This is a genomic window from Streptomyces resistomycificus (assembly GCF_001514265.1).
Taxonomy (GTDB): domain Bacteria; phylum Actinomycetota; class Actinomycetes; order Streptomycetales; family Streptomycetaceae; genus Streptomyces; species Streptomyces resistomycificus.
Window position 1 is genome coordinate 1 of record NZ_KQ948990.1, and the last position, 56,830, is coordinate 56,830.

The 56,830-nt window shown below is 72.0% G+C and carries 50 protein-coding genes (1 of these 50 cut by a window edge); 30 read left to right on the top strand and 20 right to left on the bottom strand.

Annotated elements, in window-relative coordinates:
* Positions 1-95: 95 nt before the first annotated feature.
* Complete coding sequence (gene ctaC / locus AQJ84_RS09965) at positions 96-1,055, bottom strand: aa3-type cytochrome oxidase subunit II (protein ID WP_030039306.1); 960 nt, start codon at positions 1,053-1,055, stop codon at positions 96-98.
* 258 nt (positions 1,056-1,313) lie between these two features.
* Here ctaC and AQJ84_RS09970 point away from each other — a divergent pair, with 258 nt between their 5' ends.
* On the top strand, positions 1,314-2,690 hold the full coding sequence (locus AQJ84_RS09970; RefSeq protein ID WP_030039305.1) for a cysteine desulfurase/sulfurtransferase TusA family protein: 1,377 nt from the start codon (positions 1,314-1,316) through the stop codon (positions 2,688-2,690).
* 1 nt (position 2,691) lies between these two features.
* On the opposite strand, the gene AQJ84_RS09975 is transcribed toward AQJ84_RS09970, so the two are convergent.
* Positions 2,692-3,666 carry a carbohydrate kinase family protein gene (locus AQJ84_RS09975; protein WP_030039304.1) on the bottom strand — a complete coding sequence of 325 codons (975 nt, stop codon included), beginning with the start codon at positions 3,664-3,666 and terminating at the stop codon, positions 2,692-2,694.
* 130 nt (positions 3,667-3,796) lie between these two features.
* Here AQJ84_RS09975 and AQJ84_RS09980 point away from each other — a divergent pair, with 130 nt between their 5' ends.
* Both AQJ84_RS09980 and AQJ84_RS09985 read left to right on the top strand, forming a co-directional pair.
* On the top strand, positions 3,797-4,006 hold the full coding sequence (locus AQJ84_RS09980) for a hypothetical protein (RefSeq protein WP_030039303.1): 210 nt from the start codon (positions 3,797-3,799) through the stop codon (positions 4,004-4,006).
* Between the two features lie 150 nt (positions 4,007-4,156).
* The gene (locus AQJ84_RS09985) at positions 4,157-6,070 is read left to right on the top strand and encodes a hypothetical protein (RefSeq protein WP_030039302.1); all 1,914 of its coding nucleotides are present in this window, start codon (positions 4,157-4,159) and stop codon (positions 6,068-6,070) included.
* Positions 6,071-6,150: 80 nt separating this feature from the next.
* Here AQJ84_RS09985 and erpA read toward each other — a convergent pair whose 3' ends face one another.
* Positions 6,151-6,507: an iron-sulfur cluster insertion protein ErpA gene (gene erpA, locus AQJ84_RS09990; protein ID WP_030039301.1), complete on the bottom strand. Its 357-nt coding sequence runs from the start codon at positions 6,505-6,507 to the stop codon at positions 6,151-6,153.
* A 254-nt stretch (positions 6,508-6,761) separates the two neighbouring features.
* Between erpA and nadA the strand changes: the two genes are divergently transcribed.
* On the top strand, positions 6,762-7,946 hold the full coding sequence (gene nadA / locus AQJ84_RS09995) for a quinolinate synthase NadA (RefSeq protein WP_053190749.1): 1,185 nt from the start codon (positions 6,762-6,764) through the stop codon (positions 7,944-7,946).
* A gap of 21 nt (positions 7,947-7,967) precedes the next feature.
* On the opposite strand, the gene AQJ84_RS10000 is transcribed toward nadA, so the two are convergent.
* The 6 genes from AQJ84_RS10000 to AQJ84_RS10025 all read right to left on the bottom strand — a co-directional run bounded on the left by AQJ84_RS10000 (position 7,968) and on the right by AQJ84_RS10025 (position 16,737).
* Positions 7,968-10,226 carry a serine/threonine-protein kinase gene (locus AQJ84_RS10000; protein WP_030039298.1) on the bottom strand — a complete coding sequence of 753 codons (2,259 nt, stop codon included), beginning with the start codon at positions 10,224-10,226 and terminating at the stop codon, positions 7,968-7,970.
* A 120-nt stretch (positions 10,227-10,346) separates the two neighbouring features.
* Positions 10,347-13,481, bottom strand: a complete 3,135-nt coding sequence (locus AQJ84_RS10005) for an efflux RND transporter permease subunit (protein WP_030039297.1) — start codon at positions 13,479-13,481, stop codon at positions 10,347-10,349.
* Positions 13,482-13,641: 160 nt separating this feature from the next.
* A complete protein-coding gene (locus tag AQJ84_RS10010) occupies positions 13,642-14,325 on the bottom strand; it encodes a response regulator (RefSeq protein ID WP_030039296.1) in 684 nt (227 codons plus the stop codon).
* Complete coding sequence (locus tag AQJ84_RS10015) at positions 14,322-15,542, bottom strand: sensor histidine kinase (RefSeq protein WP_030039295.1); 1,221 nt, start codon at positions 15,540-15,542, stop codon at positions 14,322-14,324. The genes AQJ84_RS10010 and AQJ84_RS10015 overlap by 4 nt, the downstream gene beginning before the upstream one ends.
* Positions 15,543-15,641: 99 nt before the next feature.
* Positions 15,642-15,920: a PspA-associated protein PspAA gene (gene pspAA / locus AQJ84_RS10020; protein WP_030039294.1), complete on the bottom strand. Its 279-nt coding sequence runs from the start codon at positions 15,918-15,920 to the stop codon at positions 15,642-15,644.
* A gap of 46 nt (positions 15,921-15,966) precedes the next feature.
* Positions 15,967-16,737, bottom strand: a complete 771-nt coding sequence (locus AQJ84_RS10025) for a PspA/IM30 family protein (protein WP_030039293.1) — start codon at positions 16,735-16,737, stop codon at positions 15,967-15,969.
* 227 nt (positions 16,738-16,964) lie between these two features.
* Between AQJ84_RS10025 and AQJ84_RS10030 the strand changes: the two genes are divergently transcribed.
* Positions 16,965-17,603 (top strand): DUF3043 domain-containing protein, encoded by a 639-nt coding sequence (locus AQJ84_RS10030; protein ID WP_078631730.1) that lies wholly within the window; start codon positions 16,965-16,967, stop codon positions 17,601-17,603.
* Between the two features lie 83 nt (positions 17,604-17,686).
* Positions 17,687-18,388 carry a class I SAM-dependent methyltransferase gene (locus AQJ84_RS10035; RefSeq protein WP_030039291.1) on the top strand — a complete coding sequence of 234 codons (702 nt, stop codon included), beginning with the start codon at positions 17,687-17,689 and terminating at the stop codon, positions 18,386-18,388.
* 75 nt (positions 18,389-18,463) lie between these two features.
* On the opposite strand, the gene AQJ84_RS10040 is transcribed toward AQJ84_RS10035, so the two are convergent.
* Positions 18,464-18,676: a hypothetical protein gene (locus tag AQJ84_RS10040; protein WP_030039290.1), complete on the bottom strand. Its 213-nt coding sequence runs from the start codon at positions 18,674-18,676 to the stop codon at positions 18,464-18,466.
* 200 nt (positions 18,677-18,876) lie between these two features.
* Here AQJ84_RS10040 and AQJ84_RS10045 point away from each other — a divergent pair, with 200 nt between their 5' ends.
* Positions 18,877-20,079, top strand: coding sequence for a bifunctional adenosylcobinamide kinase/adenosylcobinamide-phosphate guanylyltransferase (locus AQJ84_RS10045; protein WP_030039289.1), 1,203 nt, complete (start codon positions 18,877-18,879; stop codon positions 20,077-20,079).
* Here the strand turns inward: AQJ84_RS10045 and AQJ84_RS10050 are convergent.
* Positions 20,068-20,874 (bottom strand): class I SAM-dependent methyltransferase, encoded by an 807-nt coding sequence (locus AQJ84_RS10050; protein WP_059198813.1) that lies wholly within the window; start codon positions 20,872-20,874, stop codon positions 20,068-20,070. The two genes, AQJ84_RS10045 and AQJ84_RS10050, sit on opposite strands and share 12 nt — an antisense overlap.
* Positions 20,875-21,011: 137 nt before the next feature.
* Here AQJ84_RS10050 and cobT point away from each other — a divergent pair, with 137 nt between their 5' ends.
* Together cobT and AQJ84_RS43715 are read left to right on the top strand one after the other, a co-directional pair.
* Positions 21,012-22,280 (top strand): nicotinate-nucleotide--dimethylbenzimidazole phosphoribosyltransferase, encoded by a 1,269-nt coding sequence (gene cobT / locus AQJ84_RS10055; RefSeq protein ID WP_225889087.1) that lies wholly within the window; start codon positions 21,012-21,014, stop codon positions 22,278-22,280.
* A gap of 273 nt (positions 22,281-22,553) precedes the next feature.
* Entirely contained in the window at positions 22,554-23,252 is a 699-nt protein-coding gene (locus tag AQJ84_RS43715) for a hypothetical protein (RefSeq protein WP_030039285.1), read from the top strand.
* On the opposite strand, the gene AQJ84_RS10065 is transcribed toward AQJ84_RS43715, so the two are convergent.
* Positions 23,192-23,956: a hypothetical protein gene (locus AQJ84_RS10065; RefSeq protein WP_053190700.1), complete on the bottom strand. Its 765-nt coding sequence runs from the start codon at positions 23,954-23,956 to the stop codon at positions 23,192-23,194. The two genes, AQJ84_RS43715 and AQJ84_RS10065, sit on opposite strands and share 61 nt — an antisense overlap.
* Positions 23,957-24,040: 84 nt before the next feature.
* On the opposite strand from AQJ84_RS10065, the gene AQJ84_RS10070 reads away from it, so the two are divergent.
* Positions 24,041-24,838, top strand: a complete 798-nt coding sequence (locus AQJ84_RS10070; RefSeq protein WP_053190703.1) for an adenosylcobinamide-GDP ribazoletransferase — start codon at positions 24,041-24,043, stop codon at positions 24,836-24,838.
* Positions 24,839-24,863: 25 nt separating this feature from the next.
* Here AQJ84_RS10070 and AQJ84_RS10075 read toward each other — a convergent pair whose 3' ends face one another.
* On the bottom strand, positions 24,864-25,643 hold the full coding sequence (locus tag AQJ84_RS10075; protein ID WP_030039280.1) for an endo alpha-1,4 polygalactosaminidase: 780 nt from the start codon (positions 25,641-25,643) through the stop codon (positions 24,864-24,866).
* 357 nt (positions 25,644-26,000) lie between these two features.
* Between AQJ84_RS10075 and AQJ84_RS10080 the strand changes: the two genes are divergently transcribed.
* The 7 genes from AQJ84_RS10080 (at position 26,001) to AQJ84_RS10110 (ending at position 36,689) form a co-directional block, all read left to right on the top strand.
* Positions 26,001-27,539, top strand: coding sequence for a leucyl aminopeptidase (locus AQJ84_RS10080; RefSeq protein ID WP_030039279.1), 1,539 nt, complete (start codon positions 26,001-26,003; stop codon positions 27,537-27,539).
* Positions 27,540-27,797: 258 nt separating this feature from the next.
* On the top strand, positions 27,798-29,186 hold the full coding sequence (lpdA, locus tag AQJ84_RS10085; RefSeq protein ID WP_030039278.1) for a dihydrolipoyl dehydrogenase: 1,389 nt from the start codon (positions 27,798-27,800) through the stop codon (positions 29,184-29,186).
* Between the two features lie 60 nt (positions 29,187-29,246).
* Positions 29,247-31,031 (top strand): 2-oxoglutarate dehydrogenase, E2 component, dihydrolipoamide succinyltransferase, encoded by a 1,785-nt coding sequence (gene sucB, locus AQJ84_RS10090; protein WP_053190705.1) that lies wholly within the window; start codon positions 29,247-29,249, stop codon positions 31,029-31,031.
* Between the two features lie 380 nt (positions 31,032-31,411).
* A complete protein-coding gene (locus AQJ84_RS10095; protein WP_030039276.1) occupies positions 31,412-32,035 on the top strand; it encodes a GntR family transcriptional regulator in 624 nt (207 codons plus the stop codon).
* 293 nt (positions 32,036-32,328) lie between these two features.
* Positions 32,329-35,034, top strand: coding sequence for a pyruvate dehydrogenase (acetyl-transferring), homodimeric type (gene aceE / locus AQJ84_RS10100; protein WP_030039275.1), 2,706 nt, complete (start codon positions 32,329-32,331; stop codon positions 35,032-35,034).
* Between the two features lie 75 nt (positions 35,035-35,109).
* Complete coding sequence (locus tag AQJ84_RS10105) at positions 35,110-36,114, top strand: helix-turn-helix transcriptional regulator (protein ID WP_030039274.1); 1,005 nt, start codon at positions 35,110-35,112, stop codon at positions 36,112-36,114.
* A 56-nt stretch (positions 36,115-36,170) separates the two neighbouring features.
* A complete protein-coding gene (locus AQJ84_RS10110; RefSeq protein WP_030039273.1) occupies positions 36,171-36,689 on the top strand; it encodes a DUF4240 domain-containing protein in 519 nt (172 codons plus the stop codon).
* A gap of 146 nt (positions 36,690-36,835) precedes the next feature.
* On the opposite strand, the gene AQJ84_RS10115 is transcribed toward AQJ84_RS10110, so the two are convergent.
* Together AQJ84_RS10115 and AQJ84_RS10120 are read right to left on the bottom strand one after the other, a co-directional pair.
* Entirely contained in the window at positions 36,836-37,069 is a 234-nt protein-coding gene (locus AQJ84_RS10115; protein WP_030039272.1) for a hypothetical protein, read from the bottom strand.
* A gap of 104 nt (positions 37,070-37,173) precedes the next feature.
* Positions 37,174-37,905 (bottom strand): peptidoglycan recognition protein family protein, encoded by a 732-nt coding sequence (locus AQJ84_RS10120; RefSeq protein ID WP_030039271.1) that lies wholly within the window; start codon positions 37,903-37,905, stop codon positions 37,174-37,176.
* Positions 37,906-38,158: 253 nt separating this feature from the next.
* On the opposite strand from AQJ84_RS10120, the gene AQJ84_RS10125 reads away from it, so the two are divergent.
* The gene (locus AQJ84_RS10125) at positions 38,159-39,343 is read left to right on the top strand and encodes a MarP family serine protease (RefSeq protein WP_030039270.1); all 1,185 of its coding nucleotides are present in this window, start codon (positions 38,159-38,161) and stop codon (positions 39,341-39,343) included.
* A 285-nt stretch (positions 39,344-39,628) separates the two neighbouring features.
* Here the strand turns inward: AQJ84_RS10125 and AQJ84_RS10130 are convergent, their stop codons facing one another.
* Positions 39,629-40,117: a GNAT family N-acetyltransferase gene (locus AQJ84_RS10130; RefSeq protein WP_030039269.1), complete on the bottom strand. Its 489-nt coding sequence runs from the start codon at positions 40,115-40,117 to the stop codon at positions 39,629-39,631.
* 71 nt (positions 40,118-40,188) lie between these two features.
* On the opposite strand from AQJ84_RS10130, the gene AQJ84_RS10135 reads away from it, so the two are divergent.
* Complete coding sequence (locus AQJ84_RS10135; protein WP_030039268.1) at positions 40,189-41,085, top strand: TIGR01777 family oxidoreductase; 897 nt, start codon at positions 40,189-40,191, stop codon at positions 41,083-41,085.
* 158 nt (positions 41,086-41,243) lie between these two features.
* The gene (locus AQJ84_RS10140) at positions 41,244-42,755 is read left to right on the top strand and encodes an NAD(P)/FAD-dependent oxidoreductase (protein ID WP_053190707.1); all 1,512 of its coding nucleotides are present in this window, start codon (positions 41,244-41,246) and stop codon (positions 42,753-42,755) included.
* Between the two features lie 30 nt (positions 42,756-42,785).
* On the opposite strand, the gene AQJ84_RS10145 is transcribed toward AQJ84_RS10140, so the two are convergent.
* The gene (locus AQJ84_RS10145) at positions 42,786-44,222 is read right to left on the bottom strand and encodes a hypothetical protein (protein ID WP_030039265.1); all 1,437 of its coding nucleotides are present in this window, start codon (positions 44,220-44,222) and stop codon (positions 42,786-42,788) included.
* 263 nt (positions 44,223-44,485) lie between these two features.
* Between AQJ84_RS10145 and lipB the strand changes: the two genes are divergently transcribed.
* The 4 genes from lipB (at position 44,486) to AQJ84_RS10165 (ending at position 47,690) form a co-directional block, all read left to right on the top strand.
* The gene (gene lipB / locus AQJ84_RS10150) at positions 44,486-45,304 is read left to right on the top strand and encodes a lipoyl(octanoyl) transferase LipB (RefSeq protein ID WP_030039264.1); all 819 of its coding nucleotides are present in this window, start codon (positions 44,486-44,488) and stop codon (positions 45,302-45,304) included.
* Between the two features lie 133 nt (positions 45,305-45,437).
* Positions 45,438-46,427: a lipoyl synthase gene (gene lipA / locus AQJ84_RS10155; protein WP_030039263.1), complete on the top strand. Its 990-nt coding sequence runs from the start codon at positions 45,438-45,440 to the stop codon at positions 46,425-46,427.
* A gap of 292 nt (positions 46,428-46,719) precedes the next feature.
* On the top strand, positions 46,720-46,920 hold the full coding sequence (locus tag AQJ84_RS10160) for an SCO2195 family GlnR-regulated protein (RefSeq protein WP_030039262.1): 201 nt from the start codon (positions 46,720-46,722) through the stop codon (positions 46,918-46,920).
* Between the two features lie 68 nt (positions 46,921-46,988).
* The gene (locus AQJ84_RS10165) at positions 46,989-47,690 is read left to right on the top strand and encodes a DUF4191 domain-containing protein (protein ID WP_030039261.1); all 702 of its coding nucleotides are present in this window, start codon (positions 46,989-46,991) and stop codon (positions 47,688-47,690) included.
* A gap of 78 nt (positions 47,691-47,768) precedes the next feature.
* Here AQJ84_RS10165 and AQJ84_RS10170 read toward each other — a convergent pair whose 3' ends face one another.
* Positions 47,769-48,236: an RDD family protein gene (locus AQJ84_RS10170; RefSeq protein ID WP_030039260.1), complete on the bottom strand. Its 468-nt coding sequence runs from the start codon at positions 48,234-48,236 to the stop codon at positions 47,769-47,771.
* Between the two features lie 199 nt (positions 48,237-48,435).
* Here AQJ84_RS10170 and glnA point away from each other — a divergent pair, with 199 nt between their 5' ends.
* From glnA to pspAB, 4 genes are all read left to right on the top strand, one after another.
* The gene (gene glnA / locus AQJ84_RS10175; protein WP_030039259.1) at positions 48,436-49,845 is read left to right on the top strand and encodes a type I glutamate--ammonia ligase; all 1,410 of its coding nucleotides are present in this window, start codon (positions 48,436-48,438) and stop codon (positions 49,843-49,845) included.
* 122 nt (positions 49,846-49,967) lie between these two features.
* Positions 49,968-50,222, top strand: a complete 255-nt coding sequence (locus AQJ84_RS10180; RefSeq protein ID WP_030039258.1) for an SCO2583/SCO2584 N-terminal domain-containing protein — start codon at positions 49,968-49,970, stop codon at positions 50,220-50,222.
* 137 nt (positions 50,223-50,359) lie between these two features.
* Entirely contained in the window at positions 50,360-51,280 is a 921-nt protein-coding gene (gene htpX / locus AQJ84_RS10185; RefSeq protein WP_030039257.1) for a zinc metalloprotease HtpX, read from the top strand.
* 2 nt (positions 51,281-51,282) lie between these two features.
* Positions 51,283-51,867 (top strand): PspA-associated protein PspAB, encoded by a 585-nt coding sequence (gene pspAB, locus AQJ84_RS10190; protein ID WP_030039256.1) that lies wholly within the window; start codon positions 51,283-51,285, stop codon positions 51,865-51,867.
* A gap of 40 nt (positions 51,868-51,907) precedes the next feature.
* Here pspAB and AQJ84_RS10195 read toward each other — a convergent pair whose 3' ends face one another.
* Positions 51,908-52,192 (bottom strand): hypothetical protein, encoded by a 285-nt coding sequence (locus AQJ84_RS10195; protein ID WP_030039255.1) that lies wholly within the window; start codon positions 52,190-52,192, stop codon positions 51,908-51,910.
* A 231-nt stretch (positions 52,193-52,423) separates the two neighbouring features.
* Here AQJ84_RS10195 and AQJ84_RS10200 point away from each other — a divergent pair, with 231 nt between their 5' ends.
* Positions 52,424-54,058 carry an alpha/beta fold hydrolase gene (locus AQJ84_RS10200; protein ID WP_030039254.1) on the top strand — a complete coding sequence of 545 codons (1,635 nt, stop codon included), beginning with the start codon at positions 52,424-52,426 and terminating at the stop codon, positions 54,056-54,058.
* Positions 54,059-54,087: 29 nt separating this feature from the next.
* Here the strand turns inward: AQJ84_RS10200 and AQJ84_RS10205 are convergent, their stop codons facing one another.
* Complete coding sequence (locus tag AQJ84_RS10205) at positions 54,088-55,455, bottom strand: DUF2252 domain-containing protein (RefSeq protein ID WP_030039253.1); 1,368 nt, start codon at positions 55,453-55,455, stop codon at positions 54,088-54,090.
* 290 nt (positions 55,456-55,745) lie between these two features.
* On the opposite strand from AQJ84_RS10205, the gene AQJ84_RS10210 reads away from it, so the two are divergent.
* Positions 55,746-56,830, top strand: partial view of a winged helix DNA-binding domain-containing protein gene (locus tag AQJ84_RS10210; RefSeq protein ID WP_053190709.1) — the 5' portion only. It continues 100 nt past the right edge of the window; the window shows 1,085 of its 1,185 coding nt (coding positions 1-1,085); it begins with the start codon at positions 55,746-55,748; its stop codon lies off the right edge, out of view.

The window sequence follows — 56,830 nt, forward strand, 5'->3', positions numbered from 1 at the left end:
GACCACGACGCTGCCGCGGTTCTGGCGCCGGAGCGGCAGCTCGTCCTCATAGTGGGACCCTGCCGCCTCGGCACCCTGGGGTTCGTTGAGGATGCTCACAGGATGTTCGACTCCCGGTTCTTCTCGTGACCCGCCTGCTCGATGCCGGCGGGAACGTAACCGGTCTGCCCCTTCTTCACGAGGTCCTTGAGGTGCTGCTCGTAGCGCTCAGGGGAGACGACCTTCACGTTGAACAGCATCCGGGAGTGGTCGACGCCGCACAGCTCGGCGCACTTGCCCATGAAGGTGCCCTCCCGGTTGGGAGTCACCTCGAAGGCGTTGGTGTGGCCCGGGATGACGTCCTGCTTCATCAGGAACGGCACCACCCAGAAGGAGTGGATGACGTCACGCGAGGTGAGGACGAAGCGGACCGTCTTGCCCTTGGGGAGCCAGAGGGTCGGGCCGGGGTTTCCGGTCTGCGGGTTCCTGGTGCCGGGCGTGCCGACGTCGTAGACGCCGCCGGCGTTCGCCGGGAAGTCCTCCTTGAACCGGTCCGGGATCGCGGCCAGGTTCTTGTCGGTCGTCGCGTCACCGGTGGAACCGGCCACGGGCTCGATGTAGTTGAAGCCCCAGCTCCACTGGAAGCCGACGACGTTGATGGTGACGTCCGGCTTGTCCTTGAGGGTGAGGAGCTTCGACTCGTCACGGGCCGTGAAGTAGAAGAGCACCGAGACGATGATGAGCGGGACCACCGTGTACAGCGCCTCGATGGGCATGTTGTACCGGGTCTGCGGAGGGACCTCGACCTTGGTACGGGTTCGCCGGTGGAATATGGCACTCCACAGGATCAGGCCCCACACCAGCACGCCAACGGCGAGCGCGGCAGCCCAGGAACCCTGCCACAGGGAGAGGATCCGCGGAGCCTCTTCCGTGGTCGGGGTGGGCATACCAAGGCGGGGGAAGTCCTTGTATGTGCAACCGGTGGCGGTCGCCAGGACCAGGCCCGCGGTCATTGCCTGCAGCAGCTTCCGCCGCATCGGGCGCCGCGGCGAGCGGTCGGAGCCGTTGGGACTCACGTAGCGCCTTCCCGAGAGTCTCGCCCGCGCGATTGAGCTGCGGCCTTCTCGCTGGTCGGTCGCCGCCCTGCGTCGGGCAGGGGTTTGGATGTTTATGCGGACCAAACCCTAGCCGACGCTCTCGGAGCGTTCGCGGGGAGGGGGGCTTACTGGGTCGGGTGGTTCGCTGGATTGGCGGCTGCGGGTTGTTTGTGGCCGATCGCGCAGTTCCTCGCGCCCCTCGGGCGGGCCGCCCGCACGTGGGTTTAGCGTTGCTGCGTGTCCTACTTCGACGCCGCCTCCGCGGCTCCGCTCCATCCCGTCGCCCGTCAGGCGCTCTTGGCGGCCCTGGACGAGGGGTGGGCCGATCCCGCACGGCTGTATCGCGAGGGGCGGCGGGCCCGGCTGCTGCTCGACGCGGCGCGGGAGGCGGCCGCGGAGGCGGTGGGGTGCCGGGCGGACGAGTTGGTGTTCACCTCGTCCGGAACTCGTGCCGTGCACAGTGGAATCGCCGGGGTGCTGGCGGGCCGGCGTCGGGTCGGACGCCACCTGATCGTGTCAGCTGTCGAACACTCCTCTGTGCTGCATGCCGCCGACGTGCACCAGGCGGACGGGGGGACGCTCACCCAGGTGGCCGTCGACCGGACGGGAGCGGTGGACCCGTCGGCCTACGCGGCTGAGCTCCGCCAGGACACGGCGCTCGCCTGTCTTCAGTCGGCCAACCACGAGGTGGGGACCGAGCAGCCGGTGGCGGACGTGGCGGACGCGTGCCGGGAGGCCGGGGTGCCGTTGCTGGTGGACGCGGCGCAGTCGATCGGGTGGGGGCCCATCGGGGGTGGCTGGTCGGTGCTGACCGCCAGTGCGCACAAGTGGGGCGGGCCGCCGGGGGTCGGGCTGCTCGTGGTCCGCAAGGGCGTCCGGTTCGCCGCCCAGGGGCCCGCGGACGAGCGGGAGTCGGGGCGGGCGCCGGGGTTCGAGAACCTGCCCGCCATCGTCGCGGCGGCGGCTTCGCTGCGGGCCGTGCGGGCCGAGGCGGCGCAAGAGGCCGTACGACTGCGGGAGCTGACGGAGCGGATCCGGACGAGGGTGCCGCGGCTGGTGCCGGACGTGGAAGTGGTCGGGGACCCGGAGCGGCGGCTGCCCGGCGTGGTCACCTTCTCCTGTCTCTATGTCGACGGGGAGACACTGCTGCACGAGCTGGACCGGGCCGGTTTCTCCGTCTCGTCCGGGTCGTCCTGCACGAGCAGCACGCTGACGCCCAGCCATGTGCTGAGGGCGATGGGGGTGCTCAGTGAGGGAAACGTGCGGGTTTCGTTGCCGTTCGGCGCCGCGGCCGAGGACGTCGAGCGGTTCCTGGAGGTGCTGCCCGGCGCGGTGGCGGGGGTGCGGGAGAAGCTGGGGGCGCCGGCCGCCGAGACGGTCGTACGCGACGACGTCCTGGTCGTGGACTCCCTCGGCAGGCGCTGCCCGATCCCCGTCATCGAGCTGGCGAAGGTCATCGGGGACGTGCCGGTGGGCGGGACGGTCCGGGTGCTCTCGGACGACGAGGCGGCGCGGCTGGACATCCCGGCCTGGTGCGAGATGCGGGGCCAGGAGTACGTGGGTGAGGAGCCGGCGGACCGGGGCTCGGCCTATGTGGTCCGCCGGCTGTCCTGACTCAGCCCAGGTGCTTGCGGACCTCGGTGGCGGCCTCATGGCCGTACGCCTTGGTGAAGCGCTCCATGAAGTGGCCGCGGCGCAGCTGGTACTCCTGGGTGCCGACCGTCTCGATGACGAGCGTGGCGAGCATGCAGCCGACCTGGGCGGCCCGCTCCAGGGAGACGCCCCAGGCGAGGCCCGAGAGGAAACCGGCCCTGAACGCGTCGCCGACGCCGGTGGGGTCGGCCTTGCGCTCCTCCTCCGCGCAGCCGACGACGATCGGCTCCTCGCCGGCCCGCTCGACGCGGACGCCCTGGGCGCCGAGGGTGGTGACGCGGTGACCGACCCTGGACAGGATCTCCTCGTCGCTCCAGCCCGTCTTGGACTCGATGAGACCCTTCTCGTACTCGTTGGAGAAGAGGTACGTCGCCCCGTCCAGCAGTATCCGGATCTCGTCGCCCGCCATGCGGGCGATCTGCTGCGAGAAGTCCGCCGCGAAGGGGATGGACCGGGAGCGGCACTCCTCGGTGTGGCGGAGCATGGCCTCCGGGTCGTCGGCGCCGATCAGGACCAGGTCGAGGCCGTCGACGCGGTCGGCGACGGTCTTGAGCTCGATCTGCCGGGCCTCGCTCATCGCACCGGTGTAGAAGGAGCCGATCTGGTTGTGGTCGGCGTCCGTGGTGCACACGAACCGGGCGGTGTGCAGCGTCTCGGAGATGCGCACCGAGGCGGTGTCGACGCCGTGCCGGTCCAGCCAGGCGCGGTACTCGTCGAAGTCGAAGCCGGCGGCGCCGACCAGGATCGGTTCGGTGCCCAGCTGGCCCATGCCGAAGGCGATGTTCGCGCCGACACCGCCCCTGCGGACGTCGAGGTTGTCCACCAGGAAGGACAGCGAGACCGTGTGCAGTTGGTCCGCGACGAGCTGGTCGGCGAAGCGGCCGGGGAAGGTCATGAGATGGTCGGTGGCGATGGAGCCGGTGACTGCGATGCGCACGGCGTTGACTCTCCTGTGGGGAGACGGATTGACGGTTAACGCTACCGGGTCGCGGAGGGGCTCTGAAGCCGCCGAAACTACCCGATAGTAGATCTTTCTTCGCAGGCTCGAGCGTGCCTACGGTGCCGTTATGACGAACCTCGAGCTTCACGCTCCCGCTCCGGCCGACCTCGAAGGCGACCTGGCGTCGCTGCGCGGCGACTGCGCCCGGATGGCTCCGCACTGGGCGGCTCCCGACCGGATCACTGCCCTTCCGATCTCCCCCTCACTCATCCACGGCGTGACCGTACCGCCCGCCTCGGCACGGCTGCTCGACGCGATGTCGGAGTACGGCGACTGAGACGGCGCTTTCCAGGGAACCGCGCGCTCCCCCGCTGCGTCCCATCGGCGTCCCCCGTATAGGGGATGCGGGATACGACCCGTGGGCCGACCTTTTTGACAGGGTCGGGTCAGGGTCATGGGACGGATGCACAGCCGAAGGAGCGATGCGGTGAACAGCGAGCGACCCGACCACGACGACGCCGGCCCGGAGGACGTCGCCGCCGAGAACGCCGGCACGACGCGGGACGCCGACACCGGTACGACGCCGGATGCCGACGCGGGTGCGTCGCGGGACGCCGACGGGGGCTCCGCCCCGGATGCCGACGGGGCTCCCGGCCTGGAGGCCGACGGGGGTTCCACCCCGGACGCCGATGACGCCACTGGGCCCGTCGCGGACGAACCCGCCGACAAGAGGGAGGCAGCCGAGAACTCCCCCGAGGCCGCCGGACCGGCCCCGGAGCGGGAGCAGGCCCCGGCGGGGGGCGACCCCGGCGCCGAGGTGACCCCCGCTCCGGGCATCGACGCGTCCGGCACCGAGGAGTCCCGCGCCGAAGAGTCCGGCACGGACCAGTCCCGCGCCCACGCGTCCCCGACCGACGGCCTCGGCCCCTCCGACGGCGACGTTCGCCCCCTGCGGCGCCCCTCCCTCGTCGCCGCCTCCGTCGCCGCGGCCGTGCTGCTCGTCGGGGGCGGTGGGGCGTATCTCGCCGCCACCGCGTCCGGGAGTTCCGACGGCCGTACGACGACCGGCGCGGACGGTGACGACACGCCCCCGCCGCTCGTCCTCGACGGTTACTCGGGAGGCGACGGCCGGAACGGGATCGCGCCCGGCGAGCCCAACCCCTACGGCGTCACCTACCGCGCCGACGGCCCGCTCCCGGCCGGCCCCGGCTCGGCGCCCGTGTACCGGACGGGCGGATCGGTCACCGAGGACCAGGTCACCGAGCTCGCGAAGGCGCTCGGCGTCGAGGGGAAGCCGGTGCTGCGGGGACAGTCCTGGACGGTCGGGACGAAGGACGGTTCGGGACCCGAGCTGCAGGTGACCAGGCAGGCACCGGGCACCTGGTCGTTCCACCGGTACGCGCAGGGCACCGACGCCTGCCGGAGCGAGACGGTGTGTGCGAGCGACCCCGTCGCCCCGTCCGTCGACCCGGTGAGCGAGACGGTCGCGAAGAAGGCCGCCGCGCCCGTGCTGAAGGCGGTGGGTCAGGACGACGCCAAACTGGACGCGAAGCAGCTGATGGGCGCCCAGCGGATCGTGAACGCCGATCCCGTGGTCGGCTCACTGCCCACCCACGGCTGGACGACCGGCGTCACCGTCAGCGCGCAGGGCGAGGTCGTGGGCGGCAGCGGCCGGCTGCGGGCGCCGGTGAAGGGGGACACGTACCCCGTCCTGAGCGCGGAGAAGACGCTGGGCCTGATGAACGCCGCTCCCGGCAGCGACCACCGCATGGGCATCGGCGGCTGCGCCACCCCCGTACCGCTGAAGGACCGGCAGGAGGCCCCGTGCGGGGAGTCCACCGCCTCCCCGCAGGTCCAGAAGAACACGATCGTGGTCGAGAAGGCCGTGTTCGGGCTGGCGTCGCACCTCGTGGACGGGCGGCAGGCACTGGTGCCGTCCTGGCTGTTCGAGGTGCGGGAGTCGGGCGGGCAGAGCACGTTCGAGGTGACGCATCCCGCGGTCGACCCGCAGTACCTGGCCTCGTCCACGCCCTCCGCGCAACCGACCGCGCCCTCGGCGCCGCCGAGCGCGCCGGGTGACGAGCCGACGTCCGCGCCGGCCACCCGGGACGTCCAGGTCGAGGGGTACACGGCCGAGGGGACGGAGCTGACCGTGAGCTTCACGGGCGGGGTGTGCGCCGACTACGAGGTGACGGCGAGCGAGAGCGCGGGCAAGGTGACGGTCACGGTGACCGAGACGCCCTGGCCGGACAAGGTCTGCATCATGATCGCCAAGGTGTACCACCGGACCGTGCCACTGGACGAGCCCCTCGGTGGCCGCGAGGTCGTGGGGACGGACGGCAAGGGGGTCCCGCTGGAGAAGGCGGGGGCGCGGCTCCCGGAGACCTCCGGAGCGCGGTAGCGCGGCCCGGACACGCGCGAAGGCGGCGGCCCCGTCGGAGGGGGCCGCCGCCTTCTGGTCGCTCGGGTGTGCCGGGCGGCTCAGCTGAAGGAGTCGCCGCAGGCGCAGGAGCCCGTCGCGTTCGGGTTGTCGATGGTGAAGCCCTGCTTCTCGATGGTGTCGACGAAGTCGATGGAGGCACCACCCAGGTACGGGGCGCTCATGCGGTCGGTGACGACCTTGACGCCGTCGAAGTCCTTGACCACGTCGCCGTCGAGGGAACGCTCGTCGAAGAAGAGCTGGTAGCGCAGGCCGGAGCAGCCGCCGGGCTGGACGGCGACGCGCAGGGCCAGGTCCTCACGGCCTTCCTGGTCGAGCAGGGCCTTGACCTTCGCCGCGGCGGCGTCGGACAGGATGATGCCGTCGGTGACGGTGCTGGTCTCGTCCGATACGGACATCTACATCTCTCCCGGGTTGTACGGAGACTGCTTGCCGACGGTTGTAACCGTCGGGGCCGCGGATTCATTCCGGGCCGGGCACTTGTCTTCTCGCCTGTTCTTCATGCTCGCACACCCGCGCCGCAGCGGACAGCGACCGCCGGTGCCCTTCCAGGGATTCATGTCACATCGACGCAATGACCATCGTCAAAGTGACGTGAAGCGGGTTATCATAGATAACGTCAGTTCGACGAAAAGTAGAAAGGGTGCGGGTCGTGACCACCGCCCAGACCACGGAGCTCGACGTACAGCCGACTCCGCTCGCCCTGTTGCTGCTCGGCCGTGAGGCCGACCCGAAGAGCGAGCGGGGCGTCGACTGTCCCGGCGACCTGCCCTCGCCCTCCGACCCGGACCTGGTCGAGCGCGCCCGCGCGGCCAAGGAGAAGCTCGGCGACAAGGTGTTCGTCCTCGGCCACCACTACCAGCGCGACGAGGTCATCCAGTTCGCCGACGTCACGGGCGACTCCTTCAAGCTGGCCCGGGACGCGGCCGCTCGCCCGGAGGCCGAGTACATCGTGTTCTGCGGTGTGCACTTCATGGCGGAGTCCGCGGACATCCTGACCTCGGACGACCAGAAGGTCGTCCTCCCCGACCTCGCCGCCGGCTGCTCGATGGCCGACATGGCGACGGCCGAGCAGGTCGCCGAGTGCTGGGACGTGCTGACCGAGGCCGGCGTCGCCGAGCAGGTCGTGCCCGTCTCGTACATGAACTCCTCCGCGGACATCAAGGCGTTCACGGGCAAGCACGGCGGCACCATCTGCACCTCGTCGAACGCCCAGCGGGCCCTGGAGTGGGCCTTCGAACAGGGCGAGAAGGTGCTGTTCCTGCCCGACCAGCACCTCGGCCGCAACACCGCCGTGCGGGACATGGGGATGACGCTGGAGGACTGCGTCCTCTACAACCCGCACAAGCCGAACGGCGGGCTCACCACCGAGCAGCTGCGCGACGCGAAGATGATCCTGTGGCGGGGCCACTGCTCGGTGCACGGCCGTTTCAGCCTGGAGTCGGTGGAGGACGTCCGCGCCCGGATACCCGGGGTGAACGTGCTCGTGCACCCCGAGTGCCGGCACGAGGTCGTGGCCGCGGCGGACTACGTCGGCTCGACCGAGTACATCATCAAGGCGCTGGAGGCGGCCCCGGCCGGTTCCAAGTGGGCCATCGGGACCGAGCTGAACCTGGTCCGCCGGCTGGCGAACCGTTTCGCACCCGAGGGCAAGGAGATCGTCTTCCTCGACAAGACGGTCTGCTTCTGCTCGACGATGAACCGCATCGACCTCCCCCACCTGGTGTGGACCCTGGAGTCCCTCGCCGAGGGCAGCCTCGTCAACCGCATCGAGGTCGACAAGGAGACCGAGGCGTTCGCGAAGCTGGCGCTGGAGCGGATGCTGGCGCTGCCGTAGCCGCGCTCCCGCCGCCCCCGTTCACCCCGAGACGGGTTTCCGCTCGGGGTGGGCGGGGTCGAGGGTGAAGACCGTGCCGTCGGGGGTGGCGACGACCAGAGCGCCTCCGTAGAGCCGCACCTTGATGACGTTCCAGCCCGAGTCGACCCGTTGCGCCCTGGGCAGCGTCTCCCACAGCACCGTGCCCCTGCGCGCGTCGAGAGCGCCCACCCGGCCGCTGGCGCTGGCGAGGTACACCGCGCGCGTCCGCGGGTCGTAGGTCGCCCTGCCGGGTTGTTCCAGGCTGGTCGGTGTCTGCCACAGCTGCTTGCCCGTCCGGGCCGACACCGCCGTCACCTGACCGCTGGAGGTGGCGAACCACAGCGTGTCGTTCGCCAGCGTCACCTCTCCCGAGTACCGCCGGGCCAGCTTCGTCGTGCTGTCGGCACCGGTGGCGGGGTCCAGCAGCCGGATCCGGTCGTACGGCGCGTCCTCGCCGAGCTGCATCTCCCCGTCCTCGTCGCGGGACATCTCCAGGAAGAGCAGCCGGCCGTCTAGGACCCCGAGAAGGTGGCCCTCGCCCGGCACCGTCGTCCGGCGCATCGAACCGTCGGCCGGGTCCACCTCCTGGACCACGACGTCCTGGGTCTCCACCGTGTCCGCGGAACACAGCAGGTACAGGCCCCCGCCGGCCTCGGTGAAACCGCAGTAGTGGTTCGAGGGCAGCTGCGCCGTCCAGCGTTCGGCGCCGGTGCGCGGCGAACGGGCGGTCACCGAGCGGCCGTCGGTGCCCGGGATCACGACGAGGTCGTCGAAGGCGATCGCGTCGGACCAGTCGTCGTTCACCGTGCGGTGCCAGAGCCGCTCACCGGTCTCGGTGTCGAGGGCGAAGACCGTGGTCACCTCGTCGTCGCTGTTCTCGGGAAAGAGCAGTTGCTGGACGAGCACCGCACCGTCCCGGATACCGAGGAGCGTGAAGTCGTAGGACCCTTTGCCGGTCGGTACCCGCTCGGCGCGCCAGGTGGTCTCGCCGGTCAGACCGTCCAGGCGTACGGGCAGGATCCCCTGGCCCGTGCAGTAGGCGGCGTCCTCGTACACCTGGCAGTCCGGCCCGCCCTGCATGCCGCCGCCGCCCGGGTCCGGGGCCTTCTTCACGCCGCGCGCGGCGCTCTCGTACACCGTCGTCCGCCACGGCTTCCAGCCGCTGGGAACCGCCGACCATCTGGAGGCGGTCGCGGTCGCCCCGGGGGTCGCCGGGGTCGCCCCGCCGCCGCTGTCCGCCCCGCCCGGGCCGAGCAGCAGATAGGTCGTGAGACCGAGAGCGACGGCGCCGACCGTGCCGGCCGCTGCCAGCAGGGGGCGGATACGGCGGGTCCGGCGGCCGGGGTCGGTCGTGGCCCCCGGGTCGGCGAGGATGCCGACGCGGGTGCGGTCCGTGGCCGACAACTCGTCCAGGCGCAGTGACACGGTCTCCAGGTCACCCGCCGCCGGTTCGGGCAGGGCGGCGGCGAACTCCCGGGCCAGCTCGTCGAGTCCGGGTCGGTCCGCCGCCTCCTTGGCGAGGCAGCGTTCCAGGAGTCCGCGCAGCGGCTGGCCTATCCCCTCCAGCACGGGCTCGTCGTGCACCACCCGGTAGGCGGTCAGGTAGGGGCTGTCGGCGTCGAAGGGGCCTCGCCCGGTCGTGGCGTACACCAGCAGCGCGCCGAGCGAGAAAACGTCGGAGGCCGGGCCGACCGTGCGGGCGTCGGTGAGCTGCTCCGGTGACATGAACGGCGGGGTGCCGATCATCTGGCCGGTCTCCGTCAGGGTGTTGTGGTTCTCGGCGGCCCGGGAGATGCCGAAGTCGATGACCCGGGGGCCGTCCTCGGCCATCAGGACGTTCGCGGGCTTCAGGTCCCGGTGCACCACGCCGGCCCGGTGGATGTCCCGCAGGGCGTCCACCAACCCCAGGGCCAGTTGCCGCAGTTCACCGCCGCGCAGCGCGCCGCGGTCGCGGATCCGCTGGGCCAGGGAGCGGCCGGGCACGTACTGGGTCGCCATCCAGGGCCGGGCCGCCTCCGGATCGGCGTCCACGACCGGAGCGGTGAAGGCGCCGCTCACCCGGCGGACGGACTCGATCTCCTGCCGGAACCGGGCGCGGAAGACGGCGTCCTCGGCGTACTGGGCGTGCACGACCTTGACGGCGAGATCACGGCCCGACCGGGACCTGGCCTGGTAGACGACCCCCATGCCGCCGGCCCCCAGCCGGTCGAGCAGCTTGTACCCGCCGACCGACCTCGGGTCGTCCTTGTGCAGTGGCACCGCCGGAATTCCCTTCCCCCGTAAAGCCGTTCGAGCCACAGGATACGTAACGGCAAAACGACGGGGGCCGGGCAGCGAACCATGGGCGGTTCGCTGCCCGGCCCCCGAGGGGCGCGACGGTCACACGGACGCGGGCTCCGGCTCGTCCGAGGACGAGGCGGGCGTCTGCCGGGACGGCACGCCGGCCTTCTTCGCCCGCTTCGCCTCCCGCTTCTTCGCCCGGCGCTCCTTGCGGAGTTCCAGCATCGCGTACAGCGTCGGGACGAGGAGCAGGGTGAGCAGGGTCGAGGTGACCAGGCCGCCGATCACGACCACCGCGAGCGGCTGGGCGATGAAGCCGCCCTCGCCGGTGACGCCGAGGGCCATCGGCAGCAGGGCGAAGATGGTCGCCAGCGCGGTCATCAGGATCGGGCGCAGCCGGTGCCGGCCGCCCTCGACGACCGCCTCGACGACGCCGTGACCCTGCTTGCGGTACTGGTTGATGAGGTCGATCAGCACGATCGCGTTGGTCACCACGATGCCGATGAGCATCAGCATGCCGATCATCGCGGGGACGCCCATCGGGGTGTCCGTGACCACCAGCAGGCCGATCGCGCCGGTCGCCGCGAACGGCACCGAGACGAGCAGGATCAGCGGCTGGGCGAGCGAGCGGAAGGTCGCCACCAGCAGCATGAAGACGATCGCGATCGCCGCGAGCATCGCCAGGCCCAGGTTCTTGAACGCGTCGTCCTGGTCCTGGGAGACCCCGCCGATCTGGGCCGTGGCGCCCGCCGGGAGCTTCAGGGAGTTCAGCTTCGACGTCAGGTCGGCGCTCACCGCGCCCGTGTTGTCGCCGGTCGGCTTCGCCGTGATGGTGGCCGCGCGCTGCCCGTCGATACGGGTCATGGAGACCGGGCCGTCCACCAGGCGCACGGTGGCGATGTCGCCGAGCCTCACCGGGCCCAGCCGAAGGCTCTTCAGCTCCGCCAGCGTCTTCGCGGGCTTCGCCGACTTGATGACGACGTCCCGCTCGGTGTCGTCCAGGATCGCCTTGGCGGCGGTGGTGCCGCGGACCGCCTGGGCGACGGCCGCGCCGAGGGTCTGGTCGTCGAAGCCCGCGGCGGCGGCCTTGTCGTTCGCCTTCACGGAGATGCGCGGCACGCTCTGCGCCAGGTCGCTGGTGACGTCCGTGACGTCGTCGAGGCCGGCGACGGTCTTGCGGACCTCCTCGGAGGCCTCGCGCAGCACACCGGCGTCGGCGGCCTTCACGACCACGCTGAGGTCCTGGCTGCTGAAGCCGTCACCGGCGGCGACGGTGGTGGTGCCGATGCCGGACAGCTCGCGCAGGCCGGCCTCGATGTCGTCCTGGACGTCGTCGAAGGGCACCGAGTCGTCCAGCATCACCTGGTACGAGGCCTGGTTGGAGTCCGTGCCGCCGCCGAAGGCCGCCAGGAAGCCGGACGAGCCGATGGTGACCTGGTAGTCCTTGACGCCCTTGGTGTCGGCGAGCAGCCGCTCGACCTTCCTGGCCTGCTCGTCGGTCGCCGCGAGGCTGGCGCCCGGCTTCAACTCCTGCTTGACGGTGAGGACTTCCTGCTCACCCTGGTCGAAGAAGTTGGTCTTGAGCAGCGGGGCCATGCCGAAGGTGCCGATGAGGACGACCGCCGCGAGGGCCACGCTCGTCAGCCGGCGACGGGTGGCGAACCGCAGGACGGGGACGTAGAGGCGCTGGAGACGGCTCCTGGCCTCCTTCTCCTCGGCCTTGCGGCGGGCTTCGTCGGCGTCCTCGGGGGTGCCCTTCGGGGCGCGCAGGAACCAGTACGACAGGACCGGTACGACGGTCAGCGACACCAGCAGCGAGGCCAGCAGGGCCGCCGTCACGGTCAGGCTGAACGAGCCGAACAGCGCGCCCACCATGCCGCCGACCAGGCCGATCGGCAGGAACACGGCGACCGTGGTGAGGGTCGAGGAGGTGACGGCGCCGGCCACCTCGCGGACCGCCTTGAGGATGGCTTCCTGACGCTCCTCGCCGTAGCCGAGGTGCCGCTTGATGTTCTCCAGGACCACGATCGAGTCGTCGACGACCCGGCCGATGGCGATGGTGAGCGCGCCCAGCGTGAGCATGTTGAGGGACAGGTCCCGGGTCCACAGCACGATCAGGGCGAGCACCACGGACAGCGGGATGCTGACCGCGGTGACCAGCGTCGAGCGGATCGACGCCAGGAAGACCAGGATGACGAGGACCGCGAAGAGCAGACCGAGGGCACCCTCGGTGGTCAGGCCGTCGATGGCCTTGGAGACCGCCGGGCCCTGGTCGCTGACGACGGTGACGGACGCGCCGGCCCCGAGGTCCTTGCGCAGGTCGGGCAGCTTGTCCTCGACCGCGTCCGAGATGGCGACCGCGCTGCCGTCGTGGTCCATGGTGACGCTGACGGCGAGGCTGGGCTTGCCGTCGGTACGGGTGATGGAGTCGGCGGTGGCCTCCCGGTCCTCGACGGTGGCCACGTCCCCGAGGCGGACGGGCTTCTTCGCGCCCTCGCCGGTGACCATCAGGTCCTGGATCTGCCGCAGGGACGTGAACCCGCCGCCGACCTGGACGGTGCGGTTGCTGCCGCCCTCGTCGAAGGAGCCGGCCGGCACGGTCGCGCCGCCCGCCTGGAGAGCCTGGGAGAGTGCCTGGGTGTTCAGGCCGGCCTTGGCCAGCTTCGTGTCGTCGGGGGTGACGGCGACCTGGAGGTCCCGTACGCCGTCGACCGTCACCTGGCCCACGCCGTCGATGTCCTTCAGGTCCGGTACGACGGTCCGGTCGATCCGGTCGGCCAGCGCCTGCTGGTCCTGCCCGGAGGTGACGGCGAGCACTACGGTCGGGATGTCGTCCGTCGAGCCGGCGACGACCTGCGGGTCCACCTCGTCCGGGAGCTGGACGCGGGCCCGGTTGACGGCCTGCTGGACGTCGGCTACGAGCTGCTTGGTGTCGTTGCCGTAGTCGAAGGACGCCATGATCAGGGCGTTGCCCTCACTGGCCGTCGACGTGACGCCGCTGATGGCGTCCACGGCCTCCAGGCTGTCCTCGATGGGCTCGACGACCTGCTTCTCGACGACGTCCGGGGAGGCGCCCTGGTAGGGCGCGATCACCGACACCATCGGCAGCTCGATGGTCGGCAGGAGCTGCTGCTTCAACTGCGGGATCGCGATCGCCCCGAAGGCGAGCGCGATGATGGACATCAGGCCTATCAGGGCCCGTTGCGCGAGGCTGAACCTGGACAGCCAGGACATGGGTCAGGGGTCTCTCTTCTGTGAGCGGCAGAAGTCATGACGGCCGCACAGATGAGCGCCCGCCCCCTACACCCTGAGCCATCCGGGGGCGGTGATCCGTAGACCACAGGTCCATTTCCTTATGCGGCTCATACTCCGGCCGCAGTACAGGGGAGCGGGGTCAGTCCACCCTTGGGCGTACCAGACCCGACTCGTACGCGATCACCACCAGCTGCGCCCGGTCGCGGGCGCCCAGCTTGCCCATGGCCCGGTTGACGTGCGTCTTCACCGTGAGCGGGCTGACCTCCAGGCGCTCGGCGATCTCGTCGTTCGAGTGTCCGCCGGCGACCTGGACCAGGACCTCGCGCTCCCGCACGGTCAGGGCGGCCAGGCGCTGGGCGCGGGCGGGGTCGCGGTCGTCGTCCGTCGCGTCGCCCTGCGCGAGGAACCGGGCGATCAGGCCCTTGGTGGCCGCCGGGGAGAGCAGGGCCTCGCCGCCGGCCGCGACCCTGATGGCGCTGAGGAGTTCCTCGGGCTCGGACCCCTTGCCGAGAAAACCGGAGGCGCCCGCGCGCAGCGACTGCACGACGTAGTCGTCGACCTCGAAGGTCGTCAGGATGACCACCCGGACATGGGCGAGCGAGGGGTCGGCGCTGATCATGCGGGTCGCCGCGAAGCCGTCGGTCCCCGGCATCCGGATGTCCATCAGGACGACGTCGGCCCGCTCCTCCCTGGTCAGTCGCACGGCCTCGGCCCCGTCGGACGCCTCGCCCACGACCTCCATGTCGGGCTCCGAGTCGACGAGCACACGGAAGGCGCTGCGCAGCAGGGCCTGGTCGTCGGCGAGCACGACACGGATCGTCATACGGGGTCCTCCGTGGCACGGGTACGGGTCTTGACGGGCAGGATCGCATGGACGCGGAAGCCGCCCCCGTAGCGCGGACCGGTGGTCAGGGTGCCGCGCAGGGCGGTGACGCGTTCGCGCATGCCGAGCAGGCCGTGGCCGCCGACGGTCTGCGGACGGAGGTCCTCGCCCGCCCCGTTGTCGAGGACCGTGATCTCGATGTTGGGCCCCACGCGTACGACGCTGACCTCGGCCTTCACCTCGGTGCCGGCGTGCTTCTGCACGTTGGTGAGGGCTTCCTGGATGACCCGGTAGGCGGCGAGGTCGACGGCGGCGGGCAGGATGGTGCCGTTGTCGGCGCGGGCCACCTCGACGTGCAGGCCGGCGTTGCGGAAGGTGCCGACGAGTTCGTCGAGCCGGGCGAGTCCGGGAGCCGGTTCGGTGGGCGCCTCGGGGTCGCCGGACTGCCTCAGCAGGCCGACGGTGGCCCGCAGTTCGTTGAGCGCCGAGCGGCTGGCCTCCCGTACGTGGGCCAGAGCCTCCTTGGCCTGGTCGGGCCGTTTGTCCATGACGTGGGCGGCCACTCCGGCCTGGACGTTGACCAGGGCGATGTGGTGGGCGACGACGTCGTGCAGGTCGCGGGCGATGCGCAGGCGTTCCTCGGCGACCCGGCGGCGGGCCTCCTCCTCGCGGGTGCGCTCGGCCCGCTCGGCGCGCTCCCTGATCGCGTGGATGAAGGCACGGCGGCTGCGGACGGCGTCACCGGCGGTGGCGCCGATGCCGGTCCAGGCGAAGATCGCGAGGTTCTCCTGGGCGTACCAGGGCAGCGGGCCGGCGAGCATGGAGGCGCCGGTGAGGACGGTCATCGTGAGCAGGCCGACGCGCCAGGTGGTGGGGCGGTCGGTGGTGGAGGCGACCGTGTAGAGGGCGATGACCGCGGACATCGCGACCGGGGCGCGGGGGTCGCCGGTGACGGCCTCCACGAGGGAGACGGTGCCGGTGAGGGCGAGGACGGTCATGGGGGCGCGGCGGCGGAAGACCAGGGCGACGGCGCCGAGGACGATGAGGACCAGGCTGAGGGGGTCGGGGGTACGCAGTCCCCAGCTGACGTCGTGCGCGCCGTGCGGGTCCACGAACGAGCCGGCCACCATGCAGGCCAGGACGCCGGCCGCGATGGCCGCGTCCAGCGCCATGGGGTGCGCCTTGAGATGGCGCCGGGCTCGGTCGAGGGTGTTCACGTTTGTCCAAGGTACGGGGCACTCGCCGGCGGCGGAACGGGGGTGCCCCCGCGGCTCCGGCGCGCGGGCCGGGCCGCCCGGGTCGACCGTCGCCGGAGGTCAGCCGGGGATCAGGCCGTCGTCGCTCAGCAGTTCCCGGACCTCCTCCAGGGTGGCGTCCGGGGACGGGAGGATCAGCTCCGACGGCTCCAGGGAGTCGTCGGGCAGCGGCTCGCCCAGTTCGCGGACCTTGGACAGGAGGGCGTGCAGGGTGCGGCGGAAGCCGGGGCCGTCGCCGTTCTCCATTTCCCTCAGGAGTTCGTCGTCCAGCTTGTTCAGCTCGGTGAGGTGGCCGTCGGCCAGCGTCACCTGCCCCTCCCCCATGATCCGTACGATCATGTCGCCCTCCTAGGCGTGGGCCCCGGCTGTCGGATCGTCGTGGTGACTACTGCTTGTCGAAGCGCGGGGTGTCCTGCGGCTGCTGCGGGGACTGCTGACCCGCGCCACCCTCGATGGCCTGCTGCCCGGCACCTCCGCCGGCCAGCTCCGCCTTCATGCGCTGCAGTTCCAGCTCTACATCCGTACCACCGGAGAGCCGGTCCAGCTCGGCCTGGATGTCGTCCTTGTGCATACCGGACTGGTCGTCCAGGGCACCGGAGGCGAGCAGTTCGTCGATGGCTCCGGCCCTCGCCTGGAGCTGGGCGGTCTTGTCCTCGGCACGCTGGATCGCCAGGCCGACGTCGCCCATCTCCTCGGAGATGCCGGAGAAGGCCTCGCCGATGCGGGTCTGTGCCTGGGCCGCGGTGTACGTGGCCTTGATCGTCTCCTTCTTGGTGCGGAAGGCGTCGACCTTGGCCTGGAGCCGCTGGGCCGCCAGGGTGAGCTTCTCCTCCTCGCCCTGAAGGGTCGAGTGCTGGGTCTCCAGGTCCGTCACCTGCTGCTGGAGCGCGGCTCGGCGGGAGAGCGCCTCGCGGGCCAGGTCCTCACGGCCCAGCGCGAGCGCCTTGCGGCCCTGGTCCTCCAGCTTGGACGACTGGGACTGCAGCTGGTTGAGCTGGAGTTCCAGGCGCTTGCGCGAGGTCGCGACGTCGGCGACCCCGCGGCGCACCTTCTGCAGCAGTTCCAGCTGTTTCTGGTACGAGTAATCGAGGGTTTCGCGCGGGTCCTCGGCCCGGTCAAGGGCCTTGTTCGCCTTCGCGCGGAAGATCATCCCCATACGCTTCATGACACCGCTCATGGGCTTCGCGCGCCCCCTTCTGACGGACTTCCAGCTCCAGCTGTGCGACAGAACCCACAGTACGGGCCCTGCATCCATTACCGCACTGTTCGGGGACGGATGCGCTCATCCCCAAGGACGACTGACCAAGGCCTTGCTCCGGCGTAAGGAGTAGGTGACCTTCAGGGTTACAGACGACCGGTGTTGCCGGATCGTTCCCCACCGGACTGGGGTCCAAGCCCCCGCACCCCGTACCCTTGGGTTTTGTGTTCCGTAGCCGTTCCAAGGAAGAGAAGGCCCCGGCCGCCGACAAGGCGCCGCTGACCGACTCCACGCAGCCCCGTCACCCGCAGGCCCCGAAGGGTCGCCCCACGCCCAAGCGCAGTGAGGCCCAGACCCAGCGCCGCAGCGTGGCCAACACGCCGACGACGCGCAAGGAGGCCGCCAAGCGTCAGCGCGACGAGCGACGTGCGCAGCTGGAGAAGCAGCGCAAGGCACTCGCCGGCGGTGACGAGCGGTACCTGCCCGCGCGCGACAAGGGCCCGGTCCGCAAGTTCGCGCGCGACTTCATCGACTCGCGGTTCAACATCGCGGAGTTCTTCCTGCCGATGGCCGTGGTCATCCTCGTGCTGAGCATGGTGCGGGTGGGCGCGCTGCAGAGCATCGCGCTGCTGCTGTGGCTGATCGTGATCGTGCTGATCGTCCTCGACTCGTTCGTCACCGGCTTCCGTCTGAAGAAGCGGCTGGCCGAGCGTTTCCCGGACGACAACCGGCGCGGCGCCGTGGCCTACGCCCTGATGCGCTCCCTCCAGATGCGCCGGCTCCGGCTGCCGAAGCCGCAGGTCAAGCGTGGAGCGAAGCTCTGAGCACTACGCCGTTCACCGGGGGTGCGGCGGATGCCTGGCTGACCGGCCTGGGCGGGCTGCGTGACGTCGTACGACAGGAGCTGGTGGCCCGGCAGCTCGACGAGCAGATAGTCGGGCGGTTCCCGGTGGGGCAGCGCCTGAGGGTGCTCGACGTGGGGATGGGCCAGGGTACGCAGGCGCTGCGGCTGGCCCGCGCCGGCCATCAGGTCACCGGCGTGGAGCAGGACCCCAGGATGATCTCCGCGGCCCGGGAGGCGCTGGCCGCCGAGCCCGAGGGGATCCGGGAGCGGGTGCGGCTCGTCCAGAGCGACGGCCGGGACACCGGGGTGCACTTCCTGCCGGGCAGCTTCGACGTGGTGCTGTGCCACGGCGTGCTGATGTACATCGACGAACCGGACGCGCTGCTGGCGGGCCTCGCCCGGATGCTCGCGCCGGGCGGCCTGCTGTCGCTGCTGGTGCGCAACGGTGACGCGCTGGCCATGCGGCACGGGCTGTCGGGCGACTGGGCCGGGGCGCTGGCCGCCTTCGACACCACCGCGTACACGAACCGGCTCGGACTCGACGTCCGCGCGGACCGCCTCGCGACGCTGACCGCGACCCTCGCGGGCATCGGGGCGCCGCTTCAGGCCTGGTACGGCGTACGGGTCTTCACGGACACCGCGGCCGACCAAGCGGAGATCCCGGCCGACGTCACGACGCTGCTGACGGTCGAGGAGCGGGCCGGGCGCACGGATCCGTACCGGGGGGTCGCGGCCCTGCTGCATCTGTGCGGGGTCCGGGGCTGAGCCCTGCCCCGTGACGCCGGGCGAGCGGGCGGAGGACGACGAGAGGGGCGGCCGGAGTACGGCCGCCCCTTCCGGCTACGCCTCCTGGGCGTGCAGGCTCATCGGACCGTAGATCTTCGTACCGTCCTCGAACAGGTGCACCTGGTCCGCACCGCCCTCGAGAAGGTCCTTCCAGAACTCCCCGATCCAGGACTCGGCGTCCCCCTGCGTGGTGAACTCCTCCGGCACGACCGCGGGCTGAACCTCGGTGCCGTCGGACTTCTCGAACCGCCACGTCCATGCCGCCATGTACGCCTCCCTGATGTGAGCACACTGCACAGCGGAAGCCGGATCTTGATCCGGCCCCTCACCGCAGCCTATTCGCTCCGCTGGGTGCACCGTCATCGACTGGGGGTGATCGGGCCTCGTACGGTCCCTGGCGGCCGGCCGGGTCCCTCGGGGCGTCCCCCAGGCGCGCGGGTCCCTCGGTGACCGGCGAGAATCGGGCTGTGGAAGTTACTTTGCTCGGCACCGGGGGGCCCGAGGGGCTCCCCCGCCCCGACTGTCCCTGTGCCGTCTGCGCGACCGCGTCGGGCGTGGACGCCCGCGGGGCGACCGCGTTGCTCGTGGACGGGGCGTTGCTGCTCGATCTGACCCCCGGCGCGGCGTTCGCGGCGGCGCGGGCGGGGCATTCACTGGGCGGCGTGCGGCAGGTGCTGCTGTCGCATCCGCACGACGGGCCGGCGGTCGAGGTGCCCGCCGGGGTGCCGCAGCCCGGCCGGGTGCCGGACGGGCGGGAGTTGGCACTGCTGACGGGGCATCGGGTACGGGCGGTGGCGCTGGACGCGCCGGGCACCGGGTACGCGGTGACCGGTCCGGACGGGCTACGGCTGCTGTACCTGCCGCCCGGGGGCGCCCCGGCCGGGCTGGAGAACGGGTCCGCCGAGACGTACGACATGGTGCTCGCCGACGTCGTGGGGCGACCGGACGCCCTGGCCCGGCTGCGGGCGGTCGGCGCGCTCGGGCCGACGACGGACGTCGTCGCCGTACACCTGGATCACGACGTGCCGTCGGGCGCGGAGCTGCGGCGGCGGCTCGCGGCGGCGGGGGCGCGGGCGGTGCCGGACGGGACGACGCTGGCGGTCGGCGCATACGAGGACGTACCGGATGTGCCGCGGCGGACGCTGGTGCTGGGCGGGGCGCGTTCCGGGAAGTCGGTGGAGGCCGAGCGGCGCCTGGAGGCGTTCCCCGAGGTTCAGTACGTCGCGACCGGCGGCACCCGCGACGGGGACGGCGAGTGGGCGGCGCGGGTCTCCACGCACCGGGACCGGCGGCCGGGGTCGTGGCGTACGGCGGAGACCTGCGACCTGGTGCCCCTGCTGAAGGACGACGGGCCGCCGCTGCTCATCGACTGTCTGTCGCTGTGGCTGACGGACGCGATGGACGCGGTCGGGGCGTGGGACGACGCGGAGTGGGCCGACGGCGGGGAGCGGGCGCTGCGGGCGCGGGTACGGGAGTTGACGGACGCGGTGCGCGGCACGCGCCGGACCGTGGTCGCCGTCTCGAACGAGGTGGGCTCGGGAATCGTCCCGGCCACCGCCTCCGGACGCCGCTACCGGGACGAACTCGGACGCCTGAACGCGGCGTTCGCGGGCGAGTGCGAGCAGGTACTGCTGGTGGTGGCGGGGCAGGCGCTGGTGCTACGGGGCTGAGGGACCGGGGTCGGGGTCGGGGATGTGCTGTGGGGGTGCGGCCGGGGGTGTGGCGTCGGCACTCGGCCTCGGCGCCCGCTCCCGGAGCGGCCTGTCCTTGCGGGCGATCACGCGGTAGGTGTTCGAGAAGCGGGTGCGGCTGAGCAGGGGGGCCAGGGCGTGGTCCGTCGCTCTGGCCGCGGCCAGCAGCGGGATGGTCACCCAGGCGGGCAGGGTGGGGGGCAGGAGTACGGACAGCGCGGCCGACAGGTCGTGGGGGACGTGGGCGGCACGGCGGTCCGCCCGCAGGATCGTGCAGCCCTGGGACTCCAGTTGGGCCCGCAGCTCGTCCAGGGACAGCAGGTGCGGGTCGCGCGGCCGGCCGTAGGGGATCCAGTGCCTGCCCAGCAGCCTGGCGAACGCGCAGCGCGGGTCGGCGGCTTCGACGAGCAGGTGGCCGCCGAGGCGGAGCACGGCCACGGCGGCGCGGAGTTCCGCCCGGGGGTTGGGGGTGTGCGGCAGGTGGTGGAGCAGGCTGACCACGTCGTAGCGGGCGCGGAGGTGGGCGGTGACCCGAGGGTCCGTCAGCCGGCCTACGTGGGCCTCCTCGACGCGTTCCTCCCGGCGAGCCCACTCGACCGTGGTGGTGAGGTCGAGGCCGTCGAAGGCCGTGTAGGGGAAGAACTCCCGGGCCGTCTGAGGGAATCGGGCGTCTCCCGTACCCACGTCCAGCCAGCCCTCCGGCTCGGGGAACGGGAGCATCGCGCGGGCGCTGGAGCGAAAGCGCCGTACGGAAGGGGCGGGCGGTGCGGGCATGGCGACTCCCGAGGACGTACGACAATCCGCTGCAAAACGGAACGTATGGGATGCCGATCTTCAACGCAACGACGTCGCCCGGTCGTCGTGGCGACATGGCGCCGCCGTGTTCGATCAGGGCCGGTACTGTTCGGCGAATGAGCTCGCTTAATCTCGACGACTTCACCGATCTGATCGAGCGTCCCGACGGCGGGGTTCGCCGCGACGCCGAGGCGCGCCGGGAGCGTCAGGTCGTGCCGCCCGGAGCGCTGGGCCGACTCGACGACCTGGGTGAGTGGCTGGCCGCGGCTCAGTCGGCCGTGCCGGTGCGGCCGGTCGAGCGGCCGCGGGTCGTCCTGTTCGCCGGGGACCACGGAATCGCCGAGCTGGGCGTCTCCGGGCGGCCGGCGGGCAGCGCCGCGGAGCTCGTGCGGGAGGTCGTGGAGGGCGGCCGGCCCGTGTCCGTCCTCGCCCGGCGCCTCGGCGTGCCGGTGCGGGTGATCGACATGGCGCTGGACTGCGACCCGCAGACGCTGCCCGGTGACGTCGTACGGCACCGGGTGCGGCGCGGCAGCGGGCGTATCGACGTCGAGGACGCGCTCACACCGGAGGAGGCGGAGGCCGCCTTCCGGGCCGGGGTCGCCGTCGCCGACGAGGAGGCCGACTCCGGTACGGATCTGGTCGTGCTCGGCGATCTGAGCGTGGGCGGGACCACGGCGGCCGGGACCCTGATCGCCGCGCTGTGCGGCACCGACGCGTCCGTGGTGACCGGGCGGGGCGGGCAGGCGATCGACGACCTGGCGTGGATGCGCAAGTGCGCGGCGATCCGGGACTCGCTCCGGCGGGCCCGGCCGGTGCTCGGGGACCAGTTGCTGCTGCTGGCGACGGTCGGCGGGGCCGACCTCGCCGCGATCACCGGGTTCCTGCTGCAGAGCGCCGTGCGGAAGATGCCGGTGATCCTCGACGGGGTCGTGGTGGCCGCCTGTGCGCTGGTCGGGCAGCGGATCGCGTTCCGGGCGCCGGACTGGTGGCTGGCCGGGCACAGCAGCGGCGAGCCGGGCCAGGCCAAGGCGTTGGACCGGATGGCGCTGGAACCGCTGCTCGACCACGGGGTGACGGTCGGGGAAGGGGCGGGGGCGTTGCTGGCGCTGCCGCTGGTGCAGGCGGCGGCGGCACTGGCCGCGGAACTCCCGGAGAAGCCGGCCCGGCCGGCGGAACCCGAGTCGGAGAAGCCGCCGGTTTCCGAGGTAACGCTGGACTCCGAGGCACCCCGGGACTCCGAGGCGCCCCTGGACTCCAGGGCCCCGCTGGACTCCGAGGCACCCCAGGGCTCCAAGGCCCCGCTGGACTCCGAGGCACCGCTGGACTCCGAGGCACCCCCGAATTCCAAGGCGCCCCTGGACTCCGAGGCGCCCAAGACGGAGTAGGTCCCCCGCTCGGGCCCGGCCGGCCCGGGCGGCGCCGGAGTGCGCCGTCGTGGCGGAGCGCCGTCGCGACGGCCGCAGGGCATGATCCCCGTTCATGGAAGATGTCCGAATCGCGGACCGGACTCCTGAGCCGTGCCCACGAGACCCGGATCACCCGGGTTTCGCTCAACTTCACCGTGTTCCGGTCGGTCTTCGAGCGTGGCGCACGCCTCGGCGCCCGGCCGGTGCCGAGGCCGTGGCGGCCGCCGCTCGACACGGGATGGGGACCACCGCATGAACACGCTCGCCCGCTGGGCCCGTGCCGAATGGGGATCGCTGTACGGCACGGTGCGCGGGCCGTTGCGGGAGCGCCGGTGGCGGGCGTCGCCCATGGCGATCGGGGCGGTGTGTCTGACAGCGGCTCTGCACTTCGCGCACAGCCGGTCCTGGGGCTACCGGTTCGTGCAGGACATCGGGGCCGTGCGCGCCGAGGACCCGCTGTGGCTCGCCCTGGCGCGTACTCCCCTGTCCCTGTTCGTGCCCGCACTGGACCTGCCGGTCTGGGGCGCCCTGGTGCAGATCCTGCTGGTGTTCGGCATCGCCGAGATCTGTCTGGGCCGGTGGCGGACGCTGGCGATCGCGTACGCCGCGACCCTGGCCGGCACGCTGTACGCGCGCGTGGGCATCCGGCTGGGTCCGGACAGCGCTCTGGGTCTGCCCGGCTCGGACGCGCACGTCGTGGACACCGGGCCGTCGGCGGCCGTGGTGGGCCTCGCCGTGTTCCTCGGCCTGCGCCACGGCGCGTACGTCACCGCGGGTGCGGTGATCGCGGCGATGGCGGCCGAGGTGGCGCTGAAGAACAACCTGGCCGGCAGGGAGCACCTGGCCGCGATCGCGGCGGTGCTGGTGCTGTGCGGGGTCTCGGCGCTGCGTCACCGGCGTTCGAGGGCGCGGACGGGCTCGGGCTCCGGTTTGCCGCCGATCCAGTCCTGAACGGTGCGGCTGGGGCCGGCCCAGCGGCGGTCGTGGTGGAAGGCGCGCAGGGTGGACCGGGCCCGGGCGCGGCTGCGGCGTCGGTAGAAGCGCTTGGCCCAGGGGGAGCCGGGGCGGGCCAGCCGGATGGCGCCGACGAGGGCGACGAGGGGGACGATCACGCCGAAGATCGCGGTGCGGGCCTTGCCCTTGGCCAGGGCGACGAGGGAGAAGACGAAGTTCACGGCGACGCTGGTGATGACGGAGCCCCGGTCCTGGAGTTCGTCCTCGTCGAGGCCGTCGACCCCGAACGGCGAGAATCCGGCGAGGACCAGTCCGACCAGGGCCGCGGTGAGCACCACGACCTCGACGCTCTTGCGGCCGGCCTCGGTCCAGTAGACGTCGTCGAGGTGCAGGATCAGTGCGAACTCGTCCAGGACCAGACCCGCTCCGATGCCGAAGACGACCGCGAACGCGGCGGAGCCGAAGCCGTGCCGGCTGCTGGCGACCGCTCCGAAGCCGCCGAGTACGGTCAGGGCGACTCCGGGGACCACGTGATGGATGTGCACGCCCCCGGCGCTGACGTTGCCGAAGGGCCCTTTGCCCGCCCGGATCATGCGGGTGACGACCCGGGTGATCAGAAACGTCAGCACGAACGCGGTGAGGGCGAGGAGCAGCGGCAGCTTGCCGGGCTCGATGATGTTGCGCTCCAGCCAATGTCCCATATGAGCACTTTATCCACGGGTCCGGTCGGTGCTCTCGTCACAGCCGCCGTAGGAGCACCCGCAGCCGCCGGATACCCTGCGCCGGTGTCCACGCCCTCCTCGCCCCCCTCCTGGCCGGACGGCCTCCGCTTCGCCTTCGGCACCCTCACCGTCCTGCCGGTCGAGGTGACCCGCTGGGACCGGGAGGCGGCCCGCCGCGGCATGCTGTGCGCCCCGGTGGCCGGGCTTGCGGTCGGCGCGGGTGCGGCCGTGCCGGGCCTGCTCCTGCTGTGGTCGGGCGCGGGCCCGCTGCTCGCCGCCGTCGCGTCCGCCGCCGTCCCCGCCGTGCTGACCCGGGGACTGCACCTGGACGGGCTCGCGGACACCGCCGACGGGCTGGGCAGCGCGAAGCCCGCCGAGGACGCACTGCGGATCATGAAGCAGTCGGACATCGGGCCGTTCGGGGTGATCACCCTCGTCCTGGTGCTGCTGGCCCAGGTGGCGGCGCTGTCACAGCTCTACGCCGGCTCGTGGACCCGGGGCGCGGTGGCCGCCGTCGTCTCGGCGACCGCCGCCCGCCTAACCCTCACCCTGGCCGCCCGCACCGGTGTGCCGCCCGCCCGGCCGGAGGGGCTGGGGGCCGCGGTGGCGGGGGTGGTGCCGGTACGGGCCGCGGTGCTCGCCGCCGCGGCCGTCCTGTCGGTGTCGGCGTGTGCGGGGGGCCTGTTCGGTCCCTGCGACGCCGTCCGCGTGACACTCTCGGTCCTCGCCGCCCTCGGCGCCGCCGAACTCCTTCTGCGCCACTGCGTCCGGCGGTTCGGCGGGGTGACCGGTGACGTGTTCGGAGGGCTCGCGGAGACGGCGGCCACCGTGGCGCTGGTGGCACTGACCCTGGGCGGCTAGGGCCCTAGGAGTGTCCGAGGCTCCTTCAGCAGGACCTGCGCCACACCCCGAGTTCGTACTTCTTGAGGATCGAACTCAGCTTCAGGCGGCGGGAGTCGGAACAGAAGCGGCTGGTGGGCAGTTCGTACTCGGCGTGGAAGACCGCCTTGCCCGCGGAGACGAAGGGCCTCAGGTCGTCGCATTCGCCGTACTGGGCGCACTGCTCGTTGACCGCGAAGTCGAAGTCGTCCACGAGCTGCGGGATCTGGTCGAGGTCGTTCTTCAGGCCCACGGCCATGCCGCGGTCGTGGGCGAGCTTCGCGATCAGGCGGTTGTAGCGGAGCTGGTCGGCGGCCTTCAGGGGGAAGCCGGTGCGGTTGCGGTAGCCGTCCATGTTGTCGGGCTCGACCGCGTCGAAGCCCTTCTTGCGGCACATGTCGACCCGGGCCGCCATCAGGGGTTCCAGGACGTCGGTACGACGGATGTCGAGCCAGCGCTCGCCCTCCCAGCCGTTGCCCCGGCCGATGACCGACTCGGGGAACCTTCCGGCGTCCGGGCGCCAGTCCTCCCAGGCGCCGGTCGACAGGTAACAGATGACCTTGCGGCCCTCGCGGTGCAGGGCGGTGACCGTCGCGCCGGACTGGTCGAAGCCGTCGATGTCGTAGACGGGGACGTCGACGCTCGTGTCGACGCGGCCCCTGAGCTGCCACTGCCAGGCGACACCGGGACGCGGCCGCCAGTGGTCGCCGCTCGGCCGGTCCTCGGGCACGGTCGTGCAGGCCGCCGACAGCGCGAGCAGGGCTGCGAGCGGGATGAGGCGTCTCACCGGGCGGGCTCCAGGGGGTGTGGCGGATACCCGAGGATGATCTCCCACCGGATCCCCGGACAACCCGAGGGGAATCCCTCGGGTCGGCGCAGGCCGGCGAGGCGTACGCTCGCCGATGCCGGACATGTGTGACTCGCCTCACCGGCAACGGGAATCGGCCAGCGGCCGTGCCGCCAACGTGAGGTGAACGCCCGCGGGAATGATCGACGGCGGGCCCGAGCGTAGGCTCGTGACGGGTGTTCGCCCGCCCAGGCGGAGGCCGTGCCGCAGGAGAGATCCGGGTCGGTTGTCGGGCCGGACGACCCACCCGTGTTCGGCCACCACAACAGACTTCAACGGAAGCGAGATTTCACCACCGTGACTGCTCTCACTCTCAGCACCTCCGCGGCGCCCGGTCTACGGGCCGACGCGATCGTGATCGGTGTTGCCAAGGGCACTGGATCCCGGTCCGGGGACCTGGTCGTCGCACCGGGCGCCGAGGCCGTGGACAAGGCGTACGACGGCAGGCTCGCCGGCGTCCTGGAGACCCTCGGTGCCTCCGGCGCCGAGGGCGAGGTGACGAAGCTGCCCGCGCCGGCCGGCTTCAAGGCGCCGCTCGTGGTGGCGGTGGGCCTGGGCGCCGAGCCCGAGAAGGACTCCGGCTTCGACTCGGAGGCCCTGCGCAAGGCGGCCGGCGTGGCCGCCCGTACCCTCGCCGGCTCCAAGAAGGCCGCGTTCGCACTGCCCCTCACGGACGCCGCCGACGCCGGTGCGGTGGCCGAGGGCGTGCTGCTGGGCGCGTACTCCTTCACCACCTACAAGGACAACGGCAAGGACGCGAAGGGCAAGAACGGCAAGGGCCCGCTCGCCGAGGCCGCGCTGCTCGGCGGCAAGCCCCGCGACCGCGCCTACAAGGCCGCGATCGAGCGGGCCGCCGCCGTCGCCGAGGAGCTCAACCGCGCCCGCGACCTGATCAACATGCCGCCGAACGACCTCGACCCCGAGGCGTTCGCCGCGATCGCCCAGGCCGCGGCCAAGGAGCACGGCATCAAGGTGCAGGTGCTCGACGAGAAGGCCCTGGTCAAGGGCGGCTACGGCGGCATCCTCGGGGTCGGCGCGGGCTCCGCGTCCGGGCCGCGGCTGGTGAAGCTTTCCTACACCTCCTCGAAGGCGAAGAAGCACCTCGCCTTCGTCGGCAAGGGCATCACCTACGACTCGGGCGGCATCTCGCTGAAGCCGGCCGGTCACAACGAGACGATGAAGTGCGACATGAGCGGTGCGGCGGCGGTCTTCGCGGCCGTGGTCGCCGCCGCGCGGCTGGGGCTGGAGGTCAACGTGACCGGCTGGCTGGCGCTGGCCGAGAACATGCCGTCCGGCTCGGCCACCCGGCCGGGTGACGTCCTGCGCATGTACAGCGGCAAGACCGTGGAGGTCCTCAACACCGACGCCGAGGGCCGGCTGGTCCTCGCCGACGCGCTGTGGGCGGCCTCCGCGGAGAAGCCGGACGCGATCGTGGACGTGGCGACGCTGACCGGCGCGATGATGCTGGCGCTGGGCAACCGGACGTTCGGGGTCATGGCGAACGACGACGCGTTCCGCTCCGCGGTGCACGAGGCCGCCGAGGAGGTGGGCGAGCCGGCGTGGCCGATGCCGCTGCCGGAGCACCTGCGCAAGGGGATGGACTCCTCCACCGCCGACATCGCGAACATGGGCGAGCGGATGGGCGGCGGCCTGGTCGCCGGGCTCTTCCTGCGCGAGTTCGTGGGTGAGGGCATCACCTGGGCGCACCTCGACATCGCGGGGCCGGCCTTCAACGAGGGCGGCCCGTTCGGGTACACGCCGAAGGGCGGCACCGGTACCGCGGTGCGCACGCTGGTGCGGCTGGCCGAGCTGACCGCGGCCGGCGACCTGGGCTGAGGCCGATTCCGGTGACGGGCCCCGCGCGCGGGTAGGGCGGGGCCCCGTCACCGTGTCGGGTGACGCGCGTCGCGCTGAAGTGCGCCGAAGAGTGCGACGTCTCACACACCAGCCCGGCGTCTCGTCCGGCGCCGACAAGTGCGAAGATGGGCCTCGGCAGGACAGGGCCCCACCAAGGGCCGAAGAACGAGCGGCCGGACACCAGCCGCCGACCGGTCACCGCAGACCGGCGTGGCGCACATGCATGGAGGACGTGACGTGGCGAACGACGCCAGCACCGTTTTCGACCTAGTGATCCTCGGCGGTGGTAGCGGTGGGTACGCCGCGGCCCTGCGCGGGGCACAGCTGGGCCTGGACGTCGCCCTGATCGAGAAGGACAAGGTCGGCGGTACCTGCCTGCACCGGGGGTGCATCCCCACCAAGGCCCTGCTGCACGCGGGCGAGATCGCCGACCAGGCCCGCGAGAGCGAGCAGTTCGGCGTGAAGGCCACCTTCGAGGGCATCGACGTGGCCGCCGTCCACAAGTACAAGGACGGCGTGATCTCCGGCCTGTACAAGGGCCTGCAGGGACTCGTCGCCTCCCGCAAGGTGACGTACATCGAGGGTGAGGGACGCCTCTCCTCCCCCACCTCCGTCGACGTGAACGGCCAGCGCGTCCAGGGCCGCCACGTCCTGCTGGCGACCGGCTCCGTGCCGAAGTCGCTGCCGGGCCTGGAGATCGACGGCAACCGCATCATCTCCTCGGACCACGCCCTCGTCCTGGACCGCGTGCCGAAGTCGGCGATCGTCCTCGGCGGCGGTGTCATCGGCGTCGAGTTCGCCTCCGCCTGGAAGTCCTTCGGGGCGGACGTCACGGTCATCGAGGGTCTCAAGCACCTCGTCCCGGTCGAGGACGAGAACTCCTCCAAGCTTCTTGAGCGCGCGTTCCGCAAGCGCGGCATCAAGTTCAACCTGGGCACCTTCTTCTCGAAGGCCGAGTACACCGCCGACGGCGTCAAGGTCACCCTCGCCGACGGCAAGGAGTTCGAGGCCGAGATCCTGCTCGTCGCGGTCGGCCGCGGCCCCGTCTCCGCCGGTCTCGGCTACGAGGAGCAGGGCGTCGCCATGGACCGCGGCTACGTCCTGGTCGACGAGTACATGCGCACCAACGTCCCGACCGTCTCCGCCGTCGGTGACCTGGTCCCCACGCTCCAGCTCGCGCACGTCGGCTTCGCCGAGGGCATCCTGGTGGCGGAGCGTCTGGCCGGTCTGAAGACCGTGCCGATCGACTACGACGGTGTCCCGCGGGTGACGTACTGCCACCCCGAGGTCGCCTCCGTGGGGATCACCGAGGCCAAGGCCAAGGAGATCTACGGCGCGGACAAGGTCGTCGCTCTGAAGTACAACCTCGCGGGCAACGGCAAGAGCAAGATCCTGAACACCTCGGGTGAGATCAAGCTCGTCCAGGTCAAGGACGGTGCCGTGGTCGGCGTCCACATGGTCGGCGACCGCATGGGCGAGCAGGTCGGCGAAGCCCAGCTGATCTACAACTGGGAGGCGCTGCCCGCCGAGGTCGCCCAGCTCATCCACGCGCACCCGACGCAGAACGAGGCGATGGGCGAGGCCCACCTGGCCCTGGCCGGCAAGCCCCTCCACTCGCACGACTGACCCTCGGTCGACGAACGCGACGACACAGACTTCCGCAATTCGTAAGGAGCAACCGAAACCATGGCGGTTTCCGTAACCCTTCCGGCGCTCGGCGAGAGCGTCACCGAGGGCACCGTCACCCGCTGGCTGAAGGCCGAGGGTGAGCGCGTAGAGGCCGACGAGCCGTTGCTCGAGGTCTCGACCGACAAGGTCGACACCGAGATCCCCTCGCCCGCCGCCGGTGTCCTGGCCTCCATCAAGGTCGCCGAGGACGAGACCGTCGAGGTCGGCGCCGAGCTCGCCGTCATCGACGACGGCACGGGCGCACCCGCTGCCGCCCCGGCCCCCGCGGCCGAGGAGGTCGCCCCGCCGGCTCCCGAGCCGGCCCCGGCCGCCCAGCCGTCCACCGAGCAGGCCGCCCCGGCTCCTGCTCCCTCCGCCGAGGCCGCCTCCGGCGGCGGCAGCGCCGAGGGCACGGACGTCGTCCTGCCCGCGCTCGGCGAGTCCGTCACCGAGGGCACCGTCACCCGCTGGCTGAAGTCGGTCGGCGACTCCGTCGAGGCCGACGAGCCGCTGCTCGAGGTCTCCACGGACAAGGTCGACACCGAGATCCCGGCGCCCACCTCCGGTGTGCTGCTCGAGATCACGGTCGGCGAGGACGAGACCGCCGAGGTCGGCGCCAAGCTGGCCGTCATCGGCGCCCCGGGTGCCGCTCCGGCGGCCGCTCCGGCCCCCGCCGCCCCGGCTCCGGCCCCCGCCGCCGAGGCCCCGGCTCCGGCGCCCGCCCCCGCGGCTCCGGCTCCGGCTCCGCAGGCTCCCTCCGCTCCGGCGCCGCAGCAGCAGACGACCCCGGCTCCCGACCCGGTCCCGGCCGCTCCGGCGCCCGCTCCGGCGCCGGCCGCCCAGGCCCCGGCTCCCGCCGCCACCTCCGGTGACGACGGCGCCTACGTGACCCCGCTGGTGCGCAAGCTCGCCGCCGAGAACGGCGTCGACCTGGCCACCGTCAAGGGCACCGGCGTCGGCGGCCGTATCCGCAAGCAGGACGTCACCGCCGCCGCCGAGGCCGCGAAGGCCGCCGCCGCTCCGGCTCCGGCCGCTGCCGCCGCTCCGGCCGCCAAGAAGGCGCCGGCCCTGGAGGCCTCCCCCCTCCGTGGCCAGACCGTCAAGATGCCGCGCATCCGCAAGGTCATCGGCGACAACATGGTCAAGGCGCTGCACGAGCAGGCGCAGCTGTCCTCGGTCGTCGAGGTCGACGTCACCCGACTGATGAAGCTGCGCGGCCGGGCCAAGGACGCGTTCGCGGCCCGTGAGGGCGTGAAGCTCTCCCCGATGCCGTTCTTCGTCAAGGCGGCGGCCCAGGCGCTGAAGGCCCACGCGCCCGTCAACGCCAAGATCAACGAGGCCGAGGGCACGATCACCTACTTCGACACCGAGAACATCGGTATCGCGGTGGACTCCGAGAAGGGCCTGATGACCCCGGTCATCAAGCACGCCGGTGACCTCAACCTCGCCGGTATCGCCAAGGCCACGGCGGACCTCGCGGGCAAGGTCCGTGCCAACAAGATCACTCCGGACGAGCTGTCCGGCGCGACCTTCACCATCTCCAACACCGGTTCGCGCGGTGCGCTCTTCGACACGATCATCGTGCCGCCGGGCCAGGTCGCGATCCTCGGTATCGGTGCCACGGTCAAGCGTCCGGCCGTCATCGAGACGGAGGAGGGCACGGTCATCGGCGTCCGCGACATGACGTACCTGACCCTCTCCTACGACCACCGTCTGGTGGACGGCGCCGACGCGGCCCGTTACCTGACCGCGGTCAAGGCGATCCTGGAGGCGGGCGAGTTCGAGGTCGAGCTCGGCCTGTAACCACCTCGCATGTACGGTGCCCCCGTCCGGAGCTTCTCCGGGCGGGGGCACCGGCGTGTCACCGCGGGGTCGGCCTCCTGTCCGTCCGGCCCGGCGGCGACCGCGCCCACACGTGGGCCGACTGCGCCGAGGTGAGCGAGGAAGCCTGGGCGGCGACGGTGGGGATCATTCGCCCCGCGAGCGGCGCCCTGGCCACGGCGACACCGAACGGGCCCCCGGAGTCCCGTCTTGACGGAGAACACCGAGATGGGAGCGTGTAAGCCTTGTCTCACCTGCACGAAAGCGCCCCCGTGCGCCCCTCCCCCGAGGACGTGCGGCCTTATTGTCTAAACGTCAAACGCCCCCGGGGCCGATGGGCGGCCCCTCCCTAAGGAGCCCTCATGACCGCGCCCGTCGTCCACTCGCTGCGCGAGCAGATCCGCGAGCACATCGTGGAGGGGATCGTCAGCGGGCGCTGGCAGCCGGGTGAGCGGATCGTCGAGCGGCGGATCGCCACCGAGCTGGAGGTCAGTCAGACACCGGTGCGGGAGGCGCTGCGCGAGCTGGAGTCGCTGCGGCTGATCGAGTCGGCGCCGAACAAGGGCGTACGGGTGCGCAACCTGACCGCGGCCGACCTGGAGGAGAGCTACCCGGTCCGGGCCGGTCTGGAGGCGATCGCCGCGGAGTTGGCGGCCGGACGCCTCGCGGAGGACTGCTCGGCGCTGGAACCGCATGTCGCCGCCCTCTACGAGGCCGACCGCGACGCCGACGGCACGGCCCAGGTGCGGCACACCGTGGCCTTCCACCGCGAGCTGGTCCGGGCGGCGGGCAACTCGGTGCTGCTGCACACCTGGGAGGGCCTGGGCATCGAGGTCTTCACCGCGCTGTCGATCCGCTGGCTGGGCACCGTCCAGCAGTCCTACGCGGAGGAGCACGAGGAGCTGGTGGCCGCGTTCCGCCGCCGGGATCCCCGGATCGCCGACATCGTGAAGGCGCATGTGCTGGGCTGCGCGCCACAGGCGTGACCCTTGAGCGGGCCCTCGCTCAAACGCTGTCCGACCTGCGAAAACCGACCGAAATGCGGCACCCGGTGTCTCCGTGGAAGGCACCCCGTGCCTACTTTCTCGTGATCAAGATATTTTGCCCCTGAACCCTTTGATCGATCATCGATCAGGGGGTTAGAGTCGCCGACGGGCCACGCGGCGGAGCCGCAAGGTGTCACAGCACCGAGGCCCCAGCCCTGTCCTGCCAAAGACCTAGGGCAAACCCCGAACCCTTGACGATGAGGGAACCCCCTTCGACTGAGGAAGGCGGCGACATGACCGACCCCCACGCCATCCAGCCGAGCGCGCTCGACCAGCTCCCCGACCGGGACCCGGAGGAAACCGCCGAATGGCAGGCCTCTCTGGACGCGGTCGCCAAGGCGGCCGGGCCGCACCGTGCCGCGTACCTGATGCGGCGCACGCTGGAGCGTGCCGAGGGCAACGGCATCGCGCTGCCCAAGCTGCTCGAGACCGACTACGTCAACACCATCCCGACCGCCGCGGAGCCCTCCGCGCCCGGTGACGAGGAGATGGAGCGCCGGATCACCGCGTGGAACCGCTGGAACGCGGCCGCGATGGTGAGCCGCGGCAGCAAGTACGGCGTCGGCGGCCACATCGCCACCTTCGCCTCCGCGGCCTGGCTCTACGAGACCGGCTTCAACCACTTCTTCAAAGGCAAAGAGGCCGACGGTTCCGGCGACCAGCTCTACATCCAGGGCCACGCCTCCCCCGGCATCTACGCCCGCGCCTTCCTCGACGGCCGGCTGAACGAGGACCACCTCGACAACTTCCGCCGCGAGTCCGCCGGTGGCGGCCTCCCGTCGTACCCGCACCCCCGCCGCCTGCCCTGGCTGTGGGAGTTCCCGACGGTGTCGATGGGCCTGGGCCCGCTCTCCGCGATCTACCAGGCGCGCTTCAACCGCTACCTGACCAACCGCGGCATCAAGGACGTCTCCAGCTCCCACGTCTGGGCCTTCCTCGGCGACGGCGAGATGGACGAGCCGGAGTCGACGGCGGCACTCGCGCTCGCCTCCCGCGAGGGTCTGGACAACCTGACCTTCGTCATCAACTGCAACCTGCAGCGGCTCGACGGCCCGGTCCGCGCGAACTTCAAGATCGTGCAGGAGCTGGAGGCCCAGTTCCGCGGCGCCGGCTGGAACGTCATCAAGACGCTGTGGGGCACCGCCTGGGACGAGCTGTTCCAGCTCGACACCACCGGCGCGCTGGTGCGCCGCCTGCGTGAGGTGCCCGACGCGCAGGTGCAGACGTACCAGACGCGCGGCGCGGCCTACATCCGCGAGGACTTCTTCGGCAAGGACCCGGCGCTCGTCGAGATGGCGAAGCTGCTGAGCGACGACAAGATCCTCGAGTGTTTCCACCTCTCCCGCGGTGGCCACGAGGCGCGCAAGGTCTACGCCGCGTACAAGGCGGCCGTGGAGTTCGAGGGCGCCCCGACGGTCATCCTGGCCCAGACGGTCAAGGGACACACCCTCGGCGAGGGCTTCGCGTCGAAGAACGCCAACCACCAGATGAAGAAGCTCTCGGTGGACGAGTTCAAGGCGATGCGCGACCTGCTGGAGCTGCCGATCTCGGACAGCCAGTTCGTCGACGGCGTGGTGCCCTACGGCCACCCCGGCGCCGACTCCCCCGAGGTCCGCTACCTCCAGGAGCGCCGCGCGGCCCTCGGCGGTCCGGCCCCGGCCCGCCGTACGCAGCCGCTGGCCCCGCTGCCGGCCCCGGCGGAGAAGGCGTTCGCCTCCTTCGACAAGGGCTCCGGCTCCCAGAACGTCGCCACCACCATGGCGTTCGTCCGCCTGATCAAGGACCTGGTCCGCGACAAGGAGTCCGGCAGGCGCTGGGTGCCGATCGTCCCCGACGAGGCGCGCACCTTCGGCATGGAGAGCCTCTTCCCGTCCCTCGGCATCTACTCGCCCAAGGGCCAGACGTACGAGCCGGTCGACCGTGACCAGCTGATGTACTACAAGGAGGCCAAGAACGGCCAGATCCTCAACGAGGGGATCACCGAGGCCGGTTCGATGGCCGACTTCATCGCCGCGTCCACCGCGTACTCCACGCACGGTGAGGCGATGATCCCGTTCTACATCTTCTACTCGATGTTCGGCTGGCAGCGCACGGCCGACCAGATGTGGCAGCTCGGCGACCAGCTCGGCCGCGGCTTCCTCGTCGGCGCGACGGCCGGCCGGACGACCCTGACGGGCGAGGGCCTCCAGCACGCCGACGGCCACTCGCCGGTGATCGCGGCGACGAACCCCGCGTCGCTGACGTACGACCCGGCGTTCGCCTACGAGGTCGCCGCGATCGTCAAGGACGGTCTGCGCCGCATGTACGGCGAGGCGGCCCCGGGCGAGGACCCGAACGTCTTCTATTACCTGACCGTCTACAACGAGCCGCTGCCGCAGCCCGCCAAGCCGTCCGTCCCGGGCGTCGACGAGGGCATCGTCAAGGGCCTGTACCGCTTCAGCACGGCGGAGTCGGCGGGTGTGGAGGTGGCCGCGGCCAACGCCCCGCGCATCCAGCTGCTGGGCTCCGGCACGGCGATCCACTGGGCGATCAAGGCGCAGAAGCTGCTCGCCGAGGAGTGGGGTGTGGCCGCCGACGTGTGGTCCGCGACCTCCTGGACCGAGCTGCGCCGCGACGCGCTGGAGGCCGACGCGGCCCTGCTGCGCGGCGAGGAGCGGATGCCGTACGTCCGTCAGGCGCTCGACGGTGCCGAGGGCCCGGTGCTGGCGGTCTCCGACTACATGCGCCAGGTCCCCGACCAGATCGCGCAGTGGGTCGAGCAGGACTGGTCCTCGCTGGGCGCGGACGGCTTCGGCCTCTCCGACACCCGCGAGGCGGCCCGCCGGCACTTCGGGGTGGACGCCGAGTCGATCGTCGTCGCGGCCCTGGCCCAGCTCGCGAAGCGGGGCGAGGTCAAGGCCACCGCGGTGAAGGAAGCGCGCGAGAAGTACGGCCTGTAGGACCTGAGGTCCGGCGAAGGGGTACGGCTGCGGCCGTACCCCTTCGCTGTCGGTGGGGCCCGGCATCATGAAGGCATGCGTGCTGCCCGTCTCATCAAAATGGTGCTGTTGCTCCAGAACCGGCCCTCCATGACGGCCGCCGAACTGGCGCGGGAGCTGGAGGTGTCCGAGCGGACCGTGACCCGGGACGCGCAGGCGCTGTCGGAGGCGGGCGTGCCGGTGTACGCGGACCGGGGGCGGGCCGGTGGCTACCGGCTGATCGGCGGGTACCGCACCCGGCTGACCGGGCTGGCCCGCGGCGAGGCCGAGGCGTTGTTCCTGTCGGGAGTGCCGGGGGCGCTGCGGGAGATGGGCTTGGAGGACGCGGCGTCGGCGGCCCGCCTGAAGGTGTCGGCCGCCCTGCTGCCGTCCCTGAGCGACGCGTCTCGTACGGCGTCCCAGCGCTTCCACCTGGACGCGCCGAGCTGGTTCAAGGAGCCGAAGACCCCCGAGCTGCTGCCCGCCGTCGCGGACGCGGTGTGGGACGACCGGCGGATCACCGCGCGCTACCGGAGCCGGGAGGCGGAGGTGGAACGCGAGCTGGAGCCCTACGGGCTCGTGCTCAAGGCGGGGGTCTGGTACCTGTGCGCGCGGGTGCCCGCCGGGCAGGACGGGGCCTACCGCGTCTACCGGATCGACAGGTTCACCGCGATCACGGCCGGTGAGCAGCGGTTCGCGCGGGACGAGGCGTTCGATCTGCCGGGGTTCTGGGAGGAGCGGGCCGAGCAGTTCGCGCGCTCGATCCTGCGGACGGAGGTGGTGGCGCGGCTGTCGCCGGACGGGGTGCGGGCCCTGCCGTACGCCGTCGGGACGCCGTCCGCCCCGCAGGCGCTGGAGGCGGCGTCACCGCCGGACGCCGACGGCTGGGTGACCGTGACCCTGCCGGTGGAGTCGGAGGAGGTCGCCCACTCCCAGCTCGCCTCGCTGGGGCCGGAGGTGGAGGTGCTGGCACCGGAGGGACTGCGTACCCGCTTCGTGAAGGACGCGACACGGCTCGCGGCCCTGTACGAAGGGGCCTCCCGGAGGCCGGCCGGGACATAACAATCCGCCGCACTCCACGTGCGCCGCACCCTCCCAGGGCCGATGCTGGACCCGTGATGGACGAGACGGAGTTCTGGGAGCTGGTGGACGCCACCCGCGAGGCCGCCGACGGCGACCCCGAGGAGCAGGCCGACCTGCTGGTGGACCGGCTTATTCGGCTGGACCCGGACATGGTCCTCGACTTCGCCCGCCATTTCGAGGCCCGTTACAACCGCGCCTACACCTGGGACCTGTGGGGCGCCGCGTGGGTCCTGCTCGACGGGGCGAGCGACGACGCGTTCGACTTCTTCCGGTGCTGGCTGATCGGCCAGGGCCGGGAGGTGTACGAGGGCGCGGTGCACACGCCGGACTCGCTGGCCGACCTGCTCGACGACTTCGACGCGGAGATCGACGGAGACGGCGAGGAGCTGGGCTACGCGGCCGACGAGGCCTACGAGCAGCTCACCGGCACCGTCGCCCCCGACCTGGGCATCGCGCCCGCGCCCTCCGAGCCGGAGGGCACGCCGATCGACTTCGAGGACGAGCGCGTGCTGGCGGAACGATTCCCCAAGCTGTGGGACCAGTTCAGGAACTGAGGCCTCAGGGGCAGTGGCTTCAGGGCCCGTGCCTTCCGGGACCGGGACTTCCGGGACCGGGACTTCCGGGACCGTGCCTTCCGGGACCGTGCCTTCCGGGACCGTGCCTTCCGGGACCGGGACTTCCAGGACCTGAGGCAGGCCTCTCAGGCCGCCGTGACCCGGCGACGGGTCGTGTCCGCCGGGATGTACGCCTGTGCCTGGTCCGCCTTCACCGCGTGGTGCATCGGCGCCGCGTTGGCCTGTTCCAGGGCGTGCGCCGTGACGGCGGCCGGGCCCAGGACGACGGCCGCGACCGCGCAGACCACCGCCCAGGGGCCGCGGGCGGTCCTGGTCCAACCACGGGTGCTCTCCGCGGCGCTGGCGTGACTGCTGTTCATCTTCCCCACCTCCGGTCAGTGCGTGTGCATGACGATAGGGCGGCTGTCTCGGGGGGATCCGTGAGGCGGCTGAGAGAAACCTGTGAGGTGGGGGCCGACTCCGTTCACCTGCCCTGCAGCCGGGCCGCCAGCTCCCTGATCTCCGGCAGCCGGGCGCTGAGGGCCGCTCCGGGGCAGCTCGTCATGTAGCCGTCCTGGTGGCCGGCCAGAGTGGGGAGCGAGGCGGCGGTGCCTGCGGCGAAGCGGCTACGGCCGTTGCTGGAGACCAGGCGGACCGTGGCCCGCGGGTCGACGCCGGCGAGGCCCAGCTTCCAGGCGGCCAGGGCGGCGATCGCGTCGGTCATCGCCTTGGGCACCTCGACGCCGGCCGTGAAGGTGCCGAGGGCCGCGATCCCCGTGGTGCGGTGGTTGAAGCCCTGCGTGTGCGCACCGGTGACCGGCCGCTCCACACCGCCCGCGCGGCCCTCGTAGATCGTGCCGCAGCGGTCGACGAGGAAGTTGTAGCCGATGTCGTCCCAGTGGCGGGATTCGGTCATACCGGCGTCGAGGTGGCGGATGATGCCCGGCGCCTCGGCACAGTCGTAGGCGTTGGGCGAGTCCGTGTGGTGGACGAAGACCGCGACGACCTGGTCGTCGTAGCGCGGGGGCGGCCGGGTGCGGGTGCTGTCCGGTGGCGCCCACGCCGACCGGGGCACGATGGGCGGCCGGGGCGCGGAGTGGGCGTCGGCGGGACGGGCCGCGGACTGCCGGTTCGCGGACACCGAGTCCTCCACGCCGTACGCGCACAGGACCAGCGCGGCGGCGGCGGCGAGGCCGGGCAGACAGCCGAGCGGCACGAGCGCCGCCCTCGGTATTCGTACCGCGCGCCTCTTCCGTGAGCCTCTCGGTCTTCGGACACGCATGGTCCCACTGTCCGACGGATCCCCTCCGCCCGCGATGTGTGGTGTGCCACCCGGTGGAACCATCGTCCCGGTCCGGGGCGTTTTCCGTGGTGGACGCGCGCGTGGCGGGTTCCGGCCGCCACGCGCGCGTGGCTGATCACTGGGCGCGTCCCGCGCGTACTAGGGGGTCCTGGAGAAAGGCGGCTCAGTGGACCTGCTCGACATCCTGCTGTTGCTGGTGATCCTCGCCTACGCGGCCTCCGGCTACCGGCGCGGGCTGGTGGCCGGCTGTGTGTCGCTGGCCGGCTTCGTGGGCGGCGCGGTCATCGGTGTCTGGGTGCTGCCCTGGATGATGGACCTGGTGGCACCGGGGAGCACGGCGGCCACGGTGACCGCGGTGCTGACCGTGCTGGGCCCGGCCGCGCTGGGGCACGAGCTGGCGGGGCGGCTCGCGCTCAAGCTGCGCAGGGAGCTGGACCAGGGGCCGCTCAGGGTGGCCGACGGGGTCGGCGGGGCCGTGGCCAACTCGGTCGCGGTGCTGATCGTGGCGTGGGTGGCCGCCAGCGTGCTCGGCGCCTCCTCGTCGTCGCTGGTCACCACGGCCATCCGGGACTCCCGGCTGCTGGGCGCGGTACAGGACGCGATGCCGGAGACGACCCCGGCCTGGTTCTCCCGGGCCACCTCCGCGCTGACCGAGGCGGGCTTCCCGCAGGTCTTCAACCCGTTCGAGAACGAGTCCACGGCCCAGGTCGCCAAGCCCACCGGCGACAGCGTCACCGCGAGCGCCACCGACGCCGCCAAGCTGAGCACCGTCAAGATCGAGGGCGTCTCGGGCACCCAGGGCCGGGAGGGCAGCGGGTTCGTCTACGCTCCGCGGCACGTGATGACCAACGCCCACGTGGTGGCCGGCATCGACGAGCCGAGCGTGCGGGTGGGCGGGGTCGGACGGTCGTACGAGGCGCGGGTGGTGCTCTTCGACCCGGACAAGGACGTGGCGGTGCTCTACGTCCCCGACCTGAAGGCTCCGGTGCTGGCCTTCGACGACAGCGCCTCGCGCGGCGACTCGGCCGTGGTCGCGGGCTACCCGCAGGACGGCGACCTGAACCTGCAGGCGGCCACCGTGGCCAACAAGGTGAAGGCGACCGGCCAGAACATCTACAACGACGCGACCGTCACCCGCGAGATCTACTCGATCCGCTCCACCGTCCGCCCCGGCAACTCCGGCGGCCCCCTGCTCACCACCACGGGCAAGGTCTACGGCGTCGTCTTCGCCCGCTCCACCTCCGACGCCGAGACGGGATACGTCCTGACGGTCGACGAGGTCGCGGCCGACGCCGAGCGGGCCGCGGACGCGACGGCACCGGTGGACACGGGCGAGCTGGCGACCTCCTGAGCCCGCTCGTGGCGGGGCCGGCGAGCCGGCCGTGCGGGGTCCGCGGGAACCGGTCGTCGGGACACGGTCGTTGACGGAGTGACGGGTGCGGCGCCGCCCTCGTACGGGTCAATGCGGTCCGGAGGGCCCGCCCGGGCGTACCCCTGACTCCATGTCACGCGACCCGGCCGACCCGCCCCCAGGAGGCTCCGGTGCCCGTCTTCTTCCTGATCTCCCTGCTGGTGGCGGGGCTCGCGCTCGGTCTGGTCGTGCGCAGACGCCGCACGAACGCCACGGCCGACCAGTTCAGAGACTGCGGCCCATGAGCACGTCGTCGACGTACCGGCCGTCCAGGAAGAACTCCTCGGGCAGCACGCCCTCCACCACGAAGCCCTCGGACTCGTACAGCGCGCGGGCCGGGGCGTTGTGGCCGAGAACGCGCAGGGTGAGCCGGCGCGCCCCCTGCCGCCGGGACTCCTCCCCCGCGGCCCGCAACAGCGCCCGCCCCACCCCGGCGCCGCGCGCCTCCTCGGCGACGGCGAGACCCTGGATCTGGCGGACGTGGGTGTTGCAGGCGAGCGAGGTCGGGTAGCCGAGCCTGATGTAACCGACGACGTCGCCACCGAGCTCCGCGACGAAGTGGTCGAGGGGTCCGAACCGCTCGTTGAAGAACGGGTCGTACGGCGGCTGCGGGCGGGGGGTGACGGCGTGCAGCGGGGACCAGGCGGCGCGGTCGAGGCGGCTCAGGGCCTCCTCGTCCTCGGGGGTGGCGTGACGTATGTGCGGAGCGGGCATGACGGTCACCCTACGGCGGGGGCGTCGGAAGCAGACCGTGGTTTTACGTACCCACCAGGCAGGATGAGGTCATGGAACTTTCAAGGATCGCGGTCGCCGGCGCGTCCGGTCTCATCGGGGGCGCCCTCGCGCGGTCTCTGACCGCCGACGGGCACGAGGTGGTGCGTCTGGTCCGCCGGGAGCCCCGAAGGCCCGACGAGGCACGCTGGGACCCCGAGGGTGGGTACGTCGACACGGCCCGGCTCGCCGGGTGCGACGCCGTGGTGAACCTGGCCGGGGCGCCGGTGGGCTCGCGCCGCTGGACGGAGGCGTACAAGGCACGGATCCGCAGCAGCCGGGTGCTGGGCACGACCGTCCTCGCCGAGGCCGTCGCCTCCCTGTCCGACCGGCCGCGGGTCTTCGTCAACGGCAGCGCGATCGGCATCTACGGCGAGACCGGGGACCGGCCCGTCGACGAGGACGCGCCGCCCGCGAAGGGCTTCCTTCCCGAGCTCTGCGTGGAGTGGGAGGGGGCGGCCGAACCGGCCCGGGAGGCCGGCGTACGGACCGTGTTCACCCGGACCGGCCTGGTCGTGTCCCGTGAGGGCGGGGCGTGGGGCCGGCTGTTCCCGCTGTTCCAGGCCGGGCTCGGCGGTCGGATGGGGGACGGGCGGCAGTACTGGTCGTACGTCTCGCTGCACGACGAGGTCGCCGCGATCCGTCATCTCATCGACACCGATGGCCTGTCCGGGCCCTTCAACATCACCGCCCCGCGGCCGCTGACGAACCGTGAGATCACCGCGGCGATGGGGCGCGTGCTGCGCCGGCCGACACTGTTCACGGTGCCCGAACCGGTGCTGCGGACCGTGCTCGGCGAGTTGGCCGGGGACGTGCTGGGCAGCCAACGGGTGTTGCCGATGCGGCTGCTGGAATCCGGGTTCACGTTCGCGTTCCCGGAGATCGAGGAGGCCATCCGGGCGGCGAAGTGACGCCTGCGATCGCATGCGACCGTCGTGCGACCGTGCCCTGTCGATGCGCGACTGTCCCTGACCGATCACGGCCCTACCCTCGACCCGAACTCGGGTATCCCCGGAGCCAGTTGGGGGCATGACGTCTCCACCGGCCGCGCAACCTCGAGGAGGGGCACGTGCTTGAGCCCGCTTACCAGGCGGACGTCGTGATCGTGGGAGCCGGGGTCGCCGGGCTGTCCGCGGCGCATCGGCTGACCTGCGCAGGAGTGACGACCGTGGTGCTGGAGGCCGCCCCGTGTGCGGGCGGCCGTATGTCGACCGAGAAGGTGGACGGCTTCCGGCTCGACCGCGTCGGACAACTGCTGTCCACGGCGTATCCCGAACTTCGGTCGACACCCGGGCTCGACGGCCTCGTGCTGCGGCCCTTCGCCCCGGGGGTCCTGCTGCACAGCGACGGCCGCCACCATCGCGCGGGCACGCCCGTGAACACGGGGGGCGCACGGGGCGCACTCCACGCGGTGCGCGCCTTGGCGAGCGCCCCCAGGTCGCCCGCGGCGTCGAAGGGCCGGGGCGCTCCCCGGCAGACCCCGGCCTCCAGGGGCTGGGGTGAGGCGGAGCGGGTCGCCGCGCCGCGGAGCCGGGGCGTGCACCGGCCGGGCGCCGCGTCGAGAAGCCGGGGTGCCCCGGGTTCCGTCGGCGCGTCCGGCGCCGCTCGCACCGCGCCCCGCGGTACCGCCCCGCTCGGCACCGCCGTGGACCAGGCCCGGCTCGGGTCCGCGCTCTCCCGGATCGCGGGCACCCCCGTCGAACGTCTGCTGGCCCGGCCGGAACAGCCCGCCGGGCAGGCCCTCGCCGCCCGCGGGGTGCCGGCCCGGACGATCGACGGCTTTCTGCGCCCGCTGCTCGCGGCCCTGCTGTGCGACCCGGAGCTGTCCACGTCCAGCCGGTGCGCGGACCTGGCGCTGCGGGCGTTCGCGCGCGGGCGGCTGTGCGTGCCCGAGGGCGGGGCGGAGGTGCTGCCGGAACTGCTCGCCCGGACGCTGCCGCCGGGCACCGTGCACACCGGAGTCCGGGTCACGTCCGTCTCCACGACCTCGGTGACGACCGCCGAGCACGGCGAGATCCGCTGCCGGGCCGTGCTGCTCGCGACGGACGCCCGGGCCGCCGCCGAGCTGCTGCCCGGCCTGCGCGTGCCGGAGTTCCACCCGGTGACGGTGGTCCACCACACGACGGACGAGCCGCCGGGCACGGGCGCGTCCCTGCTGCTCGACGCCGACCGGGGCGGCCCGGTCGCGCACACGGCGGTGGTCAGCCGCGTCGACCCGTCCCGTGCGCCGGCGGGCCGCACCCTCGTCTCCTCGACGGTCCTCGGCCCGCCGCCGCCCGACCTGGACACCGCGGTGCGCATGCACCTGTCCCGCCTCTACGGGACCTCCACCCGCCGCTGGGAGACCCTCGCCGTCCACCATGCCGCCGAGGCGGTCCCGGCGATGCGTCCACCGCACGACCTGCGCCGCCCGGTACGACTGCTGGCGGGCCTGTACGTGTGCGGTGACCACCGGGACACCAGCACGGTCCAGGGCGCGCTCCACTCGGGTCACCGGGCGTCGGCGGCGATCCTGAGAGACCTGGGGGTGACGGGTGCGGCGCGGGCCGCCGACCCGCTGCCCGCCCCCCGGGCCGCCTAGCACGGCCCGGGGGAACGGCCGGAGGGGCTCCTAGAGGAGCGCCGCCACCTTGTCCCGGTAGCCCCGCACCGGTGCCGCGTCCTTGTACGGCTCCAGCCTGCGCTCGAAGTCCCGTACGTACTCGATCGCCCGCACCGAGCGCATCTCCGCCGCCGCGCCGGCCGCCTCGGCGCCCAGTGCGCAGGCCTGGTCGAGTTCGCCGAGGCCGAGGCGGGCGGAGGCGAGGACGACACGGCAGAAGAGCCGGCTGCGGGCGTAGGAGGGCGCGCGCAGTTGCAGGGAGCGCTCGGCGTGCTGGGCCGCCGAGCGGAACTGCTGGAGGTCACGGTGGCTGTGCCCGAGCTCGTCGGCGAGCTGTGCCTCGTCGAAGAAGCGGGCCCAGTGCGGGACCTCGTCGCCGGGCCGGGCCGCCTCCAGGGCGCGCTCGGCCCGCACCAGCGAGCCGGTGCAGGCACGCACCTCGCCGAGCACCCCGTGCCCGCGCGCCTCGACGGCGTGCAGCAGCGCCTGCACGACCGGCGGGGCGTTGGTGCCGACCCCCTGCTGGGCCACGCGTGCCAGCTGCACGGCCTCCCGCCCGTGCCCGAGGTAGACGGCCTGCCGGCTCATCGTGACCAGCACATAGGAGCCGTACGCCCGGTCACCCGCCGCCTGCGCGAGCCGCAGCGACTGCACGAAGTAGCGCTGCGCGAGGCCGTGCGCCGCGATGTCGTACGACGTCCAGCCCGCGAGCCGGGTGAGGTCGGCGGCGGCGGCGAACAGACGGCGGCCGGTCTGCTCGCCGTAGGTGCCGCGCAGCATCGGCTCGCACTCGTGCTCCAGGTAGCGCACGAGGGCCTGGCGGGCGTGGCCGCCGCCGTACATGTCGTCGAGGGAGCGGAACAGCTCGCCGACCGAGCGCAGGGCGGAGATGTCGCCGCCGGTGACCTTCTGACCGGGGCCGCGTTCGGTCTGGCCGCGCTGGCGGGGGACGCCCGGACGTCCCTGGACGGGGACGCGGACGGGCGTTTCGCCGCGGGCCACCCTCTCGTCGGCCCGTCCGATCAGCCAGTCCCGGCTGGGCACGACGAGCCCTGCGGGGGTGAAGGCGATCTTGCGCAGCTCGGCATGGCTGCCGGAGTCCTTGCGCCACAGCCCGCTGACGATGTCGACCGCCTCCTCGGGTGTGGCGGCGAACTCCAGTCCCGCGTACACCGGAGCGCAGGCGTCGAGCCCGAGGTCCTGGGCGGTGAGCCGGCGGCCGAGGCGGCGGGTGAAGACCTCGGCGATGAGAGCGGGCGTGGTGCCCCGGGGCTGCTGGCCGCGCAGCCACCGCGTCACGGAGGTCTTGTCGTATCTGAGGTCCAGCCCGTGTTCGAGTCCGAGCTGGTCCACGCGACGGGCGAGACCCGCGTTGGAGAACCCCGCTTCTGCGATGAGCGCGGCGAGCTGGCGGTTGGGAGTGCGCTGCGCGGGTCGTTCCGTCATCTGCGGTGCGGTCTCCTGCCTTCGGGCCTTCGCGGGGGCCGCTGCGGCCCCGCGGTGCCCGGATTGCCTGTGAGCAGCCCTTATGGCCTCTGTGAACGGCGCGAATGTAGCGGAGAGTGAGCAGACGATCGCACACTTCGACGTTCGTTCATCCGATCGTGTGAGGATCGCCCTCCGGGCTGACGCGCGCCCGCCGGACGTACAGTGGCGTGGGCACGCTGCGTGCCTTACTACCCGCCAGGGCTTTCAGGGAGGCGCTTGCCGTGAGTGAGTTGCGGTTCGTCCGTATGGGATTCGGTGCGGACTCCGTCGAGTACCAGGAGGCGTGGGACGAGCAGCGCCGGGTGCACGCGGCGCGGTTCGCCGACGAACTCCCCGACACCGTGCTGCTCCTGGAGCATCCCCCGGTCTACACGGCCGGCCGGCGCACGGCGGACAACGAGCGACCGCTCGACGGCACCCCCGTCATCGACGTCGACCGCGGCGGCAAGATCACCTGGCACGGCCCGGGTCAGCTGGTCGGCTACCCGATCCAGAAACTCCCGCGCCCGGTGGACGTCGTGGCACACGTCCGGCGTCTGGAGGAGGCCCTGATCCGCACCTGTGCGGAGTTCGGCCTGGAGACGAGCCGGGTCGAGGGCCGCAGCGGGGTGTGGGTGCTCGGCGACCCGGTCGAGCGGCGCCCTTCGCTCGGCGGTCTCTCCCTGGACTTCGACCCCCGTCTGCACGACGACGAGTTCGACCCGCGCATGAACGGCCCCGAGTACGCCCCCTCCAACGCCGGCCAGCGCCGCGAGGACCGCAAGATCGCCGCGATCGGCATCCGGGTGGCCAAGGGCGTCACGATGCACGGCTTCGCCCTGAACGTGAATCCCGACAACAAGTGGTTCGACCGGATCATCCCGTGCGGCATCCGTGACGCGGGCGTGGCCTCGATCGCCGACGAACTCGGCCGGGACGTGACCATCGACGAGGTGCTGCCGGTGGTCGAGCGGCATCTGAAGGACGTGCTCGAGAACGCGGAGCCGCAGCCGAGGGTGATCGACAAGGCGCCGGCGACCGCCGGTCCCTCCGGCACCTGAGGGCGAGGCCCTCCGGGCCGAGGCGGGGGCCTGGGGGCGGCCGTCTCCGGCAGGGCCAGCACCCACGCCGGGCATTCAAATCAACGGGCGTACCCTTGAGCACGCCGAAGAATCAATCGCTAGGGAGCCCATCGTGTCCGCAGTCGCACCCGACGGACGCAAGATGCTGCGCCTGGAGGTCAGGAACGCCCAGACCCCCATCGAGCGCAAGCCCGAGTGGATCAAGACCCGGGCGAAAATGGGCCCCGAGTACACGAAGATGCAGAACCTCGTGAAGAGCGAGGGTCTGCACACCGTCTGCCAGGAAGCCGGCTGCCCCAACATCTACGAGTGCTGGGAGGACCGCGAGGCCACCTTCCTCATCGGTGGCGACCAGTGCACCCGGCGTTGTGACTTCTGCCAGATCGACACCGGCAAGCCCGAGGCGCTCGACCGGGACGAGCCCCGGCGCGTGGGCGAGTCCGTGGTCACCATGGACCTGAACTACGCCACCATCACCGGCGTCGCCCGCGACGACCTGGAGGACGGCGGCGCCTGGCTGTACGCCGAGACGGTCCGCCAGATCCACCAGCAGACCGCCGACCGCGCGGCCGGCCGCACCAAGGTCGAACTGCTGGCCCCCGACTTCAACGCCGTCCCCGAGCAGCTGGCGGAGGTCTTCTCCTCCCGGCCCGAGGTCTTCGCGCACAACGTCGAGACGGTCCCCCGGATCTTCAAGCGCATCCGCCCCGGCTTCCGCTACGAGCGCTCGCTGAAGGTCATCACGGACGCCCGCGACTACGGCCTGGTCACCAAGTCCAACCTGATCCTCGGCATGGGCGAGACCCGCGAGGAGGTCAGCGAGGCGCTCAGGCAGCTGCACGAGGCGGGCTGCGAGCTGGTGACCATCACCCAGTACCTGCGCCCGTCCGTGCGCCACCACCCCGTGGAGCGCTGGGTCAAGCCGCACGAGTTCGTGGAGCTGCAGCAGGAGGCCGAGCAGATCGGCTTCTCCGGCGTGATGTCCGGTCCGCTGGTGCGCTCCTCCTACCGCGCTGGGCGGCTCTACCGGATGGCCATGGAGCAGCGCGGGTCGGCGGTTCCGCAGCCGGACGGGTCGTACGCCGCCTCACAGGCCGTCTGACCGCCCGGCCCGGCCCGGCAAGCCGTCACCCGTCCTGCCCCACAGAGGGCGACGTAAGCGTGTGAATTCGCGCACAAGAAGCTACCCGCCAGTAGCGGCCAATTTGACGCGGTCCTGACCGTTCTCGCTGATGAGGACGCCCGTCAGGGCCGCGTCGGCGTGCCGGGGGCTCCGCATCAAGGCTTCATGGGCGTTTGACCGGCCAGTCACGCCCTGGTAACACCAATCAGTGACCCTGAAATCACACCACGTACACCCATACCCGCAGCGGTATCGAGGGGGGACCTCCATCATGCAGGCCGCGCCCGTTCGCGCCACACCCATCCCGACGTTCACCGACGCACTCCGCGCCGTCGAGTACCTGCTCATGAGCAGTGGCCAGCGCACCGCACGCCGCAACGCCTGGACGTCGGTCCTGGAGGACCGCCGCCGCGCCAAGGACAGGGTCGAGGCGCAGCGCGTCCTGGAGCAGACCTTCACCGCGCGCCCCTGAGACCCCCTTCTCCCTCTCCCACGGCACTGCCGTCGTCGCCGCCTCCGGGGCCACGTAGACTTCGTGCCATGGCGAGGAAGGACACGGCAGCGGATGCTGCGAACCCCGGGCGACTCAAGCAGATCGCTCTGACCTACAAGATGACCCGCAGGGCCGACAAGAAGATCGGTCTTGTACTCGCGGCGGTCGGAATCGTCACCTTCGGTGTCTTCCTCGCGATCGGTTTCTTGATCGGTCACCCCATCTATCTCGGCATTCTGGGCCTCCTGCTCGCCTTCCTCGCGTCGGCGATCGTGTTCGGGCGCAGGGCCGAGCGAGCGGCCTTCGGGCAGATGGAGGGCCAGCCGGGCGCGGCCGCGGCGGTCCTCGACAACGTCGGCCGGGGCTGGAGCACCACCCCCGCGGTGGCGATGAACCGCAGCCAGGACGTGGTGCACCGGGCCGTCGGCAAGGCCGGCATCGTCCTGGTCGCCGAGGGCAACCCGAACCGGGTCAAGAGCCTGCTGGCCGCCGAGAAGCGGAAGATGAACCGCATCGTCGCGGACGTGCCGGTGCACGACCTGATCGTGGGCACCGGCGAGGGCCAGGTCGAGCTCAAGAAGCTGCGCACGACGATGCTGAAGCTGCCGCGCGTGCTGACCGGCCCGCAGGTCACCGCCACCACCGACCGGCTGCGGGCGATGGGTGACCTGATGAGCAACATGCCGCTGCCGAAGGGGCCGATGCCGAAGGGCATGAAGCTCCCGAAGGGCGGGCCGAAGGCGCGCTGATTCCCTCCTACGTCAAAAAGGGGCGCCCGGATCACTCCGGGCGCCCCTTCCTCATGCGGGCGGTGTGACGCCGACGCCCTAGATGCGCACTTCCACCGTGCGGGCCACCCGGTCGTGCAGGCCACGGCCGTCGCGGTCCCAGATCAGGGCGGGGACGGCGAGGCACAGCAGGGCCGTGCGGAGCAGGGCGCGGGCCGGGTTGACCCGGTGGGTGTCGAGGGCGACGACGCGCAGGCCGAAGAGCCGCTTACCGGGAGTGAAGCCGACCGAGCCGACGGTCAGGACGCCGAGCAGGAAGAAGACCAGGAGTGCCCAGTTACTGGTCGCCTGGTCGTAGCCGTGTGTGATGAGGCCGTATGCGATCAACAGGCACAGGGCCCAGTCGACGGCGATGGCACCGAGGCGCCGGCCGGGGCGGGCGATCGAACCCGGCCCCTCCTCCGGCAGACCGAGCTGCTCGCCGCGGTATCCGAAGTCGACACCGGCTTCTTCCGCGGCCGCGCGCGGTCCGGAAAGCCACGATCCGATTGCTTGCCTGTTGTCCACGCGTCCACGGTACTGCGCCCGTTTCGCGATACGGACAGGTGGGGTGGTCGCGACGATGTCCGGTTAACTTGTGCGAAACAAATGGGTCACGCGCGAGAAATCACCCGTCCCTAGTGTCGAGGTCAGCGTGTGCCACCGCACTGGCCGCACGACCGAACTACCACCCCGGCACGGAACCGTCGGGAGTAGGAGGAGCTGGATGTTCCAGAACGCCGACGAGGCCAAGAAGTTCATCGCGGACGAGGACGTCAAGTTCATCGACGTCCGCTTCTGCGACCTGCCGGGCGTGATGCAGCACTTCACGATTCCGGCCGAGGCCTTCGACCCGGCCGAGGAGCTGGCCTTCGACGGCTCCTCGATCCGCGGCTTCCAGGCCATCCACGAGTCCGACATGGCGCTCCGTGCCGACCTGTCCACCGCGCGCGTCGACCCCTTCCGCCGCGACAAGACGGTCAACGTCAACTTCTTCATCCACGACCCGATCACGGGCGAGCAGTACTCCCGTGACCCGCGCAACGTGGCGAAGAAGGCCGAGGCGTACCTCGCGTCGACCGGCATCGCCGACACCGCGTACTTCGGCCCCGAGGCCGAGTTCTACGTCTTCGACAGCGTGCGCTTCTCGACCAGCGCGAACGAGTCCTTCTACCACATCGACTCCGAGGCGGGCGCCTGGAACACCGGCGCCCTCGAGGACAACCGTGGTTACAAGGTCCGCTACAAGGGCGGCTACTTCCCGGTCCCGCCGGTCGACCACTTCGCCGACCTGCGCGCCGAGATCTCCCTCGAGCTGGCCAAGTCCGGCCTCCAGGTCGAGCGCCAGCACCACGAGGTGGGCACCGCCGGCCAGGCCGAGATCAACTACAAGTTCAACACGCTGCTCGCCGCGGCCGACGACCTCCAGCTCTTCAAGTACATCGTGAAGAACGTGGCCTGGCGCAACGGCAAGACCGCGACCTTCATGCCGAAGCCGATCTTCGGTGACAACGGCTCGGGCATGCACGTCCACCAGTCGCTGTGGACCAACGGCTCCCCGCTGTTCTACGACGAGGCCGGTTACGCTGGCCTGTCGGACACCGCGCGCTACTACATCGGCGGCATCCTCAAGCACGCCCCGTCGCTGCTGGCCTTCACCAACCCGACGGTGAACTCGTACCACCGTCTGGTGCCGGGCTTCGAGGCCCCGATCAACCTGGTGTACTCGCAGCGCAACCGCTCCGCGGCCATGCGTATCCCGATCACCGGTTCGAACCCGAAGGCCAAGCGCGTCGAGTTCCGTGCGCCCGACTCCTCCGGCAACCCGTACCTGGCCTTCTCCGCGCTGCTGCTCGCGGGCCTGGACGGCATCAAGAACAAGATCGAGCCGGCCGAGCCGATCGACAAGGACCTGTACGAGCTGGCTCCCGAGGAGCACGCGAGCGTGGCGCAGGTCCCGACCTCCCTCCCGGCCGTCCTCGACCGCCTCGAGGCCGACCACGAGTTCCTCCTCCAGGGCGACGTCTTCACGCCGGACCTGATCGAGACGTGGATCGACTTCAAGCGCGCCAACGAGATCGCGCCGCTGCAGCTGCGTCCGCACCCGCACGAGTTCGAGCTCTACTTCGACGTGTGACCGGACCCCGCGGCCTCCCCGCGTGAGCCTCACGGCGCCCCCGCTCCTGGTTTCCCAGGGCGGGGGCGCCGTCGTAAAGTGTGCGGCACAACTGTTCGAAAGAAGCGACGGGGGTTGCGGGGATGCCCGGACAGGACGACGCGGAGCGGGAGTTCGACCTCAGGTGGGCCGACGACGCCGAGCACAAGGAGCCCTCCGCGCGGGCCCGGATGCTGGCCGCGCGCTGGAAGGAGAACCCGCCCCGGCCGCAGCCGTTCCGCGCCGACCCCGAGTTCGTCGGACCACGCCGGTCGTCGTGGGTGTCGACGGTCATCGTGCTCGGATGCGTGGCGGCGGTCATCCTACTGCTGGGGTACGCGAACTTCCGGCCCTACTGACCGGGCGCCGCTCCCACCTCCGGTCCCGCCCGCCGGGCTGAGCCTTTGCTGCCCCTAGAGCTGGTCACAACCGCTTCATGGCGGGGCCGGGTGCACACTGACAGTGGGGCGAGTGCCTGACTGCGGGGTGATGCGAGATGCGGAGCCGTTTTCGGAGCGACCGGCGGTTGACCGTACGGATGACGGTCACGATGTTCCTGCTCGGGCTGCTGTACGTGGCCTTCGTGGCGGCGCTGGTCGTGCTGCTGAAGTCATGGGTCCTGGTCGTGGTCGTGGCGGCGGGGATGCTCGGCGCCCAGTACTGGTTCTCCGACCGGATCGCCCTGTTCGCGATGCGCGGGCGGGTCGTGGGCCGGGAGGAGTATCCCGAGCTGCACGCGGTCGTCGACCGGCTGTGTGCCCTCGCGGACATGCCCAAGCCGGTGGTCGCCGTGTCGGAGATGGACATGCCGAACGCCTTCGCGACCGGGCGCAACCCCGACAACGCCGTCGTGTGTGTGACCACCGGTCTGCTGCGGCGACTCGAGCCGGCGGAGCTGGAGGGTGTGCTCGCGCACGAGCTGTCGCACGTGGCGCACAAGGACGTCGCCGTGATCACCATCGCGTCCTTCCTCGGGGTGATCGCGGGGCTGATCGTGCGGTTCGCGTTCTACTCACAGCTCTTCGGCGGGGGCCGCAGGGACCAGAACACCGCTGTCGTCTTCGCCGCGGTGATGGGGGTGTCGGCGGCGGTGTACGCGATCAGCTTCCTGCTGATCCGGGCCCTGTCCCGGTACCGGGAGCTGGCGGCTGACCGGGCGGCCGCCCTGCTCACCGGACGTCCCTCCGCACTGGCGTCCGCGCTCACCAAGGTCTCCGGCGACATCGCCCGGATCCCCTCCAAGGACCTGCGGACGGCGCAGGCCTTCAACGCCTTCTACTTCACCCCGGCGCTCGGCGCGGAGCCGGGCGTGGCACGGATCTTCTCGACCCACCCCAGTCTGGAGCAGCGGCTGGACCAGCTGGGGCGGATCTCCGGCGAGCTGGGCGAGGCCGCGACCCCGGGGAGGGCGGGCTGAGAATGGGGCTGCTGGACATCCTGCTCGGCCGGACGAAGCCGGTCGCGCCCGATCTCGACCAGCTGTTCGCGCTGCCGTCGGCGGCGGTGACGCTGGAGGTGGCCGCCTCCCTCACGCCGACCGGGCGCGGCGCGGTGTGTTTCGCCACGGTCGAGGGCGCGGCCTTCGAGCACACGCACCGCGAGGTGCAGGCCCTGCTCGACGCGGACACCGACCGCGACGGACCTCCGGTTCAGCTGCGCCGGGACGGCTACGGCTACTCGTGGCTGGTGTCCGAGCGTGCCCCCGACCAGCTGCCGCTGCTGGTCAACGACCTGCACGCGGTGAACAGCGCGATGGAGGTCAACGGCTTCGGGCCGCAGCTGCTGTGCTCGCTGGCCGGGTTCCAGGACCCGCGGGGCCGGTCGCTGGCACTGGTCTACCTCTACAAGCGGGGCACCTTCTACCCGTTCGCGCCACTGCCCGGCGAGGGGCAGCGGCGCGACAACGCGCTGGAACTGCGGGTGAAGGCGGCACTGGCGGACGACCTGCGGGTCGAGGCGGATCTGAACCGCTGGTTCCCCGTGTGGGGCGCACCCGGCCTGTGAAGTGCCGCGGTCGTCACCCGCTCTCCTCCGCTCGCTCCTGTCACCCGCTCTTCTCGCGCGCCTGGCGGCGCGACTCGAAGGGACGCTCGCGGCGGTAGCGGCGCTCCCACCTGGCCTGCTTGTCACGGCGGTCGCGGTAGGCGCGGTAGCTCGCGGGGGTGGCTCCCGCCGAGGGCGGTCCGCCCGTCGGTGCCGACGGGGCGGACGGGCCGCGCCCGTACTGCACGTACAGGAAGAGCACGGCGACGGCGACGAGCCACCAGAGGGGGTTGCCGAAGCCCAGGACGACCAGGACGACGGTTGAGGAAATGACGATGGTGCCCATGACGGGCCTCCGTGGGCGTGGATGGGTCCGAGCGGTGATCGGTGTTGCCGGCGGGGCGCTTGGGGTGGGCGGCCGGTCCGTCGGTGCGTAGAGGGTAGCCCCGAGCCCGCGGGTGATGCCTGTTCCGCCGGACGTGTCAGGGGCTGCTCCTCGACGCGTCTCCAGCGTAGGGAGGCGATCACTCAGGGTGCATCTCCTTTTCGAGGGGCGGGGCCATGAGTGAATGGCGGGATGGGCCAACTGATCCCCTTCACACACGAATACGACGGCGAACGTCTCAGCGGTGTGCGCGGCGGGAACGGCGGTGGTGTCACGCGTGCCACCGCCGTCCTGCTGCACGGCGCCGGAAACGGCAGCAAGGAGCGCTTGCTGCCGCTCTTCGACGAGTTCACGGCGCACGGCTGCCAGAGCCTGGCCTTCGACTTCTCCGGACACGGCGAAAGCAGCGGACTTCTGGGGGAGTTGAGCCTGCGGCGCCGATTCGAGCAGGCGGTGTCGGTGATCGACGCCTTCGTCCCGGCGGGCGGGCCGCTGGTCCTGGTCGGCTTCAGCATGAGCGGGCAGACGGTGGCCGACCTCGCCGCGCACTACGGCGAGCGGGTCACGGCCCTGGGCCTGTGCGCGCCCGCGGTCTACACCGACGAGGCGTGGGACGTGCCGTTCGGCGCCGGTGACGGTCCGTTCAGCGGGATCATCCGGACCCCGGGCAGCTGGCGGAGGTCACGGGCGCTCGACGTGCTGCGGGCGTACGAGGGGCGGGCGGTGCTCGCGGTGCCGGGCACCGACGCGGTGATCCCGCCCGAGGTGACGGAGACGGTGCAGGAGGCACTGTGCGCTCGCGCGCAGTTCTCGCGCCTCGACCTGCCGCAGGCGGAACACCGTTTGGGGCTGTGGTTTCGTGATCACGCCGATGACCGGCGGGAGTTCGTGTCCGCCCTGCTCACGCAGGGGTGGGAGGCGACCCGGTCGTGGGTGGCCAAGCAGCTCCCCGCCGGGCGCTCGGTCCGTGACGTCCGTCAGCTGTCCGGCGGGTGGAGCTCCCAGATGCGCCGCCTGACCCTCGACGACGGCACGGGGCTGGTGCTGCGGTCCTTCGTGAAGCCCTTCTTCCGTCTGCACGCCCCCGGCATGCTGGCCCGGGAAGCGGCCGTCCTCGGCCTGCTCGCCGGGCAGGAGGGTATCCCCGCCGCGCGGCCGGTGGCCGTCGACCCCACGGCCGAACTCTGCGATCATCCCTCGCTGTTGATGTCGCTGCTTCCGGGGCGGGTACGGGTCGACGAGGCGGACGGCGGTGAGCTCGAGCAGCGCCTGGACCTGCTGGCGGCCCAGCTCGTCCGGATCCACGCGGTGGTACCGGACGAACGACCGCGCCCGTACCAGGCGTGGACCTCGCCGGAGCGGGTGCTCACGCCGCCGGGGCCGCTGTGGGAGCGTGCGGTGGACGTGATCCGCCGCGAACCCCCGTCCTACGAGGGGTGCTTCCTGCACCGGGACTTCCATCCCGGCAACGTGCTGTTCGAAGGCGGCGGGGACGGGCTGCGGGTCAGCGGGGTCGTCGACTGGGTCGAGACGTCGTGGGGCCCCGCCGACCTGGACGTCGCCCACTGCTCCACGGCCCTGGCACTGCTGCACGGGCCGGCCTGCGGGCTCGGCTTCCGCGCCCGCTACGAGGCGCACGGCGGGCGCGGACTCGCCGACGGGGCCGACCATCTGTACTGGCGGCTGCTGGACGCGCTCGGTTACGCCCCTCACGCGGCGAAGCTGGCCGGTCCCTGGCGCGAGTTGGGGCGTGGGGATCTGACGCCGGAGGTGCTGGGCGGGCGGCTGGAGGAGTACGTGGCGGGGCTGGTGGAGCGGTACGGCTGAGGCCGGTCCGGTCGCGGCGAACCGGGCCGTCACTCCCCCGGGGCCGCCCGCACCACCCCCGCCGCCACCGCCGCGCCCAGCGTCGCGTGGTCGTGGGCGGTCTGGTTGGCGTAGGCGAGGGCGAAGTCGGTGACGGCCTGGTCGAAGGTGTCGGCGCCGCCCAGGTAGCCGGCGATGGCGATGCGGTCGCCGGAGCGGGCGTGGGCGCGGGCCAGGGCGGTGCCGCAGAGGCGGGCGTAGGCCGCGAGGTCGGTGGGGTTCATGCCGGCGACGTCCGCCGTGCCCTTCATGTCGCGCAGCTGCCGCCAGTAGTACGCCCGGCCCTGTGGCCCGCTCATCCACCCCAGGAAGATGTCGCCGGCGGCCTGGAGCAGCCGCTGCCCGGCGACGACGCGGTGCCCGGGATGGACGTACGGCCCGCTCGGCAGGTGCTCTTCCAGTACGGACGTCCGCGCCTCCTTCACCTGGAGGAACAGCGGGTCTTCCGTGTCCCGGCCGGCCAGCAGCACGATGAAGCAGCGCATGCCGACGCTGCCGACCCCGACGACCTTGCGGGCCGCGTCCACGAACCGGTACCGGTCCAGGAGCAGTCGGCGTTCCTCGGCGAGGGTGGAGCGGTAGTCGCTGAAGATCTTGCGCAGGGCGGCCGTGTCGGGGACTCCGGCGGGCTCCAGCAGCGGTGGGTCGTCGATGATGCGCAGACGTCCGTCGACGACCTCCGTGAGCTTGGCGAGGGCCTGGAGGCTGGTGCGGCGGCGGGCGCGGGTGATGCTGGACTCGACGCGGCGGCGGTGCCGCGCGGAGCGGGCCAGCGGCAGCAGGCTGTCGGCGTCGATCCGCTCGTACCAGACGTCGAGTTCGCCGCGCGGGGCGAGGCGGCGCATGGCGAGTCGGTAGGCGGCGGTCGCCTCCAGGGCGGCCCGGCGGGTCCTCGCCTCGCTGTGGCCGTTCTCCCGGGCCGCGACGGCGACGCTGGCGGCGAGGCGTTTGACGTCCCATTCGAAGGGACCGGGGAAGGTCTCGTCGAAGTCGTTCAGGTCGAAGAGCAGGGCCCGCTCGGGAGAGGCGTACAGGCCGAAGTTGAGCAGGTGGGCGTCGCCGCAGAGCTGCACGGTCAGGCCGGTGTGCGGCTGGGCGGCGAGGTCGGCGGCCATCACCGCGGCCGCGCCGCGCAGGAACGCGAAGGGCGAGGCGGTCATCCGGCCGTAGCGCACCGGCAGCAGTTCCGGAAGCCGGTCGCGGCCCTGCCGCTCCAGGACGCCCACCGGGTCGGGGCGGTCCACGGAGGGCAGCCAGGCGGCGTGCGCGGAGCGGGGGACGCGCTTGCGGGCGGCCTTGCCGCGGGCGGCGCGGGCGGCGGGGTCGAAGCGGTGGGCGGGGTCGCCGGGCGCTGTCATCCGCGTTGTCTCCGCATCATGCCTCCCTGGCCCCGGACACTCGGTTCTCGGACGTCGGCACCTCCTGATCGCAGTGAAGGCCCGGGGGTGGGGCCTCGCATGCCGGGTACGGCAAACGGGTGACCGGGGCGGGGTCCGCCCTCCCGCGTCGGGTGCCTCGGTCAGGTCGCCGCGTCGACCCGTCGGTCGCTGCGCCGACCCGTCTGTGGCTGCCGTCCGCTGTCGGTGCCGCCCGCTGTCGGTGCCGTCCGCGAGGATGCCCACAGGGGGCGCGACGGGTGGAGGCCGGGATGGGTGACGAGGAGCGGTACGTCGGTGTGGCGGAGCGGCGGGCGCGGCTCGCGCTGCGGCACCGGCTGGCCGGGGTGACACGGGCGGCGGGGCCTCAGGAGGTGGCGGACTCGCTGGTCGCTCTGCACGGCACCGATCCGGCGACGGTGTACCTGGCCGTGGGCGCGCGGCTCGCCGACCCCGCGCGGACCGTGGCGGAGACCGGCCGGGCGCTGTACGAGGACGGTGGGCTGGTGCGGATGCACGGCATGCGCCACACGGTCTTCGTGTTCCCGACGGAACTGACCGCGGTCGTCCACGCCTCGACCGGCCTCACGGTCGCCGCGCGGGAGCGTGCCGCGCTGCTCAGGGACATGGGGAAGGCGGGGGCGCCGGACGCGGCCTGGCTGAAGGAGGTCGAGGACGCGGCACTGGCCGCGCTGGCCCGGCGCGGGCAGGCGACGGCGACCGAACTCGCCGAGGACGAACCGCGGCTGCGGGAGCAGTTCGTGTACGCGGCCGGCACGGGCTACGAGGGCGTCCACACCGTCTCGACACGGCTGCTGAGGGTGCTCGGTGTGGAGGGCAAAGTCGTCCGGGGCCGGCCGCTCGGCACCTGGACGTCCAGCCGGTTCCGCTGGGCGGTGGCTCCCGCCCACCCCGAACTGGACGCGGCGGGGGCACAGGCGTCGCTGCTCGGGCGGTGGCTGGCCGCGTGCGGCCCGGCCACGGAGGCGGACCTGAAGTGGTGGACGGGGTGGAAGGTGACGGACGTACGCCGGGCGCTGGCGGCGATCGGAGCGCGGCCGGTGTCCCTGGACGAGGGGGTGGGGTACGTCGTCGCCGGTGACGTCGGCCCGGTGGCGGGGCCCGCCGAGCCGTGGGCCGCGCTGCTGCCGGGACTCGATCCGACGGCGATGGGCTGGCAGCGGCGGGACTGGTATCTGGCGCCGGAGCTGCGGCCCGCGTTGTTCGACCGCAGCGGCAATGTCGGGCCGACGGTGTGGTGGGACGGCCGGGTGGTGGGCGGTTGGGCCCAGCGGCCGGACGGGGAGATCGTGTGGCGGTTGCTGGACACGGAGGGGCTGGGGCGCGACGCGGAGAC

Excerpts from the sequence above, each read along its gene's own strand:
- glnA (WP_030039259.1), top strand. The coding sequence starts at position 48,436 with ATGTTCCAGAACGCCGACGAGGCCAAGAAGTTCATCGCGGACGAGGAC.
- AQJ84_RS10200 (WP_030039254.1), top strand. The coding sequence starts at position 52,424 with ATGGGCCAACTGATCCCCTTCACACACGAATACGACGGCGAACGTCTC.
- AQJ84_RS10095 (WP_030039276.1), top strand. The coding sequence starts at position 31,412 with ATGACCGCGCCCGTCGTCCACTCGCTGCGCGAGCAGATCCGCGAGCAC.
- AQJ84_RS10160 (WP_030039262.1), top strand. The coding sequence starts at position 46,720 with ATGCAGGCCGCGCCCGTTCGCGCCACACCCATCCCGACGTTCACCGAC.
- pspAB (WP_030039256.1), top strand. The coding sequence starts at position 51,283 with ATGGGGCTGCTGGACATCCTGCTCGGCCGGACGAAGCCGGTCGCGCCC.
- erpA (WP_030039301.1), bottom strand. The coding sequence starts at position 6,507 with ATGTCCGTATCGGACGAGACCAGCACCGTCACCGACGGCATCATCCTG.
- AQJ84_RS10005 (WP_030039297.1), bottom strand. The coding sequence starts at position 13,481 with ATGTCCTGGCTGTCCAGGTTCAGCCTCGCGCAACGGGCCCTGATAGGC.
- AQJ84_RS10145 (WP_030039265.1), bottom strand. The coding sequence starts at position 44,222 with ATGACGGAACGACCCGCGCAGCGCACTCCCAACCGCCAGCTCGCCGCG.
- AQJ84_RS10205 (WP_030039253.1), bottom strand. The coding sequence starts at position 55,455 with ATGACAGCGCCCGGCGACCCCGCCCACCGCTTCGACCCCGCCGCCCGC.
- AQJ84_RS10165 (WP_030039261.1), top strand. The coding sequence starts at position 46,989 with ATGGCGAGGAAGGACACGGCAGCGGATGCTGCGAACCCCGGGCGACTC.
- AQJ84_RS10010 (WP_030039296.1), bottom strand. The coding sequence starts at position 14,325 with ATGACGATCCGTGTCGTGCTCGCCGACGACCAGGCCCTGCTGCGCAGC.
- htpX (WP_030039257.1), top strand. The coding sequence starts at position 50,360 with ATGCGGAGCCGTTTTCGGAGCGACCGGCGGTTGACCGTACGGATGACG.
- AQJ84_RS10135 (WP_030039268.1), top strand. The coding sequence starts at position 40,189 with ATGGAACTTTCAAGGATCGCGGTCGCCGGCGCGTCCGGTCTCATCGGG.
- AQJ84_RS10105 (WP_030039274.1), top strand. The coding sequence starts at position 35,110 with ATGCGTGCTGCCCGTCTCATCAAAATGGTGCTGTTGCTCCAGAACCGG.
- AQJ84_RS10050 (WP_059198813.1), bottom strand. The coding sequence starts at position 20,874 with ATGCCCGCACCGCCCGCCCCTTCCGTACGGCGCTTTCGCTCCAGCGCC.
- aceE (WP_030039275.1), top strand. The coding sequence starts at position 32,329 with ATGACCGACCCCCACGCCATCCAGCCGAGCGCGCTCGACCAGCTCCCC.
- cobT (WP_225889087.1), top strand. The coding sequence starts at position 21,012 with ATGAGCTCGCTTAATCTCGACGACTTCACCGATCTGATCGAGCGTCCC.
- AQJ84_RS43715 (WP_030039285.1), top strand. The coding sequence starts at position 22,554 with ATGAACACGCTCGCCCGCTGGGCCCGTGCCGAATGGGGATCGCTGTAC.
- AQJ84_RS10180 (WP_030039258.1), top strand. The coding sequence starts at position 49,968 with ATGCCCGGACAGGACGACGCGGAGCGGGAGTTCGACCTCAGGTGGGCC.
- AQJ84_RS10195 (WP_030039255.1), bottom strand. The coding sequence starts at position 52,192 with ATGGGCACCATCGTCATTTCCTCAACCGTCGTCCTGGTCGTCCTGGGC.
- AQJ84_RS09980 (WP_030039303.1), top strand. The coding sequence starts at position 3,797 with ATGACGAACCTCGAGCTTCACGCTCCCGCTCCGGCCGACCTCGAAGGC.
- AQJ84_RS10110 (WP_030039273.1), top strand. The coding sequence starts at position 36,171 with ATGGACGAGACGGAGTTCTGGGAGCTGGTGGACGCCACCCGCGAGGCC.
- AQJ84_RS10040 (WP_030039290.1), bottom strand. The coding sequence starts at position 18,676 with ATGGCGGCATGGACGTGGCGGTTCGAGAAGTCCGACGGCACCGAGGTT.
- AQJ84_RS10115 (WP_030039272.1), bottom strand. The coding sequence starts at position 37,069 with ATGAACAGCAGTCACGCCAGCGCCGCGGAGAGCACCCGTGGTTGGACC.
- pspAA (WP_030039294.1), bottom strand. The coding sequence starts at position 15,920 with ATGATCGTACGGATCATGGGGGAGGGGCAGGTGACGCTGGCCGACGGC.
- AQJ84_RS10130 (WP_030039269.1), bottom strand. The coding sequence starts at position 40,117 with ATGCCCGCTCCGCACATACGTCACGCCACCCCCGAGGACGAGGAGGCC.
- AQJ84_RS10025 (WP_030039293.1), bottom strand. The coding sequence starts at position 16,737 with ATGGGGATGATCTTCCGCGCGAAGGCGAACAAGGCCCTTGACCGGGCC.
- AQJ84_RS10065 (WP_053190700.1), bottom strand. The coding sequence starts at position 23,956 with ATGGGACATTGGCTGGAGCGCAACATCATCGAGCCCGGCAAGCTGCCG.
- sucB (WP_053190705.1), top strand. The coding sequence starts at position 29,247 with ATGGCGGTTTCCGTAACCCTTCCGGCGCTCGGCGAGAGCGTCACCGAG.